The sequence below is a fragment of the Clostridioides sp. ZZV15-6388 genome, assembly GCF_020657755.1.
Classification (GTDB): Bacteria; Bacillota; Clostridia; order Peptostreptococcales; family Peptostreptococcaceae; genus Clostridioides.
This window is the reverse complement of sequence record NZ_JAGWCU010000001.1, coordinates 1-57671: the sequence shown is the minus strand read 5'-3', so window position 1 is coordinate 57671 and position 57671 is coordinate 1. Positions and strand designations below refer to the sequence as shown.

The 57671-nt window shown below is 28.3% G+C and carries 52 protein-coding genes and 1 other annotated feature (1 of these 53 running past the window's edge); of the genes, 12 read left to right on the top strand and 40 right to left on the bottom strand.

Features of this window, described 5'->3' with window-relative positions:
* The 7 genes from infB to KGF48_RS00230 form a co-directional block, all read right to left on the bottom strand.
* Positions 1-1319 carry the 5' portion of a translation initiation factor IF-2 gene (gene infB / locus KGF48_RS00260; protein WP_227839923.1) on the bottom strand. 622 nt of this gene lie to the left of the window's left edge, so 1319 of the gene's 1941 nt are visible here — the first part of the coding sequence; it begins with the start codon at positions 1317-1319; its stop codon lies beyond the left edge, outside the window.
* A 21-nt stretch (positions 1320-1340) separates the two neighbouring features.
* The gene (locus KGF48_RS00255) at positions 1341-1652 is read right to left on the bottom strand and encodes a L7Ae/L30e/S12e/Gadd45 family ribosomal protein (RefSeq protein ID WP_227434219.1); all 312 of its coding nucleotides are present in this window, start codon (positions 1650-1652) and stop codon (positions 1341-1343) included.
* The gene (rnpM, locus tag KGF48_RS00250) at positions 1642-1923 is read right to left on the bottom strand and encodes an RNase P modulator RnpM (protein ID WP_227839927.1); all 282 of its coding nucleotides are present in this window, start codon (positions 1921-1923) and stop codon (positions 1642-1644) included. Before rnpM ends, KGF48_RS00255 begins: the two co-directional genes overlap by 11 nt.
* Before the next feature lie 6 nt (positions 1924-1929).
* Positions 1930-3084, bottom strand: coding sequence for a transcription termination factor NusA (nusA, locus tag KGF48_RS00245; protein ID WP_227839931.1), 1155 nt, complete (start codon positions 3082-3084; stop codon positions 1930-1932).
* Positions 3085-3113: 29 nt separating this feature from the next.
* On the bottom strand, positions 3114-3575 hold the full coding sequence (gene rimP, locus KGF48_RS00240) for a ribosome maturation factor RimP (RefSeq protein WP_227867625.1): 462 nt from the start codon (positions 3573-3575) through the stop codon (positions 3114-3116).
* A gap of 212 nt (positions 3576-3787) precedes the next feature.
* Positions 3788-8086: a PolC-type DNA polymerase III gene (locus KGF48_RS00235; protein WP_227867624.1), complete on the bottom strand. Its 4299-nt coding sequence runs from the start codon at positions 8084-8086 to the stop codon at positions 3788-3790.
* A 213-nt stretch (positions 8087-8299) separates the two neighbouring features.
* On the bottom strand, positions 8300-10129 hold the full coding sequence (locus tag KGF48_RS00230) for an SH3 domain-containing protein (protein WP_227867623.1): 1830 nt from the start codon (positions 10127-10129) through the stop codon (positions 8300-8302).
* A gap of 314 nt (positions 10130-10443) precedes the next feature.
* On the opposite strand from KGF48_RS00230, the gene KGF48_RS00225 reads away from it, so the two are divergent.
* On the top strand, positions 10444-11181 hold the full coding sequence (locus KGF48_RS00225; protein ID WP_227839938.1) for an NAD-dependent protein deacylase: 738 nt from the start codon (positions 10444-10446) through the stop codon (positions 11179-11181).
* Between the two features lie 118 nt (positions 11182-11299).
* Entirely contained in the window at positions 11300-11620 is a 321-nt protein-coding gene (locus KGF48_RS00220; protein ID WP_009905401.1) for a MazG-like family protein, read from the top strand.
* A gap of 213 nt (positions 11621-11833) precedes the next feature.
* Here KGF48_RS00220 and KGF48_RS00215 read toward each other — a convergent pair whose 3' ends face one another.
* The 8 genes from KGF48_RS00215 to KGF48_RS00175 all read right to left on the bottom strand — a co-directional run bounded on the left by KGF48_RS00215 (position 11834) and on the right by KGF48_RS00175 (position 18307).
* A complete protein-coding gene (locus tag KGF48_RS00215) occupies positions 11834-11983 on the bottom strand; it encodes a hypothetical protein (RefSeq protein ID WP_227827188.1) in 150 nt (49 codons plus the stop codon).
* Between the two features lie 1037 nt (positions 11984-13020).
* Positions 13021-14472, bottom strand: a complete 1452-nt coding sequence (locus KGF48_RS00205) for a leucyl aminopeptidase (RefSeq protein ID WP_227867622.1) — start codon at positions 14470-14472, stop codon at positions 13021-13023.
* A gap of 15 nt (positions 14473-14487) precedes the next feature.
* Entirely contained in the window at positions 14488-14928 is a 441-nt protein-coding gene (locus KGF48_RS00200; protein ID WP_227839945.1) for a MarR family transcriptional regulator, read from the bottom strand.
* A gap of 260 nt (positions 14929-15188) precedes the next feature.
* Positions 15189-15617 (bottom strand): GerW family sporulation protein, encoded by a 429-nt coding sequence (ytfJ, locus tag KGF48_RS00195; RefSeq protein WP_227434208.1) that lies wholly within the window; start codon positions 15615-15617, stop codon positions 15189-15191.
* Positions 15571-16203 carry a DUF2953 domain-containing protein gene (locus tag KGF48_RS00190; RefSeq protein ID WP_227867621.1) on the bottom strand — a complete coding sequence of 211 codons (633 nt, stop codon included), beginning with the start codon at positions 16201-16203 and terminating at the stop codon, positions 15571-15573. Before KGF48_RS00190 ends, ytfJ begins: the two co-directional genes overlap by 47 nt.
* A 217-nt stretch (positions 16204-16420) precedes the next feature.
* Positions 16421-16960, bottom strand: coding sequence for an SMC-Scp complex subunit ScpB (gene scpB / locus KGF48_RS00185; protein WP_227827184.1), 540 nt, complete (start codon positions 16958-16960; stop codon positions 16421-16423).
* A 1-nt stretch (position 16961) separates the two neighbouring features.
* Positions 16962-17681, bottom strand: coding sequence for a segregation/condensation protein A (locus tag KGF48_RS00180; protein ID WP_227827183.1), 720 nt, complete (start codon positions 17679-17681; stop codon positions 16962-16964).
* A gap of 29 nt (positions 17682-17710) precedes the next feature.
* Entirely contained in the window at positions 17711-18307 is a 597-nt protein-coding gene (locus KGF48_RS00175; protein WP_227434204.1) for a site-2 protease family protein, read from the bottom strand.
* A 258-nt stretch (positions 18308-18565) separates the two neighbouring features.
* Between KGF48_RS00175 and KGF48_RS20210 the strand changes: the two genes are divergently transcribed.
* From KGF48_RS20210 to KGF48_RS00165, 3 genes are all read left to right on the top strand, one after another.
* On the top strand, positions 18566-18700 hold the full coding sequence (locus tag KGF48_RS20210; RefSeq protein ID WP_255287758.1) for a hypothetical protein: 135 nt from the start codon (positions 18566-18568) through the stop codon (positions 18698-18700).
* A gap of 207 nt (positions 18701-18907) precedes the next feature.
* Positions 18908-19762 carry an AraC family ligand binding domain-containing protein gene (locus KGF48_RS00170; RefSeq protein WP_227827182.1) on the top strand — a complete coding sequence of 285 codons (855 nt, stop codon included), beginning with the start codon at positions 18908-18910 and terminating at the stop codon, positions 19760-19762.
* Positions 19763-19765: 3 nt separating this feature from the next.
* Positions 19766-20188 (top strand): DUF2000 domain-containing protein, encoded by a 423-nt coding sequence (locus KGF48_RS00165; RefSeq protein ID WP_227434201.1) that lies wholly within the window; start codon positions 19766-19768, stop codon positions 20186-20188.
* A gap of 114 nt (positions 20189-20302) precedes the next feature.
* On the opposite strand, the gene KGF48_RS00160 is transcribed toward KGF48_RS00165, so the two are convergent.
* The 3 genes from KGF48_RS00160 to KGF48_RS00150 all read right to left on the bottom strand — a co-directional run bounded on the left by KGF48_RS00160 (position 20303) and on the right by KGF48_RS00150 (position 23598).
* Complete coding sequence (locus KGF48_RS00160; protein WP_227434200.1) at positions 20303-21466, bottom strand: D-alanyl-D-alanine carboxypeptidase family protein; 1164 nt, start codon at positions 21464-21466, stop codon at positions 20303-20305.
* 53 nt (positions 21467-21519) lie between these two features.
* Positions 21520-21720, bottom strand: coding sequence for a CD1290 family small acid-soluble spore protein (locus KGF48_RS00155; RefSeq protein ID WP_227434199.1), 201 nt, complete (start codon positions 21718-21720; stop codon positions 21520-21522).
* A gap of 201 nt (positions 21721-21921) precedes the next feature.
* The gene (locus tag KGF48_RS00150) at positions 21922-23598 is read right to left on the bottom strand and encodes a ribonuclease J (protein ID WP_227827473.1); all 1677 of its coding nucleotides are present in this window, start codon (positions 23596-23598) and stop codon (positions 21922-21924) included.
* Positions 23599-23814: 216 nt separating this feature from the next.
* Between KGF48_RS00150 and KGF48_RS00145 the strand changes: the two genes are divergently transcribed.
* A complete protein-coding gene (locus tag KGF48_RS00145) occupies positions 23815-24552 on the top strand; it encodes a metal-dependent hydrolase (RefSeq protein WP_227827181.1) in 738 nt (245 codons plus the stop codon).
* A gap of 120 nt (positions 24553-24672) precedes the next feature.
* Here the strand turns inward: KGF48_RS00145 and KGF48_RS00140 are convergent, their stop codons facing one another.
* The 18 genes from KGF48_RS00140 to KGF48_RS00055 form a co-directional block, all read right to left on the bottom strand.
* Positions 24673-25131 carry a Fur family transcriptional regulator gene (locus KGF48_RS00140; protein WP_227840401.1) on the bottom strand — a complete coding sequence of 153 codons (459 nt, stop codon included), beginning with the start codon at positions 25129-25131 and terminating at the stop codon, positions 24673-24675.
* 275 nt (positions 25132-25406) lie between these two features.
* Positions 25407-25694, bottom strand: coding sequence for a DUF1292 domain-containing protein (locus KGF48_RS00135; RefSeq protein ID WP_009889069.1), 288 nt, complete (start codon positions 25692-25694; stop codon positions 25407-25409).
* An 83-nt stretch (positions 25695-25777) separates the two neighbouring features.
* Positions 25778-26203 (bottom strand): Holliday junction resolvase RuvX, encoded by a 426-nt coding sequence (ruvX, locus tag KGF48_RS00130; RefSeq protein ID WP_227840400.1) that lies wholly within the window; start codon positions 26201-26203, stop codon positions 25778-25780.
* Between the two features lie 150 nt (positions 26204-26353).
* A complete protein-coding gene (locus KGF48_RS00125) occupies positions 26354-28525 on the bottom strand; it encodes a hypothetical protein (protein WP_227840399.1) in 2172 nt (723 codons plus the stop codon).
* A 9-nt stretch (positions 28526-28534) separates the two neighbouring features.
* Complete coding sequence (locus KGF48_RS00120; protein WP_003419418.1) at positions 28535-28792, bottom strand: IreB family regulatory phosphoprotein; 258 nt, start codon at positions 28790-28792, stop codon at positions 28535-28537.
* Between the two features lie 24 nt (positions 28793-28816).
* The gene (alaS, locus tag KGF48_RS00115; protein WP_227840398.1) at positions 28817-31456 is read right to left on the bottom strand and encodes an alanine--tRNA ligase; all 2640 of its coding nucleotides are present in this window, start codon (positions 31454-31456) and stop codon (positions 28817-28819) included.
* A 67-nt stretch (positions 31457-31523) separates the two neighbouring features.
* Positions 31524-31767 (bottom strand) — a binding site (T-box leader).
* A 141-nt stretch (positions 31768-31908) separates the two neighbouring features.
* Complete coding sequence (mnmA, locus tag KGF48_RS00110; protein ID WP_227867620.1) at positions 31909-32988, bottom strand: tRNA 2-thiouridine(34) synthase MnmA; 1080 nt, start codon at positions 32986-32988, stop codon at positions 31909-31911.
* A 146-nt stretch (positions 32989-33134) separates the two neighbouring features.
* Positions 33135-35975 (bottom strand): cell wall-binding repeat-containing protein, encoded by a 2841-nt coding sequence (locus KGF48_RS00105; protein ID WP_227867619.1) that lies wholly within the window; start codon positions 35973-35975, stop codon positions 33135-33137.
* 327 nt (positions 35976-36302) lie between these two features.
* Positions 36303-36743, bottom strand: a complete 441-nt coding sequence (nifU, locus tag KGF48_RS00100; RefSeq protein WP_227840395.1) for a Fe-S cluster assembly scaffold protein NifU — start codon at positions 36741-36743, stop codon at positions 36303-36305.
* Between the two features lie 55 nt (positions 36744-36798).
* Positions 36799-37992 carry a cysteine desulfurase NifS gene (gene nifS, locus KGF48_RS00095; protein WP_227827174.1) on the bottom strand — a complete coding sequence of 398 codons (1194 nt, stop codon included), beginning with the start codon at positions 37990-37992 and terminating at the stop codon, positions 36799-36801.
* Positions 37993-38009: 17 nt separating this feature from the next.
* Positions 38010-38459 (bottom strand): RrF2 family transcriptional regulator, encoded by a 450-nt coding sequence (locus tag KGF48_RS00090; RefSeq protein WP_227827173.1) that lies wholly within the window; start codon positions 38457-38459, stop codon positions 38010-38012.
* A 109-nt stretch (positions 38460-38568) separates the two neighbouring features.
* Positions 38569-39339, bottom strand: a complete 771-nt coding sequence (locus KGF48_RS00085) for a GNAT family N-acetyltransferase (RefSeq protein WP_227867618.1) — start codon at positions 39337-39339, stop codon at positions 38569-38571.
* A gap of 30 nt (positions 39340-39369) precedes the next feature.
* The gene (locus KGF48_RS00080; protein WP_227827171.1) at positions 39370-40635 is read right to left on the bottom strand and encodes a replication-associated recombination protein A; all 1266 of its coding nucleotides are present in this window, start codon (positions 40633-40635) and stop codon (positions 39370-39372) included.
* A gap of 115 nt (positions 40636-40750) precedes the next feature.
* Positions 40751-41536, bottom strand: a complete 786-nt coding sequence (gene codY / locus KGF48_RS00075) for a GTP-sensing pleiotropic transcriptional regulator CodY (protein ID WP_227827170.1) — start codon at positions 41534-41536, stop codon at positions 40751-40753.
* Positions 41537-41699: 163 nt separating this feature from the next.
* Positions 41700-43787, bottom strand: coding sequence for a type I DNA topoisomerase (gene topA, locus KGF48_RS00070; RefSeq protein ID WP_227840394.1), 2088 nt, complete (start codon positions 43785-43787; stop codon positions 41700-41702).
* Between the two features lie 32 nt (positions 43788-43819).
* Entirely contained in the window at positions 43820-44920 is a 1101-nt protein-coding gene (gene dprA, locus KGF48_RS00065) for a DNA-processing protein DprA (protein WP_227867617.1), read from the bottom strand.
* Between the two features lie 18 nt (positions 44921-44938).
* Complete coding sequence (locus KGF48_RS00060; protein WP_227867616.1) at positions 44939-46522, bottom strand: YifB family Mg chelatase-like AAA ATPase; 1584 nt, start codon at positions 46520-46522, stop codon at positions 44939-44941.
* 30 nt (positions 46523-46552) lie between these two features.
* Positions 46553-46897 carry a YraN family protein gene (locus KGF48_RS00055; RefSeq protein WP_227827166.1) on the bottom strand — a complete coding sequence of 115 codons (345 nt, stop codon included), beginning with the start codon at positions 46895-46897 and terminating at the stop codon, positions 46553-46555.
* Positions 46898-47081: 184 nt separating this feature from the next.
* Between KGF48_RS00055 and KGF48_RS00050 the strand changes: the two genes are divergently transcribed.
* The 6 genes from KGF48_RS00050 to KGF48_RS00025 all read left to right on the top strand — a co-directional run bounded on the left by KGF48_RS00050 (position 47082) and on the right by KGF48_RS00025 (position 52924).
* Complete coding sequence (locus KGF48_RS00050; protein WP_227861107.1) at positions 47082-48245, top strand: sensor histidine kinase; 1164 nt, start codon at positions 47082-47084, stop codon at positions 48243-48245.
* Positions 48238-48882 (top strand): response regulator transcription factor, encoded by a 645-nt coding sequence (locus KGF48_RS00045; RefSeq protein WP_227841109.1) that lies wholly within the window; start codon positions 48238-48240, stop codon positions 48880-48882. Before KGF48_RS00050 ends, KGF48_RS00045 begins: the two co-directional genes overlap by 8 nt.
* A 187-nt stretch (positions 48883-49069) precedes the next feature.
* On the top strand, positions 49070-50005 hold the full coding sequence (locus KGF48_RS00040) for an ABC transporter ATP-binding protein (protein WP_227867615.1): 936 nt from the start codon (positions 49070-49072) through the stop codon (positions 50003-50005).
* A gap of 13 nt (positions 50006-50018) precedes the next feature.
* Positions 50019-51116, top strand: a complete 1098-nt coding sequence (locus KGF48_RS00035; RefSeq protein ID WP_227867614.1) for an ABC transporter permease — start codon at positions 50019-50021, stop codon at positions 51114-51116.
* 2 nt (positions 51117-51118) lie between these two features.
* Positions 51119-52183 (top strand): ABC transporter permease, encoded by a 1065-nt coding sequence (locus KGF48_RS00030; RefSeq protein ID WP_227841106.1) that lies wholly within the window; start codon positions 51119-51121, stop codon positions 52181-52183.
* 243 nt (positions 52184-52426) lie between these two features.
* Positions 52427-52924 (top strand): CarD family transcriptional regulator, encoded by a 498-nt coding sequence (locus KGF48_RS00025; protein WP_227841105.1) that lies wholly within the window; start codon positions 52427-52429, stop codon positions 52922-52924.
* A 122-nt stretch (positions 52925-53046) separates the two neighbouring features.
* Here the strand turns inward: KGF48_RS00025 and KGF48_RS00020 are convergent, their stop codons facing one another.
* From KGF48_RS00020 to KGF48_RS00005, 4 genes are all read right to left on the bottom strand, one after another.
* Positions 53047-53295, bottom strand: a complete 249-nt coding sequence (locus KGF48_RS00020; RefSeq protein WP_227827159.1) for a hypothetical protein — start codon at positions 53293-53295, stop codon at positions 53047-53049.
* Between the two features lie 65 nt (positions 53296-53360).
* Positions 53361-54377: an alpha-hydroxy-acid oxidizing protein gene (locus KGF48_RS00015; protein WP_227841104.1), complete on the bottom strand. Its 1017-nt coding sequence runs from the start codon at positions 54375-54377 to the stop codon at positions 53361-53363.
* A 57-nt stretch (positions 54378-54434) separates the two neighbouring features.
* On the bottom strand, positions 54435-55202 hold the full coding sequence (locus KGF48_RS00010; protein WP_227867613.1) for a ribonuclease HII: 768 nt from the start codon (positions 55200-55202) through the stop codon (positions 54435-54437).
* Positions 55203-55273: 71 nt separating this feature from the next.
* Complete coding sequence (locus KGF48_RS00005; RefSeq protein ID WP_227867612.1) at positions 55274-57466, bottom strand: adenosylcobalamin-dependent ribonucleoside-diphosphate reductase; 2193 nt, start codon at positions 57464-57466, stop codon at positions 55274-55276.
* Positions 57467-57671: the final 205 nt, after the last annotated feature.

Below are 57671 nucleotides of genomic sequence, written 5' to 3'. Positions count from 1 at the left end.
TCACTCATTTGACTAAATAAAGCATCTAGTGATAATCTTTGAGTTGATTTTAACATCTCATCTCTAGCTAATTGTTGTCTTCTTGCTGCTACACTTCTAGCAATTTTATCTGTTGGAACCTCAACGAATTGGTCTCCACCTTGTGGAACTTCTGATAGCCCTAATATTTCTACTGCTGTAGATGGTCCTGCTGTCTTAACTCTTTTACCTTTTGCATTTATCATAGCTCTAACTTTACCACATGCAACACCTGCAACGATTGGATCACCTACTGTTAGAGTACCACCTTGAACAAGTACTGTTGCAACTGGACCTCTTCCCTTATCAAGCTCAGCTTCTATAACAGTTCCTACTGCTCTTTTATTTGGATTTGCTCTTAATTCTTCTATTTCAGCAACCAACAATACCATTTCTAAAAGTGTATCTATTCCTTCTTTTTTCTTAGCTGATACTGGAACTGCTATTACTTCTCCACCCCAGTCTTCAACTAATAATCCTTGGTCTGCTAATTCTTGTTTAACTTTATCTGGGTTTGCACCTGGTTTATCTATTTTATTTATAGCAACTATTAAAGGTACTCCTGCTGCTTTAACATGGTTTATTGCTTCTACTGTTTGAGGCATTATACCATCATCTGCTGCAACAACTAATATTGCTATATCTGTAACTTGTGCTCCTCTTGCTCTCATTGATGTGAAAGCCTCATGTCCTGGTGTATCTAAAAATACTATTTTTTTGTCATTGATTTTAACTTCTGAAGCACCTATATGCTGAGTTATTCCTCCAGCTTCACCTGAAATTACATCAGTTTTTCTTATTGCATCTAGTAAAGATGTTTTACCATGGTCAACATGTCCCATAACTGTAACAACTGGTGGTCTAGATTTTAAATCCTCTTCATTATCTTCTTCAATTTCCATTAAAGCTTCTATTTCTAAAGCTTCTGTATCATCACTTTCTGCTACTGTTAATTCAAATCCATAGTCTTTGGCAGCTAAAGCAGCAATCTCAAAATTTATCTCTTGATTTATTGTTGCCATAGTTCCCATTTTCATAAGCTTCATAATTATTTCTGATGGAGATTTATCTAATTTAGTTGCTAATACTTGTACTGTCAACTGTCCATCTATTTCTATAACATTTTCATTTTCTTGAGATGAATCTTCACTTAACACTTCAAGTGCTAATTCTAACGCTTCACCTTCTAATACTGAATCTTTGTCAGTTACATTAATATCTAATTCAGCTAACTTATTTATAAGCTCTTCATTTGATATATTTAATTTTTCTGCTATTTGGTATACTCTTGTTTTTGACACAAGATCACCCCCTATTTTATTTTAAATTTCTATTAGTTCAATTATCTTTTTAGCAAAATTTTCATCTTTTATTCCTACGACTGCTCTTGGAGATTTTCCTATTGCAAATCCTATTTCATCTTTTGTTGAAAAAAATAGATATGGAATATTTCTAAAAGTTGATTTATCTTTAAAAAGTTTTTTTGTGTTATTTGATGCATCTTCTGCAATTAAAATTAATTTTACTTTTCCTTTTTTTAAGTCAAGCAAAGTTGAATCATCACCAGACACTATTTTCCCTGCACGAGTTGCGAGCCCTAAGAACGAGTGTATCTTTTCTTTATTATTTTTCATATTCTTCTAACTCCATAAGTAGATTATCATAGACTTCATCAGGAACATCAATTTTAAAAGCTTTATTTAATGCTTTGCTTTTTATAGCTTTTTTTAGACATTCAGAGCTTTTACATACATATGCTCCTCTTCCATTAGCTCTTCCTGTTTGGTCTAAAAATATTTTTCCTTCTTTATTTTTAACTATTCTTATAAGCTCTTTTTTAGAGTCTCTATCTTGACATGCTATGCATTTTCTTTGAGGCACTTTTTTTACTTTTTTCAAAGCCATCCCTCCTTACTCTTCTTCTTTGAAATTATCATCTGAGACATCTAACTCATCTTGATTGATAAATTCAGCTTTAATACCCTCATCTTCTATTTCTTTGGAATTTTCAAGATTTATCATTTCTTGTTCTGCTTGAGATTCGCTCTTAATATCTATCTTCCAGTTTGTCAATTTTGCTGCAAGTCTTGCATTTTGACCTTCTTTACCTATAGCAAGTGATAACTGATAATCTGGAACAATAACTAAGGCAGATTTTTCATCTTCATTTATATCTACTTTAACAACTTTTGATGGGCTAAGTGCTGCTGATATAAACTCTGCTGGATTTTCACTATATTTTATTATATCTATTTTTTCATCACCAAGTTCATCCACTATATTTTTTACTCTAAGTCCTTTTGGACCTACACAAGCTCCAATTGGGTCTATTTTTTCATCTATAGATCTTACTGCCATCTTAGTTCTTGACCCAGCTTCTCTTGCCACTGATTTTATTTGAACTATACCCTCATATATTTCAGGAACTTCTTCTTCAAATAATCTCTTTACTAGACCTGGATGACTTCTTGATACAACTATTTGAGGTCCTTTGTTAGTCTTTTTAACTTCAAGTATATAGAATTTTATTTTTTGACCTGCTTTGTAATTTTCAAATGGGATTTGTTCACTTTGAGTCATTATCCCTTCTATTCTTCCAAGATTTACATAAACAATATTTTTATTTGCTCTAGCAACCTCTCCTGTAACTATTTCATTTTCTTTTTCTATAAATTCATTATACACTATTTCTCTCTCAGCTTCTCTTATTCTTTGAACAACTACTTGTTTTGCTGTCTGAGCTGCAATTCTTCCAAAGTTTTTAGGTGTAACTTCATGCTCTATAATATCACCCAATTCATAATTAGGGTTTATCTCTCTAGCATCTGCTAACTCTATTTCTAAGAAAGTATCATATAGGTCTGATTCATCGACAACTACTCTTTGAGAAAATACTTTTATATCTCCTTTGTCTCTATCAAACTCAACTCTAACATTTTGTGCTGAACCAAAGTTTTTTTTGTATGCAGTTAAAAGAGCTTGCTCTATAGTATCTATAAGTATTTCTTTATCTATACCTCTATCAACTACTAATTCGTTTAGTGCTTCCATAAATTCATGATTCATTTTTTATTTCCTCCCTATTTAATATACCACTAAAACTTTATTGCTAATCTAACAATAGCAACATCTTTTCTATTAAATTCCATTTCTTCACCATTTATAATGATTTTTATATTATTATCTTCTGTTAATCCTACAAGTTCACCTTCAAATTGTTTACATCCATTTAATGGTTTATATAATTTTAAATCTACATCTCTACCTTGGTATCTAACAAAATCTCTGTCTTTTTTTAATGCCCTATCAAGCCCTGGAGAAGATACTTCTAAAAAATAATTCTCTTTTATAGGGTCTTTTTCGTCTAATATTGGGCTTAGTTCTCTACTAACTAATTCACATTCGTTTAAAGATATTCCTTCTTCTTTATCTATGTATACTCTTAAGTAGTATTCTCCCACTTCTTTTACATATTCAACATCAACCATTTCAAATCCATGTTCATCCGTTATTTTAGTTACAATTTCTTCAATTGCTGCTTCTAAATCTTTTTTCATTAAATTACCTCCTATTCAATTGTAAATGACTAGTTTAATTTTATTAAATAATTTTTAAATTAAATGTATTCAATAAAATTAAACTAGTTCTTAATAATATATTTAAAATAAAAGAGTGAGAACAGCTGTCTCACTCTTAGTTTCTGCAAAGTATACTATTTTCTATACTATGATATCATAAAATTCTTTTATTTGCAACTTTTTAAACTAACCTAAAACAGAGACAATTGGTTTTCATCGCTCATATTTTCAAGTGAGCCATGATTAGTAAGTGTTTCTATTACTGTTTTTGATACTTTTGCTCTCTTTCTTAAATCTTCTTTTGATATAAATTCACCATTTTTTCTTTCATTTTGAATATTTAAAGCTGCATTTCCTCCAAGGCCTTGTATTGCTGCCATTGGTGGAAGTAATGTTTTTTCTCCAACAACTATAAAGTCACTTGCATCTGATTTATATATATCGACTGGTAACAACTTTATCCCCCTTGCATACATTTCAAGAGCAACTTCTAATACAGTCAACATACCTTTTTCCTTTGTAGTTGCATCATTTCCCAATGATTCAATCTCATTTATTTTTGATTTTATAGTATCCAAACCCTTAACAATTAAATCTGCATCAAAATCTTCCACCTTTGTAGTAAAGTAAGTTGCATAAAAGGCTTCTGGGTAATGTACTTTACAATATGCAATTCTAAATGAGGTCATAACATAAGCAACCGCATGTGCTTTGGGGAACATATATTTAATCTTTTTACATGAACCTATATACCATTCTGGAACATTATTTTTCTTCATTTCTTCAATATGTTCTGGTTTCAAACCTTTCCCTTTTCTTACACTCTCCATTATTGTAAAACTCATCTTAGGAGGTAAGCCTTTAAATATTAAGTAGTTCATTATGTCATCTCGTGTAGATATAACATCTTTTAATCCCACTATATCTTCTCTAACTAAATCTTGTGCATTGTTTACCCAAACATCTGTACCATGAGAAAGACCAGATATACGTACGAGCTCTGCAAACATAGTGGGTTTTGTGTCAAGAAGCATTTGTCGTACAAACTTAGTTCCAAATTCAGGTACAGCAAGACATCCTATAGGACAATTTATCTCTTCTGGTGTAACTCCTAACGCTTCTGTAGATGTAAATAAAGACATAGTTTCTTCATCGTCTAGAGGAATTTCTGTTATATTTATTCCAGTAATATCTTCAAGCATTCTTATGATAGTAGGACCGTCGTGTCCAAGTATATCAAGTTTAAGTATCCTACCACTTATTGAATGATAATCAAAGTGAGTAGTTATAACACCACAAGAAGTATCATTTGCTGGATATTGTATAGGTGTAAAATCATATACATCTTTATAGTCTGGTATAACCATAACTCCACCAGGATGCTGTCCTGAAGTTCTTTTTACACCAGTACACCCATTTGAAAGTCTTAGTACCTCTGCATTTGGTACACTTATATTATTTTCTTCTACATATTTTCTTGCATATCCAAAAGCTGTTTTTTCTGCTACAGTACCTATAGTTCCTGCTCTATATACATATCCCTCTCCAAATAATTCTTCAGTGTATTTATGGATTGTAGGCTGATAATTTCCTGAGAAATTTAGGTCTATATCTGGTTCTTTATCACCTTCAAAACCTAAGAAGACCTCAAATGGAATATCATGACCATTTTTAGCAAGTTTTCTTCCACATTTTGGACAATCCTTATCTGGCAAGTCAACACCTGACCCCCATTCACCTATTTCATAAAAAAAGGAATATTTACAATCTTCATTTTCACAAATATAGTGCGCTGGTAGAGGATTAACTTCTGTTATATCACTCATAGTAGCTGCAAATGACGAACCAACAGAACCTCTTGAACCAACTAAATATCCATCTGAGAGAGATTTTGCAACTAGTTTTTGAGCTATGATATACATAACTGCATATCCATTACTTATTATTGAATTTAATTCTCTATCCAATCTCTTTTGAACTATTTCTGGTATTGGCTCTCCATAAATCCGTTTAGCTTTTTCATAGCACATTTCCCTTAATTCTACATCTGAACCTTCTATAATTGGTGGATATGTATCATCTGGTATAGGTTTTATATTTTCAACCATATCAGCAATCAAATTACTATTTTCAACCACAACTTCATATGCTAACTCTTCTCCAAGATAACTAAACTCCTCCAACATTTCATCTGTTGTTCTAAAATGTAAATAAGTCTCTTCTTCATCTACCTTAAATCCTTGAGAATACTTTAGAACTTTTCTTAAAACAGCTTCATGTTTATCTAAAAAATGAACATCTCCAGTAGCTACTGGAATTTTATTAAACCTCTTAGCTGTATCAATTAATTTTCTATTTAATTCTCTTAGCTCTTCTTCATCCTTTACTTCTCCTTTATCAATCATAAACCTATTGTTATCTATAGGCATCACTTCTATATAATCATATAAATCTATTATTTTTTTCATTTCTTTATCAGGTACATTTTTCTTTACAGCTTGAAAAACAACTCCTGCTTCACAAGCTGAACCAATTATGAGACCTTCCTTATACTCATTTAAAATACTTCTAAGGATTCTTGGTGCTCTAAAAAAATGATTTACATGTGCATCTGAAATTATTTTATATAAGTTTTTTATACCTACAGAATTTTTTGCTATCAAAGTTATATGATTTGTACTAAGCTTTGTATAATCAATTTTTCCAAGAATATTATTCACATCACTTAAAGTTTTTGCACCTTTTTCTGTAAGCATCTGTAAAAATTTATTAAATATAAGTGCAGTTGCCTCTGCATCATCAACTGCTCTATGATGGTTTAAAAGAGGTATGCCAAGCTCTTTAGCAACAACATTTAACCTATGTCTTTTTAACTTTGGAAGCATTACTCTGGCTAACATAAGTGTATCTACCTTTTTGTGATTATACATTATCCCCTGTTCTCTACACTTCTGTGATATAAATCCAGTATCAAACTCTGCATTATGTGCAACTAGTACACTATCTCCAACAAACTCCATAAATCTTGGAAGAACTTCTTCAATAGTTGGCTTGTCTTTAATCAATTCATTAGTTATTCCCGTTAATTCTTGTATCTTATACGAAATATCTTTTTCAGGATTTATCAGTTCACTAAATCTATCTACAATTTTAAAATTTTCTATTTTTACAGCACCAATTTCAGTTATTTTATCATTTGTATTAGAAAATCCAGTAGTCTCTATATCAAATACAACAAACGTCTGAGAAAGTTCTTTATCATTTGCATCTTCTATAATAAGAGAATCATCTTCAACTAAATACCCTTCTACTCCATAAAGTATTTTTATGTTGTTTGCCTTACCAGCATTCATAGCATCTGGGAATCCCTGTACAACACCATGGTCTGTTATAGCAATCGCTGGATGTCCCCATTGGGCTGCACGTTCTACAAGTTTTTTAACAGAACAAATAGCATCCATAGAGGACATCTGAGTATGTGCATGAAGTTCTACCCTTTTTTCTTCTGAAATATCTTTTCTCTCTGGTCTATTTTCTTGTCTAATTCCACTAATCATCATACTAATTTCTCTTTGATATGTATCATAAACTATGTCACCTTTAAGTTTTAAATAAGCTCCTTTTTTAACATTTTCAAGTACTCCATCTTTATTGGTATCTGTTAAAAATAGCTTACAACTTATTGAACTAGTATAATCTGTAATCGATGCTATCATAAGTATTTTTCCATTTTTAAGTTCTTTAGTCTCAACATCAAATATATCCCCAACAACTGCAACTGTTCCAGAAGATGCATTTAATCCAGATATATTTTCAATCATAGCATTTGCATTATCTCCATAGACTAAATTTTCATCAACTTCTGATTTAATAACATAACCTTCTTCTTCATTTTCTTCACACTTATTAATTTGTCCAATTTCCAATGCTCTAATTTTTTCTTCCATTTCTCTATCATTTATTCTTATGAGTCTTTCTACATTTACCTTTTCATCAACAGCTTTTTCAATAGTTATATCTAAGTCCAATCCCAATTCTTCACTAAGAACAGTTTTAAGTACATGAACTACATTTTTTCTTATTAATCTCTCATAAAATATACCCTTTGGGAGTTTTATTTTTAATTCTTCATCTAAACAAAGAAATTCAACTTGCTTATACCATCCTGCAATGGACGGACACAAGTACTTTAATATATACAAGATATTATTCCAATATTTTTTTATGACATCTTTGTTAGATTTTCTTTCAAACCCAGTAAATCTTATTTTCATCTTTATATCTTTAAAATAATCAAGCTTATACATCAATTCTTCTCTAAATTTATCTAAAAGTTCATGGGAAACAATCTCTTTAGACGTTAGGTAAAAGTAAACAATTTTATTTTCTTTAAAATAAACTACTCTATTTATGTAAACTTCTTTAAGTTGTTTTCCAAGGCCACTGTTATTAATTTCTAATTTATCTAAATATTCCTTAACACTTTCCATTTATATCCTCCTTTCCTAACATTATATATATATTATTACCACTTTTTCTCTATTTCTATCTATTACTCACTTATATTTACTTAGAATTAATATTATAACATAAAAATTTTACTAATATTAAGGTTTATATCTAGTAAATTATATACAAAAAGACTACAGATAATTTAAACAAAATGAAAAACTACCCATAGTCTATATTTTTTTACTTATGTATTACTTATATTGTGGTACTTCAAAGACTAAACTACTTCCACCACCATAAAGGCCAATTAAATTTTCCATAATTCCAGAAATTCCATTAGCCCAATTTACATCAGTTGCATATTGGTGCCATGTATAATCATAATTCCACTTCATCTTGTAAATAGTATTTTGATTGTACTTAGAACTATTTACATAGTTTTGAGATATCCATTTTGCAGAACCATCTATTGTAGCTTCAATACTAGTCCATCCATTAGAATATGCTGCCTCTGCTCCTGAAACATTAGCACTTTTATCTATTGCTCCTATTCCAAAAAAATTATACACTTTAACTGGCTTGCTAAGAGCTTGACCTTTATAAGAAGTCAATGTCTGACCTTGTGCAAGTGTAGATTTACCATAAGCAGTTTCCCACATAGCATGAGATACTAGATATACTACATCTATATTATACTTCTTAGCAGCGTTTATAAATGCAGCTCCTTGATTCTTAAATACACTAGAAGATAATCCGTTAAGGTACGAATTTAAACTTGACTCTGATATACCACTTCTATAACTATTAATCTTCAAAAATTGCATCATACCTTTTGTAGTATTTGTAAAGTTTTTAGGATTTAAATAATATTCTATATCACTTGAACTAGCATTTACAAATGAACTTGTTCTTTGTGCTGAAAATGTACTAAATTCAGGACTTGGAGTACTTTTTCTATTACCTGGAGCTATTACATTCCCTCCTGCTGTTGCTTTCTCAACTTGTTTACTTATATGAGAAGCTAACGTATAGCTTAGAGATTTGTAATCAATCTTAGCCCCACTTATATTTGCCATACCATTTACTTGTCCTGATGTTGTAGAATCATTATTTCCATTATTGTTGGAATTGTTATTTGAGTTATTATTATTTGTATTATTATTTGATGTATCTGTTGAATCAGATAGATAATTTCCCACAACAAATGCTTCTTTATTATTAAAATTAATTTTAGCCCATCCACTACTTTCTGATATCACAGTTACTTTGCTTCCCTTATAGACCTTTCCTAATTTACTATATGTAGAACCTGGACCACTTCGTACATTTAAAGAAGCTGTATTTACAAATTTATTAGTATCTTTTTTATCAGTATCTTGGCTAGAATCATTTGTATCACTCTGACCTGCATCTGATAAATACATACTAGATACATATCCATCTTTTCCATTATACTTTATTTTTGACCAGCCATTAGATTCTGATATTACTTCTACCTTACTTCCTTTTTGTAACTTACCTAATACACCATAGCTTGTATTTGGACCACTTCTTACATTTAGTGAAGTTGTATTTACCTGCTTAGTTTTTGATTTATTAGTTGAGCTTGATACATCTCCTAGATAAGAACTCGATACATAACCTAGTCTTCCATCATATTTGATTTTTGACCAGCCATTACTTTCTGATATTACTTCTACTTTTTGTCCCTTTTTTAATACAGTTATAACTCTATAGCTTGTTCCTGCTCCATTTCTCATATTTAAACTATTTGAAGTAACTTGTTTTTCTTTATTTGTAGATGTTCTTAAAAAATCACCATTAGATTTTGCTATATATTTTGATGAAGCCCAACCTTCTTGTCCAGATTCGGCTTTTATTTTATACCATCCATTAGAAGAGTCTTTTATTAAAACTTTATCATCTTTTTTAGCAACAAAAGATATACTACTTTCGGCAGTTGGTTCATTTCTTACATTTAAATAATTTATAGTCACTATACCTATTTCTCCATCAGCATGTGCATTTACCATAGTTAATGGTAATACAGCTAATGTTGCTAAAGCTGCTCTTTTCTTCACTTACTTCCCCCGCCCTTCTTTTAACACTAAAACAATTTTAATATAATTATACGACAACTTATGATTTTAGTAAATATTGTCTATTTATATTATGTATACATTTTATTTATACTTTCTTTATTTTTATTTCTGATTTTAATCTATATATTTATATATTGAAAAATATAAATTTTTTTAGCTCGTATAATTTTATTTATACCCACTCTTTAAATTGATTTTTAAAACATTAAGAAAATACTCAGAATCTAATAAAGTAACATAAACTTTATATTATGTAGTACAATCTATATATAATAATTTTGGAGGTGTAGACTATGGATGCAAATAACCTAAAAGACTTAATATCTAATCATAATAATATAGTATTTTTTGGTGGAGCAGGTGTTTCAACTGAATCTAATATACCAGATTTTAGAAGCTCTACTGGACTTTTTAGTCAAAAACTTAATAAACAATTTACTGCTGAGCAATTAGTTTCACATACTTTCTTTGTTAAATATCCAGAGGAGTTCTTTGAATTCTACAAAGACAAACTAATATATCCTAATGCAAAACCTAATAATGCCCACATAGCTTTGGCAAAGCTAGAAGAAATGGGCAAACTTAAAGCTGTTATAACTCAAAATATTGATGGGCTTCATCAAATGGCTGGAAGTAAAAATGTTTTAGAACTTCACGGTTCTGTACATAGAAATTACTGTACTAACTGTGGTAAATTTTTTGATTTAGAAGCTATGCTAAATCTAGGAGGTAATATTCCTCATTGTGATGATTGTGGCTCTATAGTAAAACCTGATGTAGTGCTTTATGAAGAAGCTCTTGACAGTGATATTATTACCAAGACAATTTCTGCTATAAGTAATGCTGATTTACTGATTATAGGAGGTACATCATTAGCTGTATATCCAGCAGCTAGTTTTATAGATTATTACAAAGGTAAATATATTGCTCTTATTAATAAAGCAAACACCGTTTATGATAAATCTGCATCTCTTGTAATTAATAGACCTATTGGAGAAGTTCTATATGAAGCTGTATTAAGACAAATATAGATTTATTTCACTATTTTTATTATATATATGAGTTTTTATGTTGAATTTAAAGTTTCTTTTTAGCATTATTTTTGTTATAGTATTTTAGTATAAATATATAATTTGAAAGGAGCTTTTTATGAAACTAAAAACTATATCTTTACCAGAACTTAATAATTTAGACCCAACACTGGAGTCTACATTTATCAAAATGGGTGAAGAACAAGGCGAATTAGCTGAATGTATAGGCAAATTCAGAAATCTAAGTGGAGAAAATAATGACTTAGATGAAGTTGATATTATAAAGAAAACTGCTAAAGAATTGATGGATGTGGCTCAAACATGTGTAACTATGATGTTTAAACTAGAAGAGCAATATGGTATTAATCTTGATGAAATACGCAAAGAACATATAAAAAAACTAGAAAAAAGAGGTTACATAAAAAACATAGATAAGTAAACCTTCTATCTCTAAATATTTATTAAAATAAATTTAAAGTATGAAATATTTAATTTCTATGTAAATTTGCTATTAAATGGTATCTCAAAATGATTTTTTTAGATTGTAATTGAGATACCATTTTTTGTTTTATTTGCATATATTATTTAATATTTTCATAAACGATTAAATTTTATCCAGTATAACGAGTTTTTTGTCAGCAAAATTTTATTTTTAACTTCTATATTGTTCTCTCTTATTTTCATAAATTTTACTATATTCTTCTACTGCTTCCTCCCATGCTTCTATATCTGTTATCCCCTTTTCAATTGCTAATAAATGAACTATCTCAGCTAACTTTGATGCTGATTCTATTATTCCCATTTGTTACACCCTCTCTATTGTCAAATACTTACAAAAACTGTTAATTAGTTCTAATATTTGTTATTATTATTCCCAAAAACTTTAATAAATAAAAATATTTTTATTTTTTGACATGATTTCAATATGCCCACTAAATTTAAAAATTTTTATCTCTTTAATATTTCTATATAAAATCTTAACTTTATTAAATTTTTTATATATTAAATTGATAGAGGATGAATATATTTATATAGGTACATATTAATTTATTATAGGAGAGAATGCTCTATGTTTAAAATTTTTCTTTTTTCTAGTGAACAGTTTGTAAGTCTTTTTATATTCGGATTATTTCTATATCATTGTCCAAAGCTAACAAAAAATATTTTACCCTATAGTTACACAGTTGAAAAAATACTTTGTACCTTAATGGTAATAGTCGTTGCTTTAGAACAAATTTTAATTATTTCTTCAGGGAATTATAGCACCTTGAATTCCTTACCAATTGGAATTAGCCATATTTGTATATACATATGTATAGCTATATTAGCTTTTAAACAGTATCATTTTTTTAACATATTTTTTTCTTGGAGTTTAGTCTGTTCTGTTGGAGAACTTATTTTTTCTAAAAACTTAGGATACGAATTCCCTAGCTTTATATATTTTCTATTTATCTTCTCTAAATGTTTGATAATATATGCAAATATTTATATGGTTGATGTAAGAAAATTTAAAGTTAACAGACATGCATTTAGAGATAATTTTGGAATTTGTCTTATTTACTTTTCATTTATATTTTTACTAAATACATTTACTGATTCACAATATTACTATAGCTTTTTAAGTTACAATACAACTACCATTTTCATATTTATTTTTGCTACTAGCATTGTGTACATACTTCCTCTTTTATCTAATATAGATACCTTTATCCTTGAAAAAAAGAAAAAGAGTAAATAATTTATTTAAATTTATAAATAAAGCCACTTGGACATTTTTTAAGTTTTAAAAATATCCAAGTGGCTTTACACATTAAACTATAGTTTTTGTATTATATAATTTTATATCTCTGCTAAATAATACAATGTCCTAACAGGCTCCCCTGTCGCTCCTTTTGATTTATATCCCTTTGATTTTGATGATGTACTTGTACCTGCTATATCCATATGTATCCATGGAGTACTGCCAACAAATTCTCCAATAAAGGCTCCTGCTGTTATGCATCCAGCATTTTTACCTCCAGTATTTTTAAGGTCTGCTTCTTCTCCCTTTACCATATTTTTAAACTCATCATAAAGTGGCATCTTCCAGACTCTTTCTCCAGATAAAGTAGATGCTTTTTCCAACTCACAATAAAAATCCTCATTATTTGTTACTACAGGAGTTGCAACATTCCCTAATAATGTTAGAGCTGCACCAGTCAATGTTGCTACATCAACAACTTTTGTCACTTTTTCATTATTTATAATGTAATATATTGCATCAGCTAATGTAAGTCTACCTTCTGCATCTGTATTTAAAACTTCAATAGTTTTTCTTGCCATAGAATTAATTATATCTCCTGGCTTATATGAACCTCCTGATAAAGCATTTTCACATGCAGCTACTACTGCTATAACATTTTTCTTTAATTTACTCTGAGATATGGCACACATAGCTCCTATTACACTTGCCGCTCCAGCCATGTCTGTTTTCATATCTAGCATAGATGCATTTGATTTTAAAGAATATCCACCAGTATCATAAGTCAATCCTTTACCCACTAGACCTAGTATATCTGTATTTTCTTCATCTCCAAAATAGCGCATTACTATAAATCTTGGTTTATTAACTGAACCTCTTGATACAGCAAAAAAAGCTTCCATACCCAATGCTTTTATTTTTTCTTCTTCATAAATCTCAACATTAAATCCATACTCTGCCCCAAGTCTAACTGCCTCTATTGCCAATGTCTTTGGGTATATTATATTTGATGGTTCGTTAACTAAATCTCTAGCTATTATAGTTGAATTAGATAGTATTTTAGCTTTTTCTATTTCATACTCTGCTTCTTTTTCAGTAAATATAATTATATTATCTATTTCTCTTTCTTCAAAAGCTTCACTTTTTGTCTTATATTTATCAAATTTATAGTTGCCAAGCAATATTCCTTCTGAAAAAGCACCTATCTGCTCTATGTCTAAATTAACATTTATTATGTTAATATCATTATTTTTACATACTTTATTTCTAAATACCCCTTTTATTTTTTTACACAAGTTGCCACCTATGATTCTAAGTTTTTCCTTATCTAAAGATTCTTTCTTACCAAGACCAACTAAACAAAGGTCTATTAGATTGTCATTTTCAAACAATGTCACAATTTCTATGTTATTTTCTTTAGCACTGAAGTTTTTACTTACAATATTTAATTTATCAAACATTGTAGAAACATTCTCATCTTCAAACACAGTAACTACAGTTATAGCATCATCCAAACTTTTTAATATTTCTTTAGAACATTTTATATGCATATTAAATTCTCCTTTTTAAAATAATTGTTCAATTATATTTCTAGAGTCTTCCAAAGAAGCAAATAATTTATCTTTGTTTTCTATATCTAAACAGTTCATTTTATCACTTATTATAGATATAAATTTTAATATTTCATCATCTAGTATTTTTTCTCCACTTTCAGTTATTCCATAAAAAGTATTTCGTCTATCTCTACTATCTTCTTCCCTATATACATACTCTTGCTCAACTAACTTATTAAGTAATATACACAAACTAGAAGTAGATACATGTAAATCTCTACTCAAATTTTTAAGTTCCATTTTATTATGTTTTCTTATACTTACTAAAGCAAAAAATTGCCTTTCTGTAAGTACTTTACCTTTTTTATATCTTTCATTATTAATAATCTTTATTAAATTATGAAAGTTATTCATACTCTCCAACAACAAAATAGATAACTCTTTATCACTCATAAAATTCACCTCAAAATTAATAATTGGGACTCCCTCTTATCCCCCAAATATGTTTATATATCTCTAATATAATACTTCTTTTCTTTTTATAATTATACTATAGATAAACTTTATTATCCATTTAAATTGTTTTAAACTAAAATATTATTAGGTATAAAGTAAAAAACATTTAAATTACATTATAAAATAGTGAGACTTATATCAATCTCACTATTTTACTCAATGATATATTTTATTTTCAAAACTATTCTAATCTTATACTACATATTGTTCTTGTCTGTATTTTTATTATTTTGAGATATATTCTGAATTTTTTCTAATACTCTAGGAGTTATAGACAGAATATTATCAACTAGATTAATATTACTATCTAAGCTCATTATTCTAGTCTCTCCACTTTCAACTACTACAAATGCTACTGGTTGTACAGATATAGCTCCTGCACTACCTCCTGCAAAATTTGTATCTGCTTTTTCACTTTTTATTTCAATATTTTTATCTTTCTCATCATATCCTTTTGAATACTCTCCTCCACCTATACCAAATCCAATTGTTACTTTTGATATAGGAACAACTACTGTAGTATCTGTTTTTATAGGGTCTCCTATAATAGTATTTGCATCTATAGAACCTTTAATAGTTTCAAGAGTTGTTTCCATAAGACTTTGTATCGAACCTGTTGCTCTCATTACTATCACCTCCCTTATAATTTCCTTTATTTTTATTCATAACCTTATTAACCATTATTATAAAATGAAATAAATCTTTTATTCTTGACCTTATATGTATCCTTAAATTTCCCAAAAAGTAATCTTTTGTAAAATTTGGATTTACATTTAAATATATTTTTTCTGCATCAATTATATTAAATAAATTTCCATATAGAGTATTTATTAATACATACACAGAAGATGTCAAACTTATATTTTTAGTTCCAAAATCAATGTTTGAATAAAATTCATGTATTTTTATCTTTTTTAATAGTCTATAAACACTTAAAAGATCATCAGCCAATAATATACTAGAGTCTATATTATTCTTCATCCCCTCTTTTTTATCATTATTGTTACTATTTTCAGCTGGATAGAGTTGTCTATTTATATTTATTAAATCAAACATGTATTTTATATTAAGTTTTAAACAAACATCTTTATTGTTTATATCTGCTATTAATAAGATATTTATATGAGACATTAAAAACAATATAATTATACTTATTATAAAAATTATTGCTACTATTAAGTATTTAAAATTAAGTAATTCATTAATCTCCATGTTTATATTATCATCAAAAAATTACTATTTATACTTAATTAACCATATTTATTTTACCAAAACCATTTTTTTATATTCACAAAAAAACACAATAACTTAGATTATTTTAAACCGTCTAAAAAATTTAAAACTATAAACTAAATTACTGTGTTCTTCATATTTTTATTTTAAAATTAACATTTCTATTGTAAAATTAACATTATCTTTGTATAACATTTTATTCATTTGTTACTGCTTCTTGATAAGTTTCTATAGCAGGCAACTCTTCAAGGCTTTCTATATTTAACAGCTTTAAAAATTCATCTGTTGTCTTATAAATTATTGGTTTTCCTATTTTATTAAGTCTACCAGCCTCTCTTATAAGTTGATTTTCAAATAGAGTTTGTAACACCTTATCACATTTTACTCCCCTTATATCTTCTATCTCTACTTTTGTTATTGGTTGTTTATATGCAATTATAGTAAGAGTCTCTAGTGTAGCTTGACTCAAACTTTTCTTTTTCTTTGGTTCAATAATTTTTTTTATATATTCTGCATAATCTTCATTTGTACACATTTGATATTTGTTTTCCAATTTGATTATCTGAATACCTCTATTTTTTTCTCTATACTCATCAATAAGCAAATTTAACATAATCTCTATCTCTTTTGATGAAAGTTCTTTATTTATTATATAATTTAATTCTTTTATACTTATTGGGTCACCATATGCAAACATAATAGATTCTATAATACACTTTATATCTTCTCTTTTCATTTTAACACTCCGAACTTTTTCTTATTAAAATATCATCAAAAAATATATCTTGTACCACTACTATTTCTTTTTCTTTTATAAGCTCCAATATAGATAAAAAAGTAGCAATTATTTCATCATTTTCATATGATTTTATGATATTTGTAAAAGTAACTTCTATTTTCTCTTTTATAACATTTCTTATATACACTATTTTTTCTTCCACAGATATTATCTTTTTTCTCACTATTTTATCCAATTTTTCATCATTAGTATTTTCAATTTGTGATGTTTTAACCTTAAATATATATGGAAGTATATTTTTTATTGCCTCTATTGATATATCTTCTAAATCTACATTATCATCAATAACTATTTCTTCTTTGGTTCTATAAAATCTTTCATTAATATAAGTTATATTTTCCCTTATATCTTGTGATGCTATTTTAAATTTTCTATATTCTTCTAATTTCTCCATAAGTTCTATTCTTGGGTCTTCTTCTTCATCCTTTTGTTTGTAAAGTAAGTATTTAGATTTTATCTCTAAAAGCTTAGATGCCATAGTTATAAATTCGCTAGTTATCTCTAAATCCATTTTATCTAACATTTTTAGATAATTAAGATATTGCTTAGTTATATCTATAATTGATATATCTTTTATATCTATCTTATGTTTAGTTATCAAGTCATACAGCAAATCTAATGGTCCCTCATAGACTTGTAATTGTATATTATACTTCATATTAACCCCTCTTTAAGTTGTTTATTTTATTAAACAAATAAATATACTATTCTTAGTAATACGGTATATATTGGTGTTAATATTATTTGATATATACCTGTAAATAAAGCAATCAACAAAATTATATAACTCATATTTTCAAATTTATACACATATTCATTCCATTTATATGGAACAAGTGTAGATATAACTCCCCATCCATCAAGTGGAGGTATAGGAAGTAAATTAAAAGCAGCAAATCCCATACTATATAAGAATACATATTCAGCTATTGTATTTATCGCATACATGTGCACATATTTATTTATAATGACACAGACTATAGCAGTCAGAACATTACAGAAAACACCTGCAAGTGAAACTATCAAATTGCCTATCTTGTAATTTTTAAAGTTATTAGGATTTACTGGGACTGGTTTTGCCCATCCTATTCTAAGAATAAACATAGCCAAAAGACCAATTGGGTCGACATGTCTTACAGGATTTAATGTCATTCTTCCATAAGCCTTAGCTGTATCATCACCTAATAAATGTGCCGAGTATGCATGACCAAACTCATGTATTGATATTGCCATGGCTATACCAACCAAACTTGCTACGATTTCTCCTATATTCATACTTAACATTAATGTACATCTCCTAAATTGAATTTTTAATACTATTATAACAATTAAATAACTTATAATCAAAATTATTTTATATTATAATAATTGTGTATACAGGCATAAAATTAAAATTCATTTTTTATTTTATAACTTTTATTATTATATCATATTAGCTGTAAAAATATAATAATTACACTTATTGGTAGTATAATATTATATTGACATAAACTGACATTGTTGTTATCTTATCCGTGTATTACAAATAAAGAGAGTAACAAAATGAATAGTACTGTAGAAAATAATGAACTGAAATTTATATACACAATTGAATCAGATACAGCCCTTGTATTAAAATTTATAAAAGAATTTGCTTCTTATGGGAACATGTTAGACGAAGTTATTGCAACTGAATAAATACTTAATAACTAGCTATTTGTAAAGAAAAAGGCAGAAGCTTTAATCGGTTAGCAAAATAAATTACATATAAATATTATTTAATTTGACAACTAAAAAAATTAAGTTGTCATTTTTTTAGTTGTTATTAGTTTTTAGTCAATATCATACAAGAAGTACAAAAAAATATATGTTACACTTTATACAATATGAAAGGAGGTTGTTCAGGTGAAACAAGAAAAACGCACAGTATGTTTTGATAGTGAATTAGAAGTTGAAGCATATAGATTCAAAGGTATCATGCAAAATTTTCCAAACCATTTTCATGAACACTATGTAATTGGTTTTATAGAGAAAGGTCAAAGATATTTATCATGCAAAAACAAAAAGTATACTACAAGCACAGGAGATTTATTACTTTTTAATCCTTTTGATAGTCATACTTGTGAACAAATAGATAATGAAGTTCTTGATTATAGATGTATTAATATTAAACCAGAAATAATGCAAAAAGCTGTCTTAGAAATTACAGGGAAAAATTATTTACCTAAGTTTAATCAGCAGGTAATATTTCGTAGTGAATTAGTACCTTTACTACAAGAACTACATCATATAATTATGGAAGAACAATTAGATTTTAAAAAAGAAGAAATATTCTTTTTCCTAATTGAACAAGTAATAAAGGAATATACAGAACCAGTTTTGCAGTCTAACTCAGAAAAAATAAGTACAGAAATTCAAATAGTCTGTGATTATTTAGAAAATAATTATGCTGAACGTATAGCACTTGATGAGTTAAGTTATCTAGCAAAAATGAATAAGTACTCATTACTTCGTAATTTTACAAAATTAAAAGGCATTACACCTTACAGATACCTTGAAAATATACGAGTAAATAAAGCTAAGAAACTTTTAGAAAATGGAATAGAACCCATAGATGCTGCTATACAAACAGGATTTGTAGACCAAAGTCACTTTACAAATTTTTTTAAAAACTTTATTGGTCTTACACCTAAACAATATCAAAATATATTTATAAACAATGATAAAAATAACTTTAAAGAAGATGAAAAGGAGAATTAAAAAATGGAAAATAAAAATGTGAAATGTGTTATGGTAATAGATGAAAATTTACCAATGGGAATTATATCAAATACAGCAGCGGTAATGGGAGTTACACTAGGTAAGTATACTCCAGAAATAGTAGGTCCAGATGTAGTTGACAAAACAGGTAATAATCATTTAGGAATTGTTGCTATACCTGTACCTATCTTAAAAGGAAACAAAGAAATTATAAAGAATTTACGTAAAAAATTATATACTCCTGAATTTGAAGGATTAACTGTTGTAGATTTTTCAGATGTTGCACAAGGTTGTAATATTTATGAGGAATTCACACAAAAAATTGCCACTGTCCAAGAAGACGAACTACAGTATTTTGGTATAGGAATATATGGAAATAAAAAGCAAGTAAATAAACTTACAGGTAGTATGCCTTTACTTAGATAATCATTGTAAGCATATGATTATAACAACTTTTAATAGACTAAATAAAAATACCCATATAGTAATTCTATACGGGCATTTTTTATGTGAATTATAGTTTTATCTTATCACAAGTGATTATATCATATTATCAATTATTCTTTGAAGCATTTGTAGGTAACTTGCCTTATTTATATCTTTATTATTTATTAATTCTACTTCACCTATTACTTTTTTATCTTTACATATCTTTATCTTTCCTAAAACAGTACCTTTTTTAATTGGCATTTTAGGATTTTTTACTATTTCTATTTTCTTTTCAAACTTTTTAGAACTTCCTTTTTTAATAAGAGCATTTAAGTCTTCTTTAGCAACTAATTTGACTTTATTTTCATCAGCTTTATCTAATGTAAGTGTAGCAATATTATCTCCCTTACTACATAGCTTAACGCTTTCATAATTTGCAAATCCATAATTTAAAAGACTAGATGCATCATTAAATCTTTCGGGAGAAGTTTCTGCACCTAAAGTTGCCGCAACTAAATGAGTATTACCTCTTTTTGCTGATGCTGATAGACAATATTTAGCTTCTTGAGTAAATCCAGTTTTAACACCAGTAGCTCCTTGATAATGCTTTATAAGCTTATTAGTATTTGCAAGACCTACTGTAACTTGTTTTTTACCTACTACAACCTTATCCATCCATGTAGTTAAGTATTTGCTTATCATTTCATGTTTTAATAATTCTCTAGACATTAAAGCTATATCATGAGCAGATGTATAGTGATTTGCTACTGGAAGTCCATTTGTATTTGCAAAATGAGTATCATTCATATTTAACTCTTTTGCTTTAGAATTCATCCTATCAACAAATCCTTCAACACTTCCAGCCAAGTGTTCAGCCATAGCTACACAGGCATCATTTGCAGAAGCAACAGCTATACCTTTTAATAAAGTATCAACCTTTTGAGTTTCTCCTGGCTCTAAAAATATTTGACTACCACCCATACTAGATGCAGTTTCACTCACTTGTACTTCATCATCAAGTTTAATATCACCTGAATCCAAAGCTTCTACAATAAGTAACATTGTCATTACCTTTGTTACACTGGCAGGAGGAAGCTTTTTATGAGCATCCTTTTCATATAAAATTTGTCCACTACCAACATCCATCAAAATTGCCGATTTTGAAGATATATTTAGTTGGTTGGCATCAGCATTGTCCTTACTATTTGCAAAAGAAAAACTCAAAGGAGTAAATGCAAGTAATATAGCCAAAGCAGTACTAGCTAATTTTTTCATAGATGTCACCTCTTAAAGTTTATTTAAACTTATTTTCTCACAATTAACTTTTTTTATTCTAAATGCCTAGATATACCTTGACCTAAATTTTTTTTCTTTTCAAGCTTTTTAAAATAACCTTCTAAAACACCTTTATTAGATGCATTTTCTATTATTTCAAAGGCATCTTCATAATTCATTCCATATTCTCCTGCTATTTCCATCTTAGTTTGTTTTAAAGCTTTTCTAGCATTTTGTTTTGAAATATTATCCATAAATATCCTCCTATTAATAAAATTTATATATAAGTAGTTTTTACTAATAAAAGATTGTTATAATTGGTATTTTATGTAATATGTAAATTTTTCAATATTAAAAAGACCCCTTGTAATTCTTAAGATGATATCAATTTAATTTTTTGATATCATTTTAAAAATTACAAGAGGTCTACTTTTCAATTTTATAAACTTTATATCCTATACTTCCATTATTATAGGAAGTATCATTGGATTTCGCTTAGTTTTTTGATATAAATATTCTTTTAGGTTTTCTTTAATGTTATTCTTTAAATAAGCCCATTCTTTAATATTTTTCTCTTCACACTCGTTTAGAACGTTTTTGATTATATCCTTTGCTCCATCCATTAAATCTTCAGACTCTCTTACATACACAAAGCCTCTAGATATTATATCTGGACCTGCTAAAACTTTACCTTCATCTTTAGAAATAGTTACTACAACTATCATAAGACCATCTTCTGATAAATGCTTTCTATCTCTTAAGACTATATTACCTACATCTCCTACACCTAATCCATCAACTAGTATGTTTCCTGTTTGTATACGATTTGCTACTTTAGCAGAGTTCTTATCTAACTCTAAAACATCTCCTGTTTGCATGACAAAAATATTTTCCTTGTCCATACCAAGTTGTTCAGCTATTTCAGCATGTCTTTTTAACATTCTATATTCACCATGAGCTGGCATAAAAAACTTTGGTCTAACTAATGCATGTATAAGCTTTAATTCTTCTTGACAGGCATGTCCAGAAACGTGTATATCCGCTATATCACTATATACTACTTCTGCTCCTTTTTCAAATAAGAAGTTTATTACTCTTGATATTAATTTTTCATTTCCTGGTATTGGATGAGCGGATATTATCACTAAATCGCCACTCTTTATTTCTACTTTTTTGTGCTCTGAAAAAGCCATTCTAGCAAGAGCTGACATTGGTTCACCTTGTGAACCAGTCGTTATTATCACTAACTCGCCATCTTCATACTTGTATATATCATTTAAATCTATTAGCATATCATCAGAAATATCTAAATATCCTAATTCCTTGGCAACTCCAACTACATTTACCATTGAACGACCTGATATAGCAACCTTCCTATTAAACTTTTCAGCGGTATTTATTATTTGTTGTAATCTGTGTATGTTAGATGCAAACGTAGCAACTATAATTCTTCTACCATTTCCCTTTGCAAATAACTCATCAAGACCTACTCCAACAGTTTTTTCAGACATAGTAAATCCTGGTTTTTCTGCATTAGTACTATCTGCTAACATTAAAAGAACTCCTTTTTTGCTTAACTCACAGATTCTATGCATATCCATAACATCACCATCAATTGGAGTTAAATCAATCTTAAAGTCTCCTGTATGGTATATTATCCCTTGGTCTGTGTGTACTGCAATAGAGTAAGCATCTGGTATACTATGGTTATTTTTCAAAAACTCTACTTCCATATTATCAAGCTTTATAACTTGTCTTGGAGTTATGACATTTAACTTAACATTATTCATCTTATGTTCTTTCAATTTTACTTGTATAAGACCTATACTAAGTCTCGCTCCATATACAGGAACATTTATCTTTTTTAGTATATATGGAAGAGCTCCTATATGGTCTTCATGTCCATGTGTAATAAATATACCCTTTATTTTATCCCTGTTTTTGACTAAATAAGTTATGTCTGGTATAACTATATCTACCCCTAACATTTCATCTTCTGGAAAACTAAGTCCAGCATCTATAACAATTATTTCATCTTTATACTCAACAACAGTCATGTTTTTTCCAACTTCGTTAAGTCCACCTAAAGCCATTACCTTTATCTTGTTGGTGTTCTTTTTGAACAATTGCATCATCTCCTTCTGTCTATTTAATTTTTTAACACGTTCTACAATCTTAAATAATATCAAATCACGCACTCGCTACCAGTTATTCTTATTGTACCATAATTCGTATCATATTTTAAGCTATATTTAAAATACATTTAACGTATTATTTTGACAAACCTATTTTATTTTGATATCCTCTAAATATTATATGATTTAATATCTGATATTTTAGGAGGATTTATGCGTGGTAAAACTCATTGTGCAATAGGAATTTTAACAGCTATCCAGACATCTTTAATTTTTAAAATTCCTATATCTCTAGTAGATATTTTAGTTTCAGCTACTTTTGCAGTACTGCCCGATTTGGATAAATCTAATTCTATGGTCTCAAATTTCATTCTAAAAAACAATATATCCAAATACATATATAGAATTTTTATATACGCTATTAATATTATTATTTTCTTTATTTCAATAAATATAAATGATAATTTTTATTTAAGTGCAATAATTACATTTGTTGCAATTATAATTATTGAGGCAAAACTAACCCATACATTTCTGAGGAAAATCTTTCTATCATTAATATTTATACTATTAGCTATATGCTTATACATCGTAGAAGTTGAAATATATTTTATAATTTTTTGTCTAATGTTGTCAATTTTTCCCTGGCTAAAGCACAGAAGCTTTTCTCATAGTATATTTGCAACCATCATAATATATTTTTTACTAAAACAAATAGAATTAATCACTAGTATTAATAATTTATCTTTTTATGGAACACTTGGCTATGCAAGCCATATGTTTTTAGGGGATTTATTTACAAAACAAGGAATACCACTTTTTTATCCACTAAGTGAAAAAAAGATTTCCTTAGGATTTTTAACAGTCGGAGGACCATTTAGTAATTTTATAGAAAAATCATTTATTTTCATACTTATAGGATTAATTATATTTTCAATATTAAAATTATAAAAAGCTTTAAAGCTATTTATCTTTATACTATATATCCAAATTTATAATAAAAAATGGAAGAATAGCATAGAATATAAAAGTTCTATACTATTCTTCCATCGACATTAAATTACAGAAGAACTATTCTTCTGAATCACTCATTTTATTACACTCATCACATAATCCATAAAATTTAACATCATGATCAAGTATTTTAAATTTGTACAATGATTGTATTTCTTTTTCTATATTGTCTAAAAGGTCTTCTTTAGCTTCCATTATCTTTCCACAATTTTTGCAAATAAGATGATGATGATTATGACAGTCTTCTTTATGTAGACTAATCTCATATCTTATACACCCATCATCTAAGTTTAGTTTTGATATTAATCCTATTTCGTCTAATAACTGCATTGTTCTGTATACAGTAGCTAGACCTATTTCAGGACAGTCAACCCTAACTAAATCATAGATTTCTTCACTACTTAAATGTGAATGGTCATGTTGAAGCAATATCTCAACTATTGCTCTTCTTTGTGGCGTAATCTTAAAACCAGTTTCTTTTAACTTGTCTTTTAATAAATCCATTGTGTTTGCCATAACATCACCCTTACTATTTTCAATTGATAATCTTTATTAAGTAATATTGTAATTGATAATTCTTTTTTTGTCAAGACATTTGAAAAAATTTAATTTCTTCTCATAATATAAATATATACCCATAAAAGATATATTATTCACCAAAATCTATAAATTTTTTAATAAAAAATAAAAAAACAGATATATACTATAAATACTTTTTACAATTAATAATTCTTAATTAAAGTAAATACAGTAAAATACCTGATTTTTTATATACAAACTTAATTATTTACCTAGTTAAGTCCATTTGATTCATCTTCATCGTAATTTAAACCTTCTTCTTCCATTATAGCAGTATATACAGCTACAACAGTTTCATACTCTTCATCACTTTCTAAAGGTATTAGTATTTCTCCTTCTTCATCTTCATCAATTCTAAATATTAAAGCTTCTTCAGCCTCTTCATCATCTAAAGGCATTAATATTGCATATTCTTTTCCTTCTGCTTCTAATGTTAATATTATTTCAAATTGGCTTTCTACGCCATTTTCATCAATTAAATTTATTATATTTTCTTCCATAATGTCATTCACCTCAAATTTATTTTTATTTTTATTTTTATTATTTATATTATATATCATAAGTATTCAATTTTATAGTTCTTTTATGAATTTATTTTAAAATCTAAATATCCTTGTAAAATTATTACTGCTGCTAACATATCTATAACCTTTTTTCTTTTTTGTCTGCTAACATCTGCTTCTAACAAAGACCTCTCTGCTGCTACTGTAGAAAGTCTCTCATCCCAAAAATCTACATCAATTCCTGTTTCTTCTTTTAATAATTCACAAAACTTAATTACCTTTTCTCCTTGTGGTCCTAAAGTACCATTCATATTTTTTGGTAATCCTGACACAATTTTATTTACTTGTTTTTCTTTTATTATAGCTTTTAATTCTTCAATATCCTTCTTCTTGCCAACTCTTCTTACCGTTTTTATACCTTGTGCAGTTAATCCCATTAAATCACTTACAGCAACTCCAATAGTTTTATCTCCAACATCAAGACCCATTATTCTTCCATCTAACATATTTTCTCCTTTTATTTACCTTATTTTATAAAACATATACATTTATTAATTACAAAAATTGCAATATGAATTTTTGATGTAAGCTGTTTGGTTTACATTAATAATCATATTGCAATTTTTTATTCAAAGCATATATGCATTAAAAAATTTTTAGTTATTTTTTTCAAATATTATCATGTTTATGCTTATTATTATAAGTGGTATAAGTATATATATAGATGCTGTAGATGCAGCAACTATACCAGAATCATTAACTAAAAGAGTAATTATACAACCAACCATAGATGCAATGAATCCTTTGAATAAAATTGGGAAATTATTCATTATCTTTCTAAAATGTCTAGATGGTTTAAATATAAGTACTGCAATCACACCAATTCCCACAAGTAAAATATTTACCCATACACTTGTCTGTGCTAACTGCATATTCATTTGAATTTTTCTTCCAAATGTCTGTAATATCTCCCCTGGTCCATTTAAGAAAATTCGTTGTACAAACATCCCTAAATGAGATTCACTACCAGAGATTATATCTAGAGCTGCAAATGCACAAACAACAATTACAGCTGAAATAGCTAATAATGCAATTTTTTTAATGTCTAGTTTAACATCATATATAAGCATTATAAACAACAAATATGCTACACATTCTGATATCGCTCCACCAACATTTGCCCCCATAGAAGGATATGCACTAGTTATAAGTATTATTAATGAAAATATTACAACAAGTGGCTTAGAAACCTTCTTGTAATGTAATAAAACTGCTAAACCAAATACTGCACTTGCTATGGTTACACCTTCATACTCATTTCCTACACCATAGTATCTGGCACCAATAACAGCATCATAACTCATTATATTATTTTGCATTAAGTATGTTCCAAATACAGAATCTATAACTATTACTAAAATAGTCAGTGTTGCAAAAAATCCCATATGTTTTATATCATTGTCTTTAAATAACTTTCGACCTAATAAGTATAACACTAGTGTAGTTACAAATATTCCCAAAGATATTGTAATTGGGGTCTTAAAATTCATTAAAGGAGCCAGCATAAATGACAGAGGCATTATTATACCCAATTTTATAAACTCCTTAAGTACTTTGAATACACGCTCTTTATGTGGCATATAATTTCTAAAGAATATTGCAAACATTGCAATTACCCAAGAAGCAGATATTACACCTACAAATCCATTTATAATACTTGACCTTATAGATGATATAGATACTATCTTTTTATAAAGTGATTGTAGGTAATTAGCATTATCTTCTCTGTCAACCAAAGAATAACTTCTACCTACCATTTCATCATTTTTAAGACCAAATTCATTTAATATGTCCACTCCAACATCTAAGTTTGCAACAATACCAGCTTTTCTTGTCGTAGCAGACTCCAATAGACCTTTTCCTTCTCCATTAAATTTTATTATTGGAGATAGTCTTCTCTTATTTTTATAATCTAAATCACTTGGAAAAGCACTTGATATATAAACAGTATCATTTTCTCCAACCATAGAAAATACTTCTTTAAGGTATTTATCTATATTTTTTACAATATTTTTCTTCATTGCAGCATAAGTATTATCATTTAGATTCAATCTATACATATCTAATCTATATGTATCTCCAAGTTCTACAAATATAGCATCACTATTTTTATAAGACTTTTTAGTTTCATCTAATAACTTATCGTAGTCCGTAGCTATTCCAAACGGCATCTTAGAATCTTTTTTGTTAATATCATCAATATTACCAGAATCAATTCTTCCATATTGATCCATAGCAACTAAACATAAATTTCTATTTTTAACCAATTGATTATTTTCAATTATATCAGCATTTCCAATTACTGAGGTTTTTAGCCCATTTTCTGATAAAGTTTTTCCTAATGAACCTAAGCTTGCTCCATATTCTCCATACTCTAGATTTTCATTTATTGACCTATTAATACTTAAATTATTTATCTCTTTAGCTTTTTGACCTGTTGCAACTTCAAAAGTTTTAGCAGTATCTTGGTCTACTTTTTGAAAATTGATATAGTCTTCAGTAGTTACATCAGCTCTTGTTCCTGCACCCATACTAGCATAAGACCTTCTATCATCAGTACCTTGATCCCCTCTTATATTCATAAGAGCTATATGACCTCTTTTTTCTAGCTCACTCTTTAAGATTGGAACCTTCAACATACTTCCAAGATTGGTCCTATTCATATCAATAAATATGACTTTGCCCTTTTCTTCAGCAGAACTGTAGCTAGCAGTTGATACAAAAATCATAATAACTACTGCCAACAATGACATAATCTTTTTTCTCATTTATTTGACCTACTTTCTATTCAGATAGTGCGTGATTACTTCTTCAAGTATCTCATCTCTTTCAAATTTTTTAATTATAGCTCTTGCATTTTTATGACTAGTTATATAACTAGAATCACCAGAAAGGAGATACCCTATAATTTGATTTATAGGGTTATATCCTTTTTCAACTAGTGCTTTATATACAAAATCTATTGTGTCTCCCACACTCATTCTATCTTCTGGTATTCCTTCAAATTTCATAGTATAGTCTAAATCTTTTTCCAAACTAAAACCCTCCTTAAGTGAATGTTATTTAACTTGTGTCTTAATAACCTCACTTGCATAGCTTAGAGCTTGGTCAACCTTAGATATGTCACTAGCTCCTGCCTGTGCCATATTAGGCCTTCCTCCACCTTTTCCTCCAGCTATTTTTGCAACTTCTCTAACTATATTACCTGAATGTATTCCTTTATCTAATACATCTTTAGTAGCAGTAACTACAAAGTTAACTTTATCATCTACTATATTTGCCAATACTACTACACCAGATCCAAGCTTATCTCTTAAATTATCTGCTGTTTCTCTTAGTGTATCCATATCCATACCTTCAAATTTATTAGTTATTAAGTTAACTCCATTTACTTCAAGCTTAGAATCAAAAATAGAATCGGCTGATTGTAAACTCATTTTAGTCTTTATATCATGTAATTCTTTAGATAAATTTTTATTTTCTTCTAATAAAGAACTTATTCTTTGAATTAAATTATCTTCTTTAGATTTTAAATTTACACAAACTTCAGATATAATTCCTTCTTTTTCTTTTAAGTATTCATAAACAGCTTTTCCTGTTATTGCTTCTATTCTTCTTACTCCTGCTGCTACTCCACCTTCAGACAAGATTTTAAACATTCCTATTTGAGAAGTATTTGTCAAGTGAGTTCCTCCACAAAGTTCTGTAGAATAATCTCCCATAGAAACTACTCTTACTTCATCACCATATTTTTCACCAAATAGTGCTGTAGCTCCTTTTTCTTTTGCTTCTTTTATATTCATAATATCACATTTTATGTCTAAAGATGATAAAATAACATTATTTACTTTTTCTTCTATCACTTTTAATTCTTCATTTGATATAGCTTCAAAATGAGTAATATCAAATCTTAATCTATCTGGAGTAACTAAAGAACCAGCTTGATTAACATGCTCTCCTAATACTTCTTTTAATGCTTTATGAAGTAAATGTGTAGCACTATGGTTTCTTGCAGCAGACATTCTAACGTCTCTATCTACTAATGTCTTTACTCTATCTCCATTGCTTATTTTTCCTGATTTTATTATACCTATATGTTTTATACTATTATTAGCACCTTTTTTAGTATTTAATACTTCCACTACTAAATTTTCATTAGTTATTAATCCACAATCACCAACTTGTCCTCCACCTTCAGGATAGAAAGTGGTATTGTCTAGTACTATAGATACTTTATCACCTTCTTTTGCATTTTGAACTAACTCATCATCTTTAACTATAGCTTCAATAGTTCCTTCACCATATAATTCACTATATCCATTAAACATACTATCTATAGTAGACTCTAATTTTGATAGAGGGTCTTCCTTCCAACTTTCTCCATCCATATTTCCTCTAGCATTTCTAGCTCTTTCTTTTTGTTTTTCCATTTCTTCATTGAAAGACTCTTCATCTACAGATAAATGTTCTTCTTCTAAAATTTCTTTAGTTAAGTCTATAGGGAATCCATAAGTATCATACAGTTTAAAGGCTTCTTGACCACTTAAAACAGCTTTTCCTTCATTCTTTAATACTTCTATATATGAGTTCAATATTTCTGTTCCTTGGTCTATAGTTTCATTGAATTTTTCTTCTTCTATTCCAACAACCTTTTTAATATAACTTTCTTTTTCAACTAAAACTGGATATGCTTTATCATTTACCTTTATAACTTCATCTATTAGTTTTTGTAAGAATAATTCTTTTACACCTAATAGTTTACCATGACGAGCAGCACGTCTAAGAAGTCTTCTAAGAACATAGCCTCTTCCTTCATTTGATGGAAGTACTCCATCACTAACTAAAAATGTCACAGCTCTTATATGGTCAGTTATTATTCTTATTGATATATCATTTTTTGGATTTTCTCCATATTTTACTCCTGTTAATTTTTCAACTGCTTCTAATATAGACTTAATAGTATCTACTTCAAAGATAGTGTCCACACCTTGCATGATACATCCCATTCTTTCAAGACCCATACCTGTATCTATATTTTTACTTTCTAATAGACTGTAGTTTCCTTCTTCATCTCTATCAAACTGAGTAAATACATGGTTCCAGAATTCTAGGTAGCGGTCACAATCACAGCCTGGTTTACAGTCTGGATTATCACATCCATATTCTTCTCCTCTATCAAAATATATTTCTGAACAAGGACCACAAGGACCTGTACCTATCTCCCAAAAGTTATCATCTTTACCAAGTCTAACCATTCTATCTTCTGGGAAATTCATTTCTTTTGCCCATATATCATAAGAGTCATCATCTTCTTCATATACAGTTACCCATATTTTATCTTCTGGTATGCTTAGCCATTCTGTGACAAATTCCCATCCCCATTTAATTGATTCTCTTTTAAAGTAATCTCCAAATGAGAAGTTACCCATCATTTCAAAGAAAGTAGCATGTCTTGCAGTTATACCTACATTTTCTATATCTCCTGTTCTTATACATTTTTGAGATGTGCACATTCTTAAACTTGGAGGTACTTCTACACCTGAAAAATAGTTTTTTAAAGGTGCCATACCTGAGTTTATAAGCAATAAACTCTTGTCATTGTTAGGTACTAAAGAATAGCTGTCTGCTACATAGTGACCTTTTGACTCAAAAAATTCTAAAAACTTACTTCTTATCTCGTTTAGTCCCATCTTTTCCATATTATGTTCCTCCTAATAAATTATATTTTTTCGTTTAAATAAAAAACCTCGTCCCTATAAATAAATTTATAGGGGCGAGGACAATCGCGGTACCACCCTAATTATCATAAAAAATTATGATATCTTCGGAAAACCTTAGCTATAACGTAACTACCGTCAATCTCTACTTAAATCTACCTTTTAATTCAAGGTACATTGTTCAAAATTGCTACTAAAAGGCTGCTTCAAATATTTTATTCTAAGGGCTTTCAGCATGTTCCCTCTCTCTGTAAGACATCAAATACTTTACTATTCCTTATCACTGTATTTGTTTTTAATTAATATAATAATTATATTACTAAATTTTACAAAATTAATCAATACTATATTTTCATATACAATAAATTTATTTTATAAACTTTATTTTAGATTTATAGACTATATTACTTATTTTATAAGTTTCTTAGAGATTTTTATAAACTTTTCTCTATTATTCCTCCACCTACGACAATATCTCCATCGTACATTACAACAGATTGACCTTTTGTAATAGCCCTTTGAGCTTCATCAAATACTATTTTAATAGTATTTTCTCCTATGTTATAAATAGTAGCTGGCGATGGTTTTGCTGAGTATCTTATTTTGGCTTGAACTCTTAATGGTTCTTCTAATTTATCTATTGATATAAAGTTAACATCTTTTGCAATAAGTTCTTTTTTAAATAATTCTTCATTGTCTCCAAGGACAATAGTATTATTTATTGGATTTATATCTACTACAAACATGGGTTTTCCAAAAGTAATTCCAAGACCTTTTCTTTGTCCTATTGTATAGTATAGTATACCTTTATGTTTTCCAAGTACATTTCCTTTAGTATCTACAAAAAAACCTTCTTCAATACGCTTTTCAGAATGTTTTTTTACATAATTTGCATAGTCATTATCTTTAACAAAACAAATTTCTTGACTATCAGGTTTATTGTGGACTGCCATTCCCATTTCTTTAGCAATTTCTCTTACTCTATCCTTTTCATAATCACCTATTGGTAGTAGTGTATGTTTTAATTGTTCTTGTGTAAGATTATAAAGTGCATAAGTTTGGTCTTTTTTATCAGTAACAGATTTTTTTAATAAATATCTTCCTGTATCTTCATCTTTTTCTATTTTTGCATAGTGACCTGTAGCCACATAATCACACCCTATTTGTCTAGCTCTTTTATAAAAATCATCAAATTTTATATGTTTGTTACAAGCTATACAAGGATTAGGAGTTTTTCCTTCTAAATATTCATCTATAAAATAATCTATTACTTTTTCTTTAAATACTTCTCTAAAATTTAGAACATAAAATGGTATTCCTATTTTATTTGCTACTCTTCTAGCATCTTCAACTGCTGATAAAGAGCAACAACCACCTTCATTTTCAACTTCGTCATCGTCTTGCCATAATTTCATAGTAACACCAATGACATCGTATCCTTGTTGTTTTAAAAGATATGCAGCTACAGAGCTATCTACTCCACCACTCATACCTATCATTACTTTTTTATTCATAAACAAATTTCACCTCATCTTTTGCATTACTTATTATTATACCATATAGAGCAAGCATTGTATTTATTTAAAATATAGCTTGCTCTATTTTCTAAAAAAAATAATGTTATTAAGTAATTTTAAAAGATTTAAGAGTGATTTTCTATTTATTTAACTACTATTACTGACGCTGTTGTTTCTGTTATTATATTATTAGAATTACTAACATCAACTAGTTCTATTTTAACCTTATAAGTACCTTCTTTATTTCCAACTAGATAAACTTCTGTTGTTGCATCTTGCAATGGAAAACCTTCCATTGGTCCCCATCCTGTGTTTACTATGTTAAACCAGTTTCCATTGCTATCCTTAGCAATTAGTTGTATTCCACCTAAGTCTGCTGAATCATCTTCTGGTTTTATTTTAACTCTTACATTATTATAATCATTTTTGCCTTTATTTAGTGTAATCTTTACAGGCGTTCTACCATCTACACTTTCAAACTTAGGTATGCTACCATTTCCATCCTCATCTATTTTATTTTCTTCCGTTATATTAGCTATATCATTATTTTCATTTATAGTAATAGAAGCTTTACCCCAAGTAGCAATTTTTGAATCTTGTGATAATGTACAATCTCCATATCCATTAACAATCACTTTATCTTTATCATAGTTATCAGTTTTTATTGGAGTATATTCACTTATATCGCAGTCACCTATTAAATCTAATTTTGCATTAGTTTCATTTACAATTCCATCATCTTTTACATATTCTACATTGACTCCATACCATCCGTTTCCACTTGTTACAAGATTTGAAGCTATTACTGATGAACCATTTACTATTAAACCTGCACCTTTATTATTATTTAAAGTTACATTGTTTAATTCAACATTTTGTGATAAATAAACATGCATTCCTGATTTGTTTAATTTGTCTGAATCTAAACCTGTTACTTTTAGATTGTTTATTTTTACACCATCTTTTTTGTCTATTGTTACTATATTTTCGTAGCCTGGTTTAGTATCAGCAAATTCTACAACTTTTTTCAATTCAGCATCATTAATACCCTTTATAATTATTTTTTTATCTATAACAACTGGCTTTTTAACATCTATTTGTCCACTTATTTCCCACACTTGACCATCTTCTTGTAAAGCAAGTGCTTCTTCTAATGTATCAGTATCAGTAACCTTTATTGTCTCCACTTTAACAGGTTCAGCTACTGTTACTGTAATACTTGGAAGTGATACTCCTTCTGCAAGCTTATATCCACTTGATAAGCTTGCACTAAATATATACTTTCCTGCTACTTGGCTAGCATATTCTGGTGTACTTTTCCAAGTTACTCCTACTTTTGTATTAGCTACTCCAGACACAGTTGCTGATAACTCTTTTGGTAAGTTTAATTTACTTAATTCCGTTCCATTTTCTACATTTTGTACTTTTATTGAATTATCAAGTTCTGTTATTGATGTTATCAGTTTATATTTTACAGATGAACCACCACTTGAACTTCCTCCACTTGATGAAGAGCCTCCAGATGAACTTCCACCTGGTTTAGTGCCATCTACACTTGGAGTCTGAGAACCTTCTACTTTGTCAGTTATTGTTCCTTCATTTTTTATATTTGTTCCTGTAGCATCATTTTTTATGTTTGTTATTTTTCCATTGTTTTTCACTACAACATTGCTAGAATTATTTTGTATTTCTACTTTTTCTATTTTTGCTCCACTTTCATTTATTATTGTTCCACCTCTACTATCCTTAACCAAAACTTTATTTATTGTACCTTTATTTACTATATCTGCATTTGGAGCAGTTACTACTATCGTACCTGTATATGTACCATTTAAATTTACAGAAATTGAATTATTAGTACTCAATGATAAATCATTTGATATAGTTCCTGATGGCTTAATATTTATAACATCATTTGCATCAGCTTTAGCTAAAGCTATTTTTAACTCTTCTACATTTTTAACTTCATATGTTGTTGTAGATTGTGATTTTTTTATCTCAGAGAAAGCAGTCTCATTGCCTGAACCACCAACTTGTGTAACTGTTTTTAAGCTCTTAGTATTTAATACTTTTTCTTGTTCTTTATTTAATTTATTTCCAACTAAAACTACTGGTGAATTATTTTTTGCCGCCAATGAACCCACTGCTAATGAATCTATAAGGTCTCCTTGTTTATTCATACCATCTTTTGTTATATACGCATTTTTCAGCTCTTTTGAACTATATAATCCACTTATAACAGCCGCATTAGTTTCATTTCTATCATTTCCTGATAATCTCTTAGGACTAGGTAAAGTATTTTTTGTAACTTCCGAAATTGACTGCACTCCTCCTATTACATAAGATGTCTTTATACCTTTATCTTTTATAAATTGACTTGATTGTTTTATTCCATCTTTTGGACTAGAAAGAATTATTGGCATTTTATTTTGAGCTGCAATAGCTCCTGCACTTACTGCATCAGCAAAACCTTTTTCTCCATTAACTACAACTATCTCTGAAATATTACTACTTGCTTTTCTTCCAAGAGACTCATCTAATTTTTTAGCTATTTCTAAAGAAGTTTGATATCTATCATTTCCTGAGATTCTTTCTGTATCAATTTTTAATGATTTTAATTGTGTCTCTACCTCTGAACCTAAAGTTTTTGTCCCACCTATTAAATATACTTTTTCTGCTTTTAACCTTATTATTTCTGCTTTAGTCCTATCATCTAATTTATTATTTTGTGTCAAAAGAATTGGTGCATTTTTAGAACCAGCAAAAGGAGTTGCAGTCAATGCATCTACTATAGTATTGTCATTAACTAATATTACATTTTTAGATGTATCCCATCCTTTTTTACTTATTTGTATAGCAGTTTCCCATCGACCTGAACCTTTAAGTGTATCACTGTTTGTTTGAGCACTTGACATGCCTGCTGTCGCACTGCTAACTACTAATGATATAGTAAGTATTGCTGCTATCCTCTTTGGTATTTTCATAACTGTTCCCCCTAATATTGTATTTAGTTGAAATGTGCCTTTTTAAAGAAAATAGCATTTTTAAGTAAAATTTTTTAAAAGTATATTTGTATATGAAATCCTTGTAAACAATTGATTTGTTGAGATTTTTTATATTTTTTAATGTTTAAATATTATGGATGTGTATATTTTTTTATTATTTGATTGATTTTCAAAACGGGCTAGAATGGTAGTTTGTACAATAAAAAATAGCCGTTTTCTTTAAAACGGCTATTTTTCATCTTACTATACCATTATACACTTTTTTAAAATGATTTTAAACTTTTTTTTGGAAAATTATTCCTTATCTTATTCTTCTTCCTCAATATCATGGTCATGAGCATCATCTATAACATATCCATCTAATTCTGGTATATGGATACTATTCTTTTTAGCATAGTCTATAAGTGCTGCTTTTACAGCTTGTTCTGCTAAAACTGAACAGTGCATTTTTACTGGTGGTAAACCATCTAAAGCTTCAGCAACAGCTTTATTTGTAAGGTCTAATGCATCTTTTATAGTTCTTCCTTTTATCATTTCAGTTGCCATAGAAGAACTTGCTATAGCTGAACCACAGCCAAATGTTTTAAACTTAACATCTTTTATTATGTCTCCTTCTATGTCTAAAAATATCTTCATTATATCTCCACATGTAGGATTTCCAACTTCACCTACACCACTTGCATCTTCAATTTCTCCCATATTTCTTGGGTTCATAAAATGTTCCATAACTTTATCACTATATTGCATTGTTTTTTCCTCCTACATTAATTTATGCCTACTTTTTGTGTCTTATCTTCTTTGTCTATTTTACTAATCCTTGCTTCTTTGCATCATCGTAAAGTGGTGACATACTTCTAAGTCTTTCTATAACTTTTGGTAAATTCTCTAATATATAATCTATATCATCATCTGTTGTAAAATCTCCAACTGTAAGTCTCAATGAACCATGTGCTATTTCATGTGGTAAACCTATTGCAAGAAGTACATGTGAAGGGTCTAATGAACCAGAAGTACATGCAGAACCACTTGAACCAGCAATTCCTAACATATCTAATAATAAAAGTATTCCTTCACCTTCTATGAATTGGAATGCAAAGTTTGCATTTCCTGGCAATCTATTTTCTAAACTACCATTTATTCTTGTATAAGGTATTCTTTCTAAAACACCATCTATTAACTTATTTCTAAGACGAGTTAAAGTCTCAACATGGTTTTGCATATTTGCTTTAGCTAATTCTGCTGCCTTTCCATATCCAACTATTGCAGGTATATTTTCTGTACCTGCTCTTTTGCTTTTTTCTTGTGCTCCACCATGAACAAAGTTATGAAGTCTTACACCTTTTCTTATGTATAAAGCTCCAACACCTTTTGGTCCATATATTTTATGTGAAGACATACTCATTAAATCTATTCCTAGTTCTTTAACATCTACTGGAATATTACCTGAAGCTTGTACTGCATCAGTATGGAATAATATATTGTGTTTTTTAGCTATTTCAGATATTTCTTTAATAGGTTGTATAGTTCCTATTTCATTATTTGCGAACATTATACTTATTAGTATAGTAGTATCTTTTATTGAATCTTCTAATTGTTTTAAATCAATTTTTCCTTCGCTATCAACATCTAAATAAGTTATTTCAAATCCATGATGTTTTGCTAAATATTCACATGTATGAAGTATCGCATGGTGTTCTATTTTTGAAGTTATTATATGATTACCTTTATTTTTATTAGCATAAGCTACACCCTCTAATGTCCAGTTATCACTTTCTGAACCACCTGCTGTAAAATATATTTCACTAGGTTCAGCATTTATAAGGGCTGCTACTTGTTCTCTTGCTTTATCTAAAGCATCTTTTGCTTCTCTTCCGAATGTGTGAAAACTAGATGCGTTACCAAAATAATCAGTTAGGTATGGCATCATTGCATCTAATACTTCTTTTTTAACAGGTGTTGTTGCAGAATAATCCATATACAATCTTCTTTTTTCCATTACATTCATCTCCAAATCTATTTTATAGTTATATTTGTTATATCATTTTCTAATTTATTTTTGTTATAGTCATTTATCATATCTTTAAGAGTAATCGAATCTATAACATCTTCTATACCCTTTTTCATCTTTTCCCAAACTATTTTTGTTACACACATGTTTGAGTTTTCACAGACATCTTCATCTAGTACACAGTCAGATAATGCAACTGGACCTTCCAATACTACAAGTATATCTCCTACTGTTATATCCTCAGCATTTTTTGAGAGCAAATACCCTCCTTGAGCACCTCTTACACTTTTTACTAGACCCGATTTTTTTAAAGATGAAAATATTTGTTCTAAGTACTGGTCCGATATTTTTTGCTTTTTAGCAATAAATTTTAATGACACTGGACCATTATCTTGATTTAATGCTAATTCAAACATTGCCTTTAGTCCATATCTACCTTTAGTAGACAACTTCATACATTATCACCTCTATATAGAAATCTAATTCATACTGTTTTAGTAGGAATTACTTTCAACATAATTTTATTATACCCTACTAATTTTGTCAAGATTAATTTTAATTTTTTTATTTTGAATAAATCCCCCATTTTCCAATGTCTTCAAATCCTAATTTTTTATATATCTTTCCAGCTTCTTCATTATCATAAAACAAACAAGGCATTTTATTCTCTCTTAAAAGTTCTGAACATAGTTTAATTAAACATTTTGTAGCAAGCCCTCTAGCTCTATATTTAGGATGTGTACCTACGCCAATTATCATTGCATGAGTCCTATTTTCTGATGTACTCTTTGCCATTGATACCACTTCTTTGTTAATCTCTATACAATATCCTCTACCTGTTCTTAAACCATTTTTTAAACTATCTAAAGTTGTACTGTGGAATTCATCTATTAAATCATAAAGCCTAACTGTTTTCTTTAGATTTCCAAGTCTAATTCTCTTGACCTTTTCATTACAATGATTATCAACTAAAAATTTTTTAGTTTGAAGCTTACAAAAATCAACTATTTTTAAATTATTAAGTCCTAATCGCTTTGCTAAAGCATCTACAGCACTTATTTTTCCAGAAATTTCTTCGTAATCAGTATCACAAAGCAATTCATAAAATCCTTCAACATCATACTCTCCATCTGAATAAAACATCATAAATTCAAAGTATTTGAGTAGTACTGCTCTGATTTCACCATTTAAACCTATATCTGCCCATAAATTTAAAAAGTTATTTCTATATCCATATCTTTCAATATCCCCTATTATAAATAAATTGTACTCAGGTTCTTTTTTTAAATATTTCATAACTCTACTATGATAACTTGAGTTAAGTTTTATAATCATAATATCTACCCCCGATACATAAAATTCAACTTAAAAATCGCTATCTAAATACTCTAGATATTTTTTTATATTTTTCTCAGTTTTGTTTTCTTGTGGTATGTAGTAAATACTATCTTTTATGCTATCTGGTAAATACTGTTGTTTTACATAATGATTTTTAAAGTTATGAGGATATTTATATCCACATCCCCTACCTATATCTTTAGAACCAGAGTAATGAGCATCTTTTATACTATTTGGTATGTCTTTAACAAATTCTCTATCTAATTCATCTAATGCTTTCATTATTGCCATACATGCAGAATTAGATTTTGGTGATGTAGCTAAAAGAATAGTAGCTTCTGCTAATGGTATTTTTGCTTCAGGAAATCCAAGTTGCATAGCTGAATCTACACACGCTTTTACAATAACAACTGCATTTGGATAAGCTAAACCTATATCTTCACTAGCTATTACTAAAAGTCTCCTACAGATACTTATTAAATCTCCACCTTTTATAAGTCTTGCTAAATAGTGTATGGATGCCTGTGGGTCACTTCCCCTTATAGATTTTTGAAATGCACTTAAAATATCATAGTGACTATCACCATTTTTATCATAGTTTATAATTTTATTAAATGTAGATTTTTTTACTACATCTGAATCTATATAGATTATGTTATCTTTATTTGGTTTAGTTGAATAAACTACTACTTCTAAAGCATTTAAGGCTCTTCTCATATCTCCATCAGATATAATAGCTATATCCTCAATAGCATCATTATTACATTCAATATCCATATAACTATCTTCATTTAAAACTTCAATTGCCCTTTTTAATCCTTTTTCTATATCTAATTTTTCTAAAGGCTTAAATTCAAATATAGTCGACCTACTTAGAAGAGCTTTATATACATAATGATATGGATTTTCTGTAGTACTAGCAATCAAAGTTATACTACCATTTTCCATAAATTCTAATATCGACTGCTGTTGTTTTTTATTAAAACTTTGTATCTCATCTATATATAGTAAAACCCCATTTATATTATTTATACTTCCAAGTTCTGCTATTACCTTTTTTATATCTTCTAGTGATGAATTAGTGGCATTTATTTTATAAAAATTTTTATTGCTTTTTTCTGCGATAATTTCTGCTACAGTAGTTTTTCCAACACCAGGTGGACCAAAAAATATCATATTTGGTAAAAAATTAGTCTGTAATATCTTAGACAGTATTTTTCCATTACCAATTATATGACTTTGACCTATTACATCATTCATTGTTTTTGGTCTTATTTTATCTGCTAAAGGCATATTCCCACTCCTATTCTAAAAAAAGTATTTAATGATTATTATCCCAATAATCCGTCTAAAAAAGGTATCTATTTGAAATAGATACCTTTTCTAATCACAATCTATAAAATTTAGATTATTGATTGTTTTTTAATTTTTTTAATTCATCTGTAAGTTTATCATTAAGTATTCTTATATGAGTTCCTTTCATACCTAATGATCTTGATTCTATCACACCTGCACTTTCAAATTTTCTAAGTGCATTTACTATAACTGACCTAGTTATACCAACTCTATCAGCTATTTTACTTGCTACAAGTAAGCCTTCTTTACCGTCTAATTCAGCAAAAATATGTTCAACTGCTTCAAGCTCGGAGTAGGACAGAGTGCCTATTGCCATTTGAACTACAGCTTTTTTTCTCATTTCTTCTTCTAATTCTTCACCTATTGCTCTTAATATCTCAAGACCAACAACAGTTGCACTGTATTCAGCTATCACTAAATCATCATCATTAAATGACATTGAATATCTTGAAAGTACTAATGTTCCAAGTCTTTGTCCACTTCCTAGTATTGGTACTACAGTAGTATATTTTTGTAATCTTCCTTGCTCTTCAGGGAAAATCTCCAATATCTTCTCACCATTTAAGTTTTCTAGTGTCTCATCAATTTTTAATAAGTTTTGAGTATATTCTTCTGAGAATTTTTTTTGCTTAGTATATTCGTCTTCTATAACTGAGCTATCTTCAATGTCATTTAAATGAAGCCCTAGAATTTTACCTTTTGCACTTACTACATAAACATTAGAATTTAATACATCTCCTAATGCTCCGGCCAGTAAATCAAAAGAGACACTACTTCCACCACTTGTTTGTAATGTTTTATTTATTTTTCTTGTTTTTTGTAATACTTCACTTGCCATTTAATCATCTCCTCATGAAATTTAGGCCTTTTAATAACCTTTATATTTTCTAATATTATTCTCACTCTTAATGAAAATTTATTTTTATATTAGTTGTTTACACTTGAAAGATTATCATAGTTTGGAACCTTTTTCAAGAGAATTATGTGATTTTTTTCAATTTTCACTCTTTTCCGTCATTATGCTCTTTTGACTCTTTGTTGCATTCTTTATTGGAGCATACTGTTTTCGTTTCAGATTTAGTCACTTTTTCAACCATATATGAACCACACTTTTCACAAAACTCTCCTGTTGGCTTATTCCAAGCTACAAAGTCACAGTTTGGATAATTAGAACATCCATAAAAAGCTTTCCCTCTTTTAGATTTTCTAAGGATAATTTCTCCTTCTTCACATTTTGGACATTTAACACCAATTTTATTCATAATTGGTCTAGTCGTTTTGCAATCAGGATAGTTTTTACAAGCCATAAACTTCCCAAATCTACCATATTTTATAACCATATTAGAACCACAGTTTTCACAGATTTCATCAGTTTCTTCATCCATATTTATTTTTTCTATATTCTCAAGTGCTTCTTCAATCGCTTCCTTAAGTGGTGCATATGCTTCAGATACAATTTCTTTCCAATCTGTATTTCCTTCTTCTATAACATCAAGCTTGCTTTCCATATCAGCAGTAAAATCTACATCTATAAATTTATGAAAATTATTTTCTAAAATATCAGTAACTATTATTCCAAGTTCTGTTGGACATAGACTTGTGCCTTGCTTTTCAACATATTCTCTATTTAATATAGTAGCTATTGTTGGAGCATACGTACTTGGTCTACCTATTCCCAGCTCTTCCAATGTTTTTACCAAACTAGCTTCTGTATATCTTGCTGGTGGTTGTGTAAAATGTTGGTCTGGCAATATATTTTCTATACTTAATATATCTCCTTTTTCTATACTTGGTAGAATCTTATCTTCTCTTTCTGAAAAATTGTATACCTTAGTATATCCATCAAATTTCATTTTTGAACCAGTAGCTTTAAATACAATATCTCCAGCCTTACATTCTACATTTAGTATATCGAATACTGAATCCTCCATTTGACTTGCTATAAATCTTCTCCAAATTAAATTGTATAGCTTATATTGGTCTTTACTCAATGAAGCTTTTATACTATCAGGAGTTCTATCAACGGAAGTTGGTCTTATTGCCTCATGTGCATCTTGAACCTTTTTAGTATCTGGTTTTTCTTTTTTCTCTACAGAATTCTTATAGTAATTCTCACCTAAGTCACTTATTATATAATCCTTAGCTTTTTCTTTTGCTTCATCAGATATTCTCTTAGAGTCAGTTCTTATATATGATATAAGACCAACAGTGCCTTCGCCTTCTATATCTATACCTTCATATAGTTCTTGTGCTATCATCATTGTTTTTTTAGTAGTAAAAAACAACTTATTTGCACCTTCTTGTTGAAGCATACTTGTTGTAAATGGTTTTGGAGCTGATTTACGTCTTGATTTAGATTCTATCTTTTCAACTTTTAAATCCTTTCCTTCCATTTCTTTTAGTATTTCATTAACAGCATCTTCATTTTCTAATTCAATTTTTTCATCATTCTTGCCATAAAATTTTAAAGTTATATCTTTATCTTTTGCTGTCTTTGCTTCAACATCTATTGTCCAATATTCTTTTGGAATAAACGCTTTTATCTCTTTTTCTCTATCGCAAATTAATTTTGTTGTTACTGATTGTACTCTACCTGCACTAAGCCCTTTTCTAACCTTTTGCCATAATATAGGGCTTATTTGATATCCTAAAAGTCTATCCAATACTCTTCTAGCTTGTTGTGCATCTACTAAGTTTATATCAATATTTCTAGGATGCTTAATTGCTTTTTTAATTGCATCTTTAGTTATTTCATTAAACTCAATTCTACAATCATCAGATTCATCTAAATTTAGTATATGAGCTAAATGCCATGATATAGCTTCACCTTCTCTATCGGGGTCAGTTGCTAGATACACTTGTTTAGATTTTTTAGCTTCTTTTTTTAATTCTTTTATTACGTCGCCTTTTCCTCGTATGTTTATATATTGAGGTTCAAAATTATTTTCTATATCTACACCTAATTTACTTTTAGGCAAATCTCTGACATGACCAACTGATGCTTTCACTGTATAATGACTTTTACCTAAAAATTTTTCTATAGTCTTAGCTTTTGCAGGCGATTCTACGATGACTAATGTTTTGGCCATAAAACCACACACCCCCACTACCTAATCTTAATTTATACATTTAAACTGTACGTTTTATTATTCATCTCTACTACTAACTCATTTAGTACTAATTCATTGATTATTGAATTTACATACTTTATTTCTATACCAGTATAATCACAAATACTATCTATATGCAAGCTTCCTTCTCTTTTTATAGCTTCAATTATTTGCTTAGACTTGGCATTTAAACTTATATTATCATATTTTTGATTTATTTTTTTATCGATAATATTAAATATGTTATACTCATTCAAAATATCATCTATATTTTCAATTAATTTCGCACCTTCTTTTATAATTTTATGACATCCTCTACTCATTTGAGAATTTATATTACCAGGTACCGCAAAAACATTTTTCCCATGTTCAAGAGCAAACTCTACTGTTATTAATGCACCACTTCGTATTGCGGCTTCTACAACCACTACTCCATCACTTAATCCACTAATAATTCTATTTCTATTAGAAAAATTGTATGGAGCTACTGTTGAATTAATATTATACTCTGATAATAATAGTCCCCCATTTTCTAATATTTTATTTGATAAATGTAAATTTTGTTTTGGAAGAGGGTTGTCTACTCCTGACCCAAGCACTGCTATAGTCTTAGATTTTCCATTCATACAACCTATATGTGAATATGCATCTATTCCTATGGCTAATCCACTTACTATATTAACTCCATATTGGGACAATTGACAACTCATTGTTTTTGCACAACTAATTCCATAAGCTGTAGGCTTTCTTGAACCTACTATAGCTATATTAAAATTATTATTAGCTAAACTTATGTCACCTTTGTAAAATAATAACTTTGGAGCATTGTATATATTCTTCAAATTTTCAGGATATTCTTCATCATATTGGCAAATATATTTAATTGTTTTTTTGTAAAGTAGTTCTTTTATATTTTCTAAATAAGCGTGACCTCTATATTTTACTATATTTTTTCTAATATTCAAGCTTATATTTTTTAAATTATATATTTCTTTTTCAGAAAAATCAAATATATCTTCAATATTTACTATATCATTTTCTATTATTTCAATTGTTTTTGTTGTTATTCCACTAATTGATTTTAACCATAAATAGATATCTTTTTTCTCCATAAAATACACCTCAAAAACTTATTTAAAATAACTATAATAAGCTCTTCTAAATGAAAAAGCTTCTATAATACATTGTGAATTTATCAACTCTATTCCTTCTAAATCAGCTATTGTTCTTGCCATCTTTAAAAGTTTTGTATAACTTCTACTACTTAAATTATATTTATTAAATATTACTTTAGCCATTTTTGAAGCTTCTTTTTCTAATTTACAATATTTTAATAAATTAGAGACCTTAATTTCACTATTATTTTTTATATTATCTTTTTTAAATCTATTTATTTGTATTTTTCTAGCATTTTCTACTCTTATCTTTATTTTTTGAGAACTTTCTTCTTGTTTTGATGAATTTAAATCATCATATTTTACAGTATTTACTTCTACAAAAATATCAAACCTATCTAATAATGGTCCTGATATTTTATTTATGTATTTATTAATTTCATTACTCCTACATCTACACTCTGTATTTGACATATAATAACCACATGGGCATGGATTCATAGCTGCAATTAGTAACACTCTGCAAGGATATTTTGTACTGTACTTTACTCTAGATATATTTACATACCCATCTTCTATAGGTTGTCTCAAAGTCTCAAGGATTTTCCTATCAAATTCAGCGATTTCATCTAAAAACAAAATACCTCTATGTGCTAGTGCTACTTCTCCAGGTCTTGCATCTGTTCCTCCTCCAATTAAAGACTGCTTTGTAGTCGTATGATGAGGAGCCCTAAAAGGTCTTTTATCAATTATGCCTTTATTTTCATCTATCATACCCAATACACTATAAACCTTACTTACCTCTATCATCTCTTCTACACTTATATCTGGTAAAATTGTTACTACTCTTTTTGCAATCATTGTTTTACCTGAGCCTGGAGGCCCAATCATAAGCATATTATGATTTCCAGCAGCAGCTATCTCTGCACTTCTTTTTATAAAATAATTTCCTTTAACATCATTAAAATCTTCATCATATTTGCTTTCTTTTGTATCATAAAATTCAGGATATTTACAATATGTATAGTTACTATTTGTTTCTATTTCTTCATTTAAAAAAGACATTATTTTTTCTTTATCGACTTTTATTTCTCCGTTTAAAAAACCTATACATTCTTTTAAACTTTTAATAGGTATTATATCAATTTCTTCTATAAATAGACTTTCTTTTATATTGTCAACTGGTATAAAAATACGTTTTATATTTTGGGTCTTTGCACCTATAATTATGGGTAATATACCTCTTACTTTTCTTATTTTTCCATCTAATGATAATTCTCCTATAAACATACTTTCTCTTATATAATTTTCATCCTTTTTTATTAATCCTCTTAAAAGACCTATACTTATTGATAAATCTAAAAAAGCACCTTCTTTTTTTATATCTGCTGGTGATAAATTTACAACAATTCTTGTATTTGGAAATTTATATCCACTGTTGCTAATAGCTGATTTAACTCTCTCTCTCGCCTCTTTAATTTCTTTACTTGGAAGCCCAACAATATTGAAGCTAGGTATACCATTACTTGTATCCACCTCAACCTTTACTAGAAAACTCTCAATTCCTATTAAATTACTTGAATTAATAATACTTAACATATAATAATCCTTTCCAAAACTTTATCTTTCTTAAAAAGCATTCATTATGTGATTTACTCTTTTTTCTGATAAATAAACTTCTACAACATCAAACCTTATGGGAATATTATGTAAATTATTTTTTGTGATATAGTATTTAGCAATCTCAACTATCTTTTTTCTCTTCTTGAAATTTACAGATTCACAAGGATAACCATACCTTAAATTAGACCTTGATTTTACTTCTACAAATACAATCTCATCATCCATCCTTACTATTATATCTACTTCTCCAATCTTTAATCTGTAGTTTTTTTCTAGTAGTTTTGCACCTTTTGACAATAAATAATTAATTGCTACTTCTTCTCCAAAATCACCTTTTTCTTTGTTATTCATTTTTTACTCCAATACATTAGATTTTTACTTTTTGATTATGGTCAGTATACAATTTAACTATTCAAATTTTTTAGATTGATTTTATTTTCATTAATATTAATAGATACCTCTATTGACTTTATTCTTTTATGATATTATTCTAGTTTTCATAAGGAAAGTTTATTTTTATGGAGGAATGTTTTTAATGAACAGAAAAAAATTAGTTACTTTTATACGATATTTATCCCTATTTATATTGATTGTAAGTTATCTAAACAATGCTGAAAATACAATGTATTCAATTATGACAATAATAATATTATTTCTAATTATAATAAATAATCAAGTCAGATTTTTTTCTTTATCAAACAAGAATAGAATTGTACTTATTTCTTATTTTTTAGAGCTTATCTTAATTTTTATATTGTATAATTATACAAAGACTTTTAATTCACTTTACTTTGTTCCTTTAATTTTGGACATATCATTTTTTATAAATGAAAAATACAAATACATATTATTGTTTTTCATTATAGTATCTTCTTTTATTATTAGTTTAGATAAAAACTTGTATCTAGCTTTGGAATCAAGTTCAATATTATTGATTATATCTATACTTTCTATATATATAGAAAGTGAAAATATATCTAAACTATACAATCAAAGCCTTTATGATAAACTTAGAATTTCTAAAGATAAATTAAAAAAATCTAATTCTGATTTAGAAATTTATGCAAGTTCTATAGAAGAACTAGCCATTTTAAAAGAGAGAAACCGAATATCTAGAGAAATACACGATAGTGTTGGACATTCTCTTTCTACAACAATAATACAGTTAAGTGCCATAGAAAAGCTCTTAAATGATAAGCCCGAAGTATCTGATTTAGTACATGAACTTAGAGAATTCGTAAATGAAAGTTTTCAAGATGTTAGAAGAGCTATCTCTGAGTTAAAGCCTATTGAATATGAAAATTATCAAAATTTGTTTAAAATTAAAGAACTAATTAAAAGCTTTATTAAGCTTACAAATATTAATGTAAGACTAACTATATCAAAAAACACTTGGAGCCTATCTAGAGCTCAGTCTATAGCTTTATATAGACTTATTCAAGAATCGCTTTCCAATGCATCAAGACATGGAAAAGCAAGTGAAATCAAAATTTTTATAACATTTAATCCTTCAAATCTTATAATTACGATTAGTGATAATGGTATAGGATGTGAAAATATAAAAAAAGGAAATGGAATTAACAGTATTAGCGAAAGAATATATGAACTAAATGGAAAAGTTGAATTTGATAATCACAATGATGGATTTACAATTAGAGCTTCTTTTCCCAAATTTTTAGGGGGTGATTTTTTTGAGTAAAATCAAAGTTCTTATAGTTGATGATGAAAAATTAATTAGGAAAGGTCTTAAGATTATATTGTCATCTTATGATGATTTGGAGATAATTGGAGATGCCTCTAATGGATATGAGGCTTTAGAATTTTGTAAGTCAAATGATGTAGATGTTGTTCTTATGGACATTAGAATGAATATTTGTGATGGTGTTTTAGGTACAAGACTTATAAAAGAATATGATGAGTCAATAGCACTATTAATTTTAACTACCTTTAATGATGATGAGTATATAAAAGATGCAATGAAGTTTGGAGCTTCAGGTTACCTTTTAAAAGACAGCTCTGATGAAGTATTGCATGAGGGGATACGCTCTTCATTTTTTGGCAATATTGTACTTGACAAAAATGTAGCTGAAAAAATCATGTCAGCTGAAAAAACTGTTGAACATGAGCATATTTCTAATATATATAATTTAACTGAAAAAGAAATATCCATAATTAAATTAATTGCACATGGACTTAGTAATAAAGAAATAAGTCAAGAATTATTTTTATCTGAGGGTACCATAAAAAATAATATAACTAATATTTTAGGTAAATTGGAGCTTAGAGATAGGACTCAATTGGCTATATTTGCTTTCAAAAATAAAATTGTAATATAGTATGTCAATAGAAAGTCTAAACTATAAACAAAATTTTCAAAAACTTAACTTATAATAAAGCTAAAACTATAAAGTGACTTAAGTCACTTTTTTTAGTGACTTATAGTAATAGAAATACACCTAATAATTCTTTATTATAATATTATAGATTTTTAAATTACACAAAAACATTTTGGGAGGGATTTTTATGGATATAGTTAAAGTAAATAATATAACAAAAAGATTTAATGATAAGTTAGCACTTGATAACATTAGTTTTTCTGTTAAAGAGGGGGAAATATTTGGGCTTATTGGCCCAAATGGTGCTGGAAAATCTACACTTATAAATATAATTACCAATCTTACTTTACCAAATAGCGGTAATATTCAAATAAATGGTGTAGATTTGTCAGCAAATCCTATGAGTGCAAAATCCATAATAGGATTAGTTCCACAAGAGTTAGCAGTTATGGAAACACTAACTCCTTTTGATAACTTAGAATACTTTGGAGCTTTTTATGGATTAAAGGGTAAGTTGCTTCAAGAGAGAATCAATGAAGCCTTGGAAGTTACAGGTCTAGCTGAAGTTAAAAAGAAAAAAGTGAAAAAATTATCTGGTGGTATGCAAAGAAGATTAAATATTGGGATAGCACTTTTAAATCATCCTAAAATATTAATATTAGATGAACCAACTGTAGGTGTTGACCCTCAATCAAGAAATCACATTTTTAATTTTATAAAAGATATATCTGAAAAGCAAAAAACTACTATTATATATACATCTCATTATATGGAAGAGGTTGAACATCTTTGTTCTAAAATCTTTATTATGGATGAAGGTAAAGAAGTTGCTTTTGGGGATAATAATTACCTAAAATCAATAGTATCTACAAATACAAAATTAATTATGGAAATAAAAAATATAAATGCTCAACTTATATTTAATTTAAAAAATATTAAAGGTGTTATATCTGTTTTAGAAAATACTTCAGTAGTAACATTAGATGTAGATAAAAACTTTCAGTTAACAGATGTACTTTCTGCTGTTGACAAAAACAATTCAAAAGTAATACGTATCTCTTATGAAGAACCTAGTTTAGAAGATGTATTCTTAAATCTAACAGGTAAAAATTTAAGAGACTAATGGGGGTGATTTTATGAAATTATATATAAGTGTAAAAACTATGTTAAAAGGTCTGAAAAGCTCATTCATGCTTAATTTGATATATTTCTTAGCTCTACCTCTACTTTTAGCTGGGTTCCTTGGAATGGTAACAGAAGATATGTTTCAAAATCCTATAAAAACAGAACCTATGTCAATTGTTGTATATGATAAAGATAACTCCAAATTATCAAATAATTTGACAAATTATTTAAAAGATGATTTATCTTCTGTATTAAAAATACAGAAAGATTATTCTGATGCAGATTTAAAACTTACAATACCTAAAGGATACGAAAACAATATTTTAAAGGAAAAATCAAATACTTTAAGTATAGAAAAACTTGGAACTAGAGATGACATAGCAGTACTACTTCAAAATATATTAAATACTTATCATGAAAAATTATATTTAAATAATTCTCAAAAACTAAGTTCAGAAGAGTTTTCTAAGTTGTTTAATAAGAGTTCTATTGCCAATTCTATAATAAAAAGTGATACTGAACAAAACTCATATGAATACTTTGCTTTAGTTTCATTAGGATTCCTTGTAATAATTTTTATAATGAATAATATTTTATCAAATTATATAGGTGAATCAAAAGGGCTTTCAAAAAGACTTTATTCTATGCCTATAACTAGAGTACAGTTTTTAATTTACGACTTTGTAGGTTTATGGATTTATTCATTTATATTTCTATTATTATATGTTTTATTCTTTAGGATACTTGGAATAACATTTAAAGGTAATCTTACCACATTAACCTTAATATGTGCTATATCGTCATATTTTATGACTTCTATATCTACTTTTGTAACTAGTTTTTTTAGTAAAAAATATGGTACATTCATAGTCTATATATTACTTTTCTTACAAACAATTTTTGGAGGTATTTTTAACATGGTAAGTGAAGCTTTTAGTAAGTTTGTAAGTTTATCTCCAACTTATTTAATAGGAACTCTGTATAGTGATTATGAAAGTTTCAAGACTTTAAATTCAATAAGTAATTTAATTGTAACATGCTTAATTATTTCTACAATATTGATTATACTCTCTATTGTAAAAGAAAAATATAAATGGAGGGAGATTTAATAATGATTAGACTAATTCTTGCAAATATAAAAAGATATATAAAAAATCCTTCTCTTTTAGCTAGTATGGTCATGATTCCTATTATATTAATTGTTTCTCTTAACCTTTTTTCTAGTAAATCAGACAATCAATCAATGTATTTTTCTCCAGTAGCAGTTGTCTCTAACTCTTCAGGAAAATATGAACATAAATTGATAAATAATTCAAAGCTAAAGGAAAACACATTTAGATTAAATGAAGAAGATAAGGCTATGAACTTACTAAAAAATAATAAAGTTTCTGCAGTATTTGTTTTGGGCAAAAACTTTTCAACTGACATAGATAACTTAAAACGACCTGCTGTTAAATGTTTCAAAACTGAAAATGGTGGTGGTAGTCTTTGGGCAGAATCAGAAATAGAATCTTTTATCAATAATTCTTTAAAATCAAAAATAGATAAAAATATGGATGAAAAATTAACTAAAACAAGTATAGTTGATAATAAGCCTGATAAAAACACAGATTCATTTTTAACAGTTTTCTTAATATGTTATTTTATGTATATTAACGCAGCGTATCTTGCCTCTGACTTATTTACATTAAAAAAATCAAATGTTTTAAGGAGACTTATTTCTACAAAACATAAAGATATAAAAATAATTTTTAGTATACTCTTAGGGTTATTTTTTATTCAAGCAATTTTATACACTGTAATACTTGGATGCCTTACATTTGTTGGGGATTTTAAATTAACCCCAAACATATTAATGATTGTACTAGCAAATAGTTTTGTTTCCACTGGATTTGTATTTTGGATAGCTAGAGTATTTAAAAATGAAAGTTCTATAAGCCTTGTAACTACATTTTATTCTTTAATAGGTTTAGCTATATCTATATCTAGTCTGATACCATCAATGAGTGAATTATCATTTATGACTAATCTATCAAAGCTTACACCTTTTTACTGGACTATAAATGCCCTTAGAATCAATGATAGTATCTTAATAAATGTAATCGTTCTAATACTTATTGGAATAGTATTTGTAACAGCTGGAAGTTTTAAATTAAGAGATTTTGCAAAAAACTAATAATTACTAAATATAGTTAGTCTATAATTTTATACAATACTAACATAATATTTCAATATTTTAAATCATTTTATATTATATTTTTATAGTCAGTTTTATCTATCTTTGATGATAAACTTATTATTATATATTAATACCTTTGACTTGTCAATAGTTTTATGATATAATATTAATTATTAGATAATTAAAGCATTGTACCCCAATTGCAATATCTAAAATTCAGTTTGGAGGTATAACTAACATATGTATAATATTGGTGAAAGTGTGATGTATCCAAAAGAAGGAGCCTGTTATGTAAGTGATATTGTAACAAAGGAAATAAATAAACATATGCAGAAATACTATGAATTAACTGTCATTTTCAATAGCACTCTTAAAATTTCGATTCCCGTTTTGAATGCTGACAAGATTGGTGTACGTCCAATTATGAACGAAAATGAAGTTGATAATTTTATCCAATCAATTGATAAAATAGATGGTATATGGATTTTTGATAGAAAGCAACGGCTTAAATTATACCATGATAAATTTCATTCAGGAGATGTCTTTGAGATTGTAAAATTAATTAAGATGCTTATGATACAAGATTGTTCAAAACAATTATGTAGTACAGATAAGGACTTTCTAAATAAAGCTCAGAGATTTGCTTTGTCGGAATTAGCTGCTGCTCAATGTAAATCTTATACAATCGTATTGGAAGAAATGAAAAAACATATTCTAAATCCGAAAAGTAATAATTAAACCAGTCTTGAAGACTGGTTTTATTTTTTAGATTAATCATATTTATTACCATACTTTAACTTAGATTTCCTAAAAAAACCAAGTGTAAATCATATTACTGATTTACACTTGGTCAACAAAACCTAATCTTCCTCAAGTTCCTTTTTTTCTTTTAATAATACATTTAATTCATTTGCTTCTAAAATCTGTGCTTCTAGAGTGTCAAGTAACTCTTGTTGCCATTCCACACATTTATCTTTGTAATCAAAAGGTAGCGTTCTGTCAACTATGTACTTATCAATACATTCCTCCGCACTTTTAACTATTTGTTTTCTTTCATCAATAAATTTTTCCAATTCTACTAAGGCTTCTTCATAAGCTTTTTTACTCATATAAATTCCCCCTTTGTACAATTATTCTACATTAAAATGATTTTTCCTCTTTTTTGTATAAAAATTTATTTGTATATAACTTTTCCATCAATATCTTTTATAGTTTGACATCCAGTTAATATCATAGAACCACTTAATTCTGATTGAAGTTTATTTACATAAGTTTCTACACCATCAGTTGCTCCACCAAATGAAGCTGTTACAAAAGGTCTTCCTATTAATACTGCATCTGCCCCTAGACCTATCATTTTTAATACATCCAATCCTGTTCTAACTCCACCATCTGCAAGTATTGTAACTTTACCTTTAACAGCCTCAGCAATCTTTGGTAAAACTTCACATGCTCCTGGTGTACAGTCTAGTACTCTTCCTCCATGATTTGATACAACTATTGCATCTACACCTGCTTCAACTGCCATTAATGCATCTTCTACAGTCATTATTCCCTTTAATATAAATGGTAATTTAGTAGATTTAACTAATTCTTTTATTTGCTCAATGTTTTTAGGAAGCACTGGTTTTCCATGTAGCGATAAAGTTACTAAACCACAAGCATCTATATCAACTCCAACTGCAAACGCTCCAGCTTCTTCAGCTAGTCTTATCTTTTTTATAATATTTTCATTGTCCCAAGGTTTAATAAATACAATTCCAGCACCATTATACTTTTTAACTACATCTAAATTTTCCATTAAAAATGCATCTACTGCTGTATCTCCAACCATTGCATAGATACCACTATTGGCACATCCTGCAACTACTGGTTCTATGTAATCTCTTTCATTTATTTTTCCACCCATATTTAAAGTAGTTCCTGTTACTGGAGCTGCAAATATAGGAGAACTCATTTTTTTACCAAATATTTCTATAGATGTATCAGGATTTGAAACATCATGTATTACTCTCATATTTACTTTTACTTTTTCTAAGCTCTTACTATTTTCTATAAAAGAAGAACCACTTCCTTTACCTCCCATACCAGGTACTTCACCTGCACAGACAACTCCATTACAAACTTTACAAACTTTACAACTTCCATTTAAATTTTCTCTAGCATTTTTTAATAGTTCATTATAATCCATCTCTAATCCCCCATTAATTATAGTAATTTATATCGTATATATTATATCACATTATGTTTACAGTATATTTTTCAAGAAGCTTTTTCTATGTATAGGAGTTATCCCATGTTTTTCAATAGCTTCATAGTGTTCTTTTGTTCCATATCCCTTATGAGATTTAAATCCGTATTCTGGATATACTCTATCATATTGATACATTATACTATCCCTAGTAACCTTCGCCAATATACTTGCTGCTGCTATTGATATAGATTTTGAATCTCCTTTTATAATTGGATTTTGAACTATATCAATTCCTGGTATTGTCGCTGCATCAACAAGTAAATAATCTGGTGTTTGTTTTAAATAATTTATTGCTTTTTTCATTGCCATATATGTGGCATTTAATATGTTAAATTCATCTATTTCTTCGTTATTTACTATCCCTATTCCATAATCTAATGCTTCTTTTTTTATTACTTCAAAAAGCTCATCTCTTTTTGCTTCACTTAGTTTCTTAGAATCATTTACGCCTTCTATTTTTGTATTTTGCTTAAACATTACAACTGAAGCCACAACAGGACCTGCAAGTGGTCCTCTTCCAGCTTCATCAATTCCTCCAATATATAAATAGCCTTTACTATATCCTTCATTTTCAAACATATTTATAGTTTCTAATCTTTCTGCTTCTTTTCTAATATTGTCCAGCTTCTTGGCAAGCTTTATAGCCAGACTTTGAACAGATTTTCTTTCATCCACTCTTAATATTTCTATATATTCCATATACTTTTCAACTTCTAAAGTCTCAATTATTTCTTTAATCTCCCTCACACTTTTGTTCTGCATACTATCCCCTCATCTTTCACCTGTAAAAATATTATTGTCTTAAACATATTAAGAATCCACTAACTTAGAATTTAATTGCATCCACTATATCCACATTTTAAACATATACTACATCCACCTGTGTGTGCAATTCCTTCACTTCCACACTCAGGGCATACAAACTTTTCATCTTCTTCAAAATTTTTATTTTTTAATTCTTTGGATTTTTCTTCTTTATTATCTTTTTCTTCTTTATTATTTTTATAAGATTCTTTTTTATTATCTTCTTTTTTGTTATTTTCTTTATTATTTTCTTCTTTTTTTTCATTTATTAAGATTCCACTCCTTTTGCATCCATCTCTAAATATTGTCACTCCCTTAAGACCAGCTTCCCATGCCATAACATATATGTTAAAAACATCTTCAATTGTAGTTTCAAAAGGTATATTTATTGTAGATGATATAGAAGCATCAATATACTTTTGCCATACTTTTTGCATATTTATTCTTTCTTCATATCCTATATTCATAGCAGTAACAAAAAAATCTGGTAAACATTCTTCATCTGTAATGCCTTTTTTATCCATATATTCTTTAACTATTGGAGTATATACTTTATAGTACACATCTTCATCATGTAAGCTTTCAGTTTTTCTTATATATGAAAGATTAAATATAGGTTCTATTCCTCCACTAATACCTATCATTGTAGATATAGAACCTGTAGGAGGTATAGTTAAGAGTTGTGAGTTTCTAAGCCCATACTTTTTAACCATCTCTTTAGTATCATCATTTAAGTTTTCTATAAAAAATCTAGATTTAGAAATATTTTCATATTTATACTCACTAAATGTCCCATATTCTTTAGCAATTAAAGCTGATTGTTTTACAGCTTCGTTAAGCATAGTTTTACCAATTAAATCACACAATTCTAAAGATTTATCAGAACCATATCTTATCCCCATCTTTATAAGCATGTCAGCAATACCCATTACACCTAAGCCTATCTGTCTATATTTGTAGACACTATCCCTTTGTTCTTGTAATGGATGTAAATTTAATCCCTCATCCAATACATCATTTAAAGCTACCACAGCTTCTCTAACACAAGATTTTAACTTATTAATATCAAAGGTAGCATGTTCCCCAAACGGTTGTATTACAAACTCTGATAAGTTTATTGAGCCAAGCAAACAGCTTCCTCCACTTGGAAGTGGCTCTTCTGCACAAGGATTTACCCCTGAAAAACAAAAGTCCTTATCTTCACTCATAAGGTTATATGTTTTTATTTTATCCCAAAATAATATGCCTGGTTCTGCATAATCCCAGTTATTTTTAACAAACTTATTAAACAAATCATATGCATTTACTATCTTAACTATTTTTTCTCCAGTAGTTTCAACTTCAAACGTACAATTATACAGTTTTTTTTCCTTTACAGCTTGCATAAACTCATCTGTTACTCTTACAGAAATATTTGCTTTAGTAACCTTCTCCAAATCGGTTTTTATATCTATAAATTCCTCTATTTCTGGATGATTTACATCCATAGAAATCATAAGAGCTCCTCTTCTACCTCTTTGACCAATCAAACCTGTTGTCATGCTATAAAGTTCCATAAAAGACACTGCTCCAGTTGTATATTTTGCAGCATTATTTACTTTTGCACCTTTGGGTCTTAATTTTGAAATATCAATTCCAACCCCTCCACCATAACTAAAAGTTCTAGCAAGTTTTTTTGCAGTGTCAAAAATATCTTCTATACTATCTTTTGGTGGCTCTATCACATAACAATTAGAATAAGTTACTTTTTTACCTTCTTTATGTAAACCTCTATTTGCTAAAATTCTACCTGCAAATAAAAATCTCTTTTGTCTTATTAACTTTGATATCCTTGGACTGTTATTTGAAATTCTCTTTATCCATTCATCAAAACTTTCTCCATTATGTCTATACTTATTTTTCCATATTGATTTTTGTAATTCATCAAACTCCCAAGCCTTATGTCTTATTTCTGAACGCCTTTCTCTATATAATATGTAGTGTTTTGCTATATCTTTTCTATTTGATTCCATAAGTAATACTTCAACTATATCTTGGATTTCTTCTACAGATAAGCATTTCTCCATAGAATTATAATCATTAGCGATTTTTCTAGATATATCATATGCTAAATCTCTGTCTACTCCACCTTCACTATTTATACTAGCCTTATAGACAGCATCTTCAATCTTACTTTTACTAAAAAGTTCTTTTGTCCCATCTCTCTTTACTATGTACTTCATTTTTAGACCTCCAATAAATTAGTATTACATTAATACACCTATTAGTTGTAATTCTAAACAAACTTTTTTCTATATTTGTATGTTTTCATATTAATTATCTTACACAATATATATTATACTATTTTATATTCAATATAACACGCTTTATAGTTTTCTCAGTTAAGTAAATGAACTTTCTATATTCTAAATATCTTCTATTAAAAAC

Bases quoted from the DNA above. Each gene is read 5' to 3' on its own strand.
- KGF48_RS00255 (WP_227434219.1), bottom strand. From the start codon at position 1,652: ATGAAAAATAATAAAGAAAAGATACACTCGTTCTTAGGGCTCGCAACT.
- rnpM (WP_227839927.1), bottom strand. From the start codon at position 1,923: ATGGCTTTGAAAAAAGTAAAAAAAGTGCCTCAAAGAAAATGCATAGCA.
- nusA (WP_227839931.1), bottom strand. From the start codon at position 3,084: ATGAATCATGAATTTATGGAAGCACTAAACGAATTAGTAGTTGATAGA.
- rimP (WP_227867625.1), bottom strand. From the start codon at position 3,575: ATGAAAAAAGATTTAGAAGCAGCAATTGAAGAAATTGTAACTAAAATA.
- KGF48_RS00235 (WP_227867624.1), bottom strand. From the start codon at position 8,086: ATGGAAAGTGTTAAGGAATATTTAGATAAATTAGAAATTAATAACAGT.
- KGF48_RS00225 (WP_227839938.1), top strand. From the start codon at position 10,444: ATGGATGCAAATAACCTAAAAGACTTAATATCTAATCATAATAATATA.
- KGF48_RS00220 (WP_009905401.1), top strand. From the start codon at position 11,300: ATGAAACTAAAAACTATATCTTTACCAGAACTTAATAATTTAGACCCA.
- KGF48_RS00215 (WP_227827188.1), bottom strand. From the start codon at position 11,983: ATGGGAATAATAGAATCAGCATCAAAGTTAGCTGAGATAGTTCATTTA.
- KGF48_RS00205 (WP_227867622.1), bottom strand. From the start codon at position 14,472: ATGCATATAAAATGTTCTAAAGAAATATTAAAAAGTTTGGATGATGCT.
- KGF48_RS00200 (WP_227839945.1), bottom strand. From the start codon at position 14,928: ATGAGTGATAAAGAGTTATCTATTTTGTTGTTGGAGAGTATGAATAAC.
- ytfJ (WP_227434208.1), bottom strand. From the start codon at position 15,617: ATGAGAGCAACAGGTTCGATACAAAGTCTTATGGAAACAACTCTTGAA.
- KGF48_RS00190 (WP_227867621.1), bottom strand. From the start codon at position 16,203: ATGGAGATTAATGAATTACTTAATTTTAAATACTTAATAGTAGCAATA.
- scpB (WP_227827184.1), bottom strand. From the start codon at position 16,960: ATGAAAAGAGAAGATATAAAGTGTATTATAGAATCTATTATGTTTGCA.
- KGF48_RS00180 (WP_227827183.1), bottom strand. From the start codon at position 17,681: ATGAAGTATAATATACAATTACAAGTCTATGAGGGACCATTAGATTTG.
- KGF48_RS00175 (WP_227434204.1), bottom strand. From the start codon at position 18,307: ATGTTAAGTATGAATATAGGAGAAATCGTAGCAAGTTTGGTTGGTATA.
- KGF48_RS20210 (WP_255287758.1), top strand. From the start codon at position 18,566: ATGAATAGTACTGTAGAAAATAATGAACTGAAATTTATATACACAATT.
- KGF48_RS00165 (WP_227434201.1), top strand. From the start codon at position 19,766: ATGGAAAATAAAAATGTGAAATGTGTTATGGTAATAGATGAAAATTTA.
- KGF48_RS00160 (WP_227434200.1), bottom strand. From the start codon at position 21,466: ATGAAAAAATTAGCTAGTACTGCTTTGGCTATATTACTTGCATTTACT.
- KGF48_RS00155 (WP_227434199.1), bottom strand. From the start codon at position 21,720: ATGGATAATATTTCAAAACAAAATGCTAGAAAAGCTTTAAAACAAACT.
- KGF48_RS00150 (WP_227827473.1), bottom strand. From the start codon at position 23,598: ATGCAATTGTTCAAAAAGAACACCAACAAGATAAAGGTAATGGCTTTA.
- KGF48_RS00145 (WP_227827181.1), top strand. From the start codon at position 23,815: ATGCGTGGTAAAACTCATTGTGCAATAGGAATTTTAACAGCTATCCAG.
- KGF48_RS00140 (WP_227840401.1), bottom strand. From the start codon at position 25,131: ATGGCAAACACAATGGATTTATTAAAAGACAAGTTAAAAGAAACTGGT.
- KGF48_RS00135 (WP_009889069.1), bottom strand. From the start codon at position 25,694: ATGGAAGAAAATATAATAAATTTAATTGATGAAAATGGCGTAGAAAGC.
- ruvX (WP_227840400.1), bottom strand. From the start codon at position 26,203: ATGTTAGATGGAAGAATAATGGGTCTTGATGTTGGAGATAAAACTATT.
- KGF48_RS00125 (WP_227840399.1), bottom strand. From the start codon at position 28,525: ATGAGAAAAAAGATTATGTCATTGTTGGCAGTAGTTATTATGATTTTT.
- alaS (WP_227840398.1), bottom strand. From the start codon at position 31,456: ATGGAAAAGATGGGACTAAACGAGATAAGAAGTAAGTTTTTAGAATTT.
- mnmA (WP_227867620.1), bottom strand. From the start codon at position 32,988: ATGAATAAAAAAGTAATGATAGGTATGAGTGGTGGAGTAGATAGCTCT.
- KGF48_RS00105 (WP_227867619.1), bottom strand. From the start codon at position 35,975: ATGAAAATACCAAAGAGGATAGCAGCAATACTTACTATATCATTAGTA.
- nifU (WP_227840395.1), bottom strand. From the start codon at position 36,743: ATGCAATATAGTGATAAAGTTATGGAACATTTTATGAACCCAAGAAAT.
- nifS (WP_227827174.1), bottom strand. From the start codon at position 37,992: ATGGAAAAAAGAAGATTGTATATGGATTATTCTGCAACAACACCTGTT.
- KGF48_RS00090 (WP_227827173.1), bottom strand. From the start codon at position 38,459: ATGAAGTTGTCTACTAAAGGTAGATATGGACTAAAGGCAATGTTTGAA.
- KGF48_RS00085 (WP_227867618.1), bottom strand. From the start codon at position 39,339: ATGATTATAAAACTTAACTCAAGTTATCATAGTAGAGTTATGAAATAT.
- KGF48_RS00080 (WP_227827171.1), bottom strand. From the start codon at position 40,635: ATGCCTTTAGCAGATAAAATAAGACCAAAAACAATGAATGATGTAATA.
- codY (WP_227827170.1), bottom strand. From the start codon at position 41,536: ATGGCAAGTGAAGTATTACAAAAAACAAGAAAAATAAATAAAACATTA.
- topA (WP_227840394.1), bottom strand. From the start codon at position 43,787: ATGGCCAAAACATTAGTCATCGTAGAATCGCCTGCAAAAGCTAAGACT.
- dprA (WP_227867617.1), bottom strand. From the start codon at position 44,920: ATGGAGAAAAAAGATATCTATTTATGGTTAAAATCAATTAGTGGAATA.
- KGF48_RS00060 (WP_227867616.1), bottom strand. From the start codon at position 46,522: ATGTTAAGTATTATTAATTCAAGTAATTTAATAGGAATTGAGAGTTTT.
- KGF48_RS00055 (WP_227827166.1), bottom strand. From the start codon at position 46,897: ATGAATAACAAAGAAAAAGGTGATTTTGGAGAAGAAGTAGCAATTAAT.
- KGF48_RS00050 (WP_227861107.1), top strand. From the start codon at position 47,082: ATGAACAGAAAAAAATTAGTTACTTTTATACGATATTTATCCCTATTT.
- KGF48_RS00040 (WP_227867615.1), top strand. From the start codon at position 49,070: ATGGATATAGTTAAAGTAAATAATATAACAAAAAGATTTAATGATAAG.
- KGF48_RS00035 (WP_227867614.1), top strand. From the start codon at position 50,019: ATGAAATTATATATAAGTGTAAAAACTATGTTAAAAGGTCTGAAAAGC.
- KGF48_RS00030 (WP_227841106.1), top strand. From the start codon at position 51,119: ATGATTAGACTAATTCTTGCAAATATAAAAAGATATATAAAAAATCCT.
- KGF48_RS00025 (WP_227841105.1), top strand. From the start codon at position 52,427: ATGTATAATATTGGTGAAAGTGTGATGTATCCAAAAGAAGGAGCCTGT.
- KGF48_RS00020 (WP_227827159.1), bottom strand. From the start codon at position 53,295: ATGAGTAAAAAAGCTTATGAAGAAGCCTTAGTAGAATTGGAAAAATTT.
- KGF48_RS00015 (WP_227841104.1), bottom strand. From the start codon at position 54,377: ATGGATTATAATGAACTATTAAAAAATGCTAGAGAAAATTTAAATGGA.
- KGF48_RS00010 (WP_227867613.1), bottom strand. From the start codon at position 55,202: ATGCAGAACAAAAGTGTGAGGGAGATTAAAGAAATAATTGAGACTTTA.
- KGF48_RS00005 (WP_227867612.1), bottom strand. From the start codon at position 57,466: ATGAAGTACATAGTAAAGAGAGATGGGACAAAAGAACTTTTTAGTAAA.